43 protein-coding genes (2 of these 43 cut by a window edge) are annotated in these 57,671 nt (G+C 34.0%); 25 read left to right on the top strand and 18 right to left on the bottom strand.

What is annotated here, in order from left to right; all coding sequences use genetic code 11:
* The 6 genes from KF896_11355 to KF896_11330 all read right to left on the bottom strand — a co-directional run.
* On the bottom strand, positions 1-925 hold the 5' portion of the coding sequence (locus tag KF896_11355; protein MBX3044305.1) for a hypothetical protein. It extends 233 nt beyond the left edge of the window; 925 of the gene's 1,158 nt are visible here — the first part of the coding sequence; its start codon is at positions 923-925; its stop codon lies off the left edge, out of view.
* A gap of 18 nt (positions 926-943) precedes the next feature.
* The gene (locus tag KF896_11350) at positions 944-1,510 is read right to left on the bottom strand and encodes an outer membrane beta-barrel protein (protein MBX3044304.1); all 567 of its coding nucleotides are present in this window, start codon (positions 1,508-1,510) and stop codon (positions 944-946) included.
* A gap of 121 nt (positions 1,511-1,631) precedes the next feature.
* Positions 1,632-3,044 (bottom strand): phage terminase large subunit, encoded by a 1,413-nt coding sequence (terL, locus tag KF896_11345; GenBank protein ID MBX3044303.1) that lies wholly within the window; start codon positions 3,042-3,044, stop codon positions 1,632-1,634.
* Between the two features lie 402 nt (positions 3,045-3,446).
* Entirely contained in the window at positions 3,447-4,700 is a 1,254-nt protein-coding gene (gene ftsZ / locus KF896_11340) for a cell division protein FtsZ (GenBank protein ID MBX3044302.1), read from the bottom strand.
* Positions 4,701-4,737: 37 nt separating this feature from the next.
* On the bottom strand, positions 4,738-6,126 hold the full coding sequence (gene ftsA / locus KF896_11335) for a cell division protein FtsA (protein ID MBX3044301.1): 1,389 nt from the start codon (positions 6,124-6,126) through the stop codon (positions 4,738-4,740).
* A 36-nt stretch (positions 6,127-6,162) separates the two neighbouring features.
* On the bottom strand, positions 6,163-6,933 hold the full coding sequence (locus KF896_11330) for a hypothetical protein (GenBank protein MBX3044300.1): 771 nt from the start codon (positions 6,931-6,933) through the stop codon (positions 6,163-6,165).
* Between the two features lie 651 nt (positions 6,934-7,584).
* Between KF896_11330 and KF896_11325 the strand changes: the two genes are divergently transcribed.
* Positions 7,585-8,733 carry an OmpA family protein gene (locus tag KF896_11325; protein MBX3044299.1) on the top strand — a complete coding sequence of 383 codons (1,149 nt, stop codon included), beginning with the start codon at positions 7,585-7,587 and terminating at the stop codon, positions 8,731-8,733.
* Positions 8,734-8,882: 149 nt separating this feature from the next.
* Here the strand turns inward: KF896_11325 and KF896_11320 are convergent, their stop codons facing one another.
* The 3 genes from KF896_11320 to KF896_11310 all read right to left on the bottom strand — a co-directional run bounded on the left by KF896_11320 (position 8,883) and on the right by KF896_11310 (position 13,798).
* Positions 8,883-9,365: a GNAT family N-acetyltransferase gene (locus KF896_11320; protein ID MBX3044298.1), complete on the bottom strand. Its 483-nt coding sequence runs from the start codon at positions 9,363-9,365 to the stop codon at positions 8,883-8,885.
* A gap of 6 nt (positions 9,366-9,371) precedes the next feature.
* Positions 9,372-9,983: a PorT family protein gene (locus KF896_11315; GenBank protein MBX3044297.1), complete on the bottom strand. Its 612-nt coding sequence runs from the start codon at positions 9,981-9,983 to the stop codon at positions 9,372-9,374.
* A gap of 191 nt (positions 9,984-10,174) precedes the next feature.
* The gene (locus KF896_11310; GenBank protein MBX3044296.1) at positions 10,175-13,798 is read right to left on the bottom strand and encodes a TraB/GumN family protein; all 3,624 of its coding nucleotides are present in this window, start codon (positions 13,796-13,798) and stop codon (positions 10,175-10,177) included.
* A gap of 212 nt (positions 13,799-14,010) precedes the next feature.
* Here KF896_11310 and KF896_11305 point away from each other — a divergent pair, with 212 nt between their 5' ends.
* The 8 genes from KF896_11305 to KF896_11270 all read left to right on the top strand — a co-directional run bounded on the left by KF896_11305 (position 14,011) and on the right by KF896_11270 (position 21,463).
* Entirely contained in the window at positions 14,011-14,223 is a 213-nt protein-coding gene (locus tag KF896_11305) for a hypothetical protein (protein MBX3044295.1), read from the top strand.
* 61 nt (positions 14,224-14,284) lie between these two features.
* The gene (locus KF896_11300) at positions 14,285-14,716 is read left to right on the top strand and encodes a hypothetical protein (GenBank protein ID MBX3044294.1); all 432 of its coding nucleotides are present in this window, start codon (positions 14,285-14,287) and stop codon (positions 14,714-14,716) included.
* Positions 14,717-14,882: 166 nt separating this feature from the next.
* Entirely contained in the window at positions 14,883-16,016 is a 1,134-nt protein-coding gene (locus KF896_11295; protein MBX3044293.1) for an ATP-binding protein, read from the top strand.
* Positions 16,017-16,150: 134 nt separating this feature from the next.
* A complete protein-coding gene (locus tag KF896_11290; protein ID MBX3044292.1) occupies positions 16,151-16,348 on the top strand; it encodes a hypothetical protein in 198 nt (65 codons plus the stop codon).
* Positions 16,349-16,393: 45 nt separating this feature from the next.
* Positions 16,394-16,672, top strand: coding sequence for a YcxB family protein (locus tag KF896_11285; protein MBX3044291.1), 279 nt, complete (start codon positions 16,394-16,396; stop codon positions 16,670-16,672).
* Between the two features lie 54 nt (positions 16,673-16,726).
* Complete coding sequence (gene leuS / locus KF896_11280; protein MBX3044290.1) at positions 16,727-19,276, top strand: leucine--tRNA ligase; 2,550 nt, start codon at positions 16,727-16,729, stop codon at positions 19,274-19,276.
* A 4-nt stretch (positions 19,277-19,280) separates the two neighbouring features.
* A complete protein-coding gene (gene gmd, locus KF896_11275) occupies positions 19,281-20,417 on the top strand; it encodes a GDP-mannose 4,6-dehydratase (GenBank protein MBX3044289.1) in 1,137 nt (378 codons plus the stop codon).
* Positions 20,417-21,463: a GDP-L-fucose synthase gene (locus tag KF896_11270; GenBank protein ID MBX3044288.1), complete on the top strand. Its 1,047-nt coding sequence runs from the start codon at positions 20,417-20,419 to the stop codon at positions 21,461-21,463. The genes gmd and KF896_11270 overlap by 1 nt, the downstream gene beginning before the upstream one ends.
* A gap of 63 nt (positions 21,464-21,526) precedes the next feature.
* Here KF896_11270 and ileS read toward each other — a convergent pair whose 3' ends face one another.
* Positions 21,527-24,775, bottom strand: coding sequence for an isoleucine--tRNA ligase (gene ileS / locus KF896_11265; protein ID MBX3044287.1), 3,249 nt, complete (start codon positions 24,773-24,775; stop codon positions 21,527-21,529).
* 415 nt (positions 24,776-25,190) lie between these two features.
* Between ileS and KF896_11260 the strand changes: the two genes are divergently transcribed.
* The 3 genes from KF896_11260 to KF896_11250 are packed head-to-tail and all read left to right on the top strand — an operon-like array spanning position 25,191 to position 28,261.
* The gene (locus tag KF896_11260; GenBank protein ID MBX3044286.1) at positions 25,191-26,597 is read left to right on the top strand and encodes a T9SS type A sorting domain-containing protein; all 1,407 of its coding nucleotides are present in this window, start codon (positions 25,191-25,193) and stop codon (positions 26,595-26,597) included.
* The gene (locus KF896_11255; GenBank protein ID MBX3044285.1) at positions 26,597-27,307 is read left to right on the top strand and encodes a hypothetical protein; all 711 of its coding nucleotides are present in this window, start codon (positions 26,597-26,599) and stop codon (positions 27,305-27,307) included. The genes KF896_11260 and KF896_11255 overlap by 1 nt, the downstream gene beginning before the upstream one ends.
* Positions 27,308-27,367: 60 nt before the next feature.
* Positions 27,368-28,261, top strand: coding sequence for a DUF58 domain-containing protein (locus KF896_11250; protein MBX3044284.1), 894 nt, complete (start codon positions 27,368-27,370; stop codon positions 28,259-28,261).
* Between the two features lie 2 nt (positions 28,262-28,263).
* On the opposite strand, the gene KF896_11245 is transcribed toward KF896_11250, so the two are convergent.
* From KF896_11245 to KF896_11230, 4 genes are all read right to left on the bottom strand, one after another.
* Complete coding sequence (locus KF896_11245) at positions 28,264-29,271, bottom strand: methyltransferase (GenBank protein ID MBX3044283.1); 1,008 nt, start codon at positions 29,269-29,271, stop codon at positions 28,264-28,266.
* A gap of 169 nt (positions 29,272-29,440) precedes the next feature.
* Positions 29,441-30,931, bottom strand: a complete 1,491-nt coding sequence (locus tag KF896_11240; protein MBX3044282.1) for a hypothetical protein — start codon at positions 30,929-30,931, stop codon at positions 29,441-29,443.
* A 1-nt stretch (position 30,932) separates the two neighbouring features.
* Positions 30,933-31,724: a hypothetical protein gene (locus tag KF896_11235; protein ID MBX3044281.1), complete on the bottom strand. Its 792-nt coding sequence runs from the start codon at positions 31,722-31,724 to the stop codon at positions 30,933-30,935.
* A 94-nt stretch (positions 31,725-31,818) separates the two neighbouring features.
* Entirely contained in the window at positions 31,819-32,439 is a 621-nt protein-coding gene (locus KF896_11230) for a DNA-3-methyladenine glycosylase (GenBank protein ID MBX3044280.1), read from the bottom strand.
* A 100-nt stretch (positions 32,440-32,539) separates the two neighbouring features.
* Between KF896_11230 and KF896_11225 the strand changes: the two genes are divergently transcribed.
* The 3 genes from KF896_11225 (at position 32,540) to KF896_11215 (ending at position 38,326) form a co-directional block, all read left to right on the top strand.
* Positions 32,540-33,448, top strand: a complete 909-nt coding sequence (locus tag KF896_11225) for an FkbM family methyltransferase (protein ID MBX3044279.1) — start codon at positions 32,540-32,542, stop codon at positions 33,446-33,448.
* Positions 33,449-33,528: 80 nt separating this feature from the next.
* On the top strand, positions 33,529-34,806 hold the full coding sequence (locus KF896_11220) for a carboxypeptidase-like regulatory domain-containing protein (protein MBX3044278.1): 1,278 nt from the start codon (positions 33,529-33,531) through the stop codon (positions 34,804-34,806).
* A gap of 16 nt (positions 34,807-34,822) precedes the next feature.
* Positions 34,823-38,326, top strand: coding sequence for a hypothetical protein (locus tag KF896_11215; protein ID MBX3044277.1), 3,504 nt, complete (start codon positions 34,823-34,825; stop codon positions 38,324-38,326).
* A 55-nt stretch (positions 38,327-38,381) separates the two neighbouring features.
* Here KF896_11215 and KF896_11210 read toward each other — a convergent pair whose 3' ends face one another.
* The 3 genes from KF896_11210 to KF896_11200 form a co-directional block, all read right to left on the bottom strand.
* Positions 38,382-39,521: a hybrid sensor histidine kinase/response regulator gene (locus KF896_11210; protein ID MBX3044276.1), complete on the bottom strand. Its 1,140-nt coding sequence runs from the start codon at positions 39,519-39,521 to the stop codon at positions 38,382-38,384.
* Positions 39,518-41,566, bottom strand: a complete 2,049-nt coding sequence (locus KF896_11205; protein MBX3044275.1) for a response regulator — start codon at positions 41,564-41,566, stop codon at positions 39,518-39,520. Before KF896_11205 ends, KF896_11210 begins: the two co-directional genes overlap by 4 nt.
* 654 nt (positions 41,567-42,220) lie before the next feature.
* A complete protein-coding gene (locus KF896_11200; protein ID MBX3044274.1) occupies positions 42,221-45,529 on the bottom strand; it encodes a S8 family peptidase in 3,309 nt (1,102 codons plus the stop codon).
* Between the two features lie 354 nt (positions 45,530-45,883).
* Between KF896_11200 and KF896_11195 the strand changes: the two genes are divergently transcribed.
* From KF896_11195 to KF896_11180, 4 genes are read left to right on the top strand one after another with little or no spacing between them, the layout of a single operon-like run.
* The gene (locus tag KF896_11195; protein MBX3044273.1) at positions 45,884-46,333 is read left to right on the top strand and encodes a winged helix DNA-binding protein; all 450 of its coding nucleotides are present in this window, start codon (positions 45,884-45,886) and stop codon (positions 46,331-46,333) included.
* A 37-nt stretch (positions 46,334-46,370) separates the two neighbouring features.
* Positions 46,371-46,976, top strand: coding sequence for a YceI family protein (locus tag KF896_11190; protein ID MBX3044272.1), 606 nt, complete (start codon positions 46,371-46,373; stop codon positions 46,974-46,976).
* A gap of 23 nt (positions 46,977-46,999) precedes the next feature.
* Complete coding sequence (locus KF896_11185) at positions 47,000-48,082, top strand: alkene reductase (GenBank protein ID MBX3044271.1); 1,083 nt, start codon at positions 47,000-47,002, stop codon at positions 48,080-48,082.
* Positions 48,083-48,132: 50 nt separating this feature from the next.
* Positions 48,133-49,284, top strand: a complete 1,152-nt coding sequence (locus tag KF896_11180; GenBank protein MBX3044270.1) for a DNA alkylation repair protein — start codon at positions 48,133-48,135, stop codon at positions 49,282-49,284.
* A gap of 71 nt (positions 49,285-49,355) precedes the next feature.
* On the opposite strand, the gene KF896_11175 is transcribed toward KF896_11180, so the two are convergent.
* A complete protein-coding gene (locus KF896_11175) occupies positions 49,356-50,183 on the bottom strand; it encodes a tyrosine-type recombinase/integrase (GenBank protein MBX3044269.1) in 828 nt (275 codons plus the stop codon).
* A gap of 100 nt (positions 50,184-50,283) precedes the next feature.
* Between KF896_11175 and KF896_11170 the strand changes: the two genes are divergently transcribed.
* The 6 genes from KF896_11170 to KF896_11145 all read left to right on the top strand — a co-directional run.
* Positions 50,284-50,448, top strand: a complete 165-nt coding sequence (locus KF896_11170) for a hypothetical protein (GenBank protein MBX3044268.1) — start codon at positions 50,284-50,286, stop codon at positions 50,446-50,448.
* Between the two features lie 110 nt (positions 50,449-50,558).
* Complete coding sequence (locus KF896_11165; protein ID MBX3044267.1) at positions 50,559-53,453, top strand: PAS domain S-box protein; 2,895 nt, start codon at positions 50,559-50,561, stop codon at positions 53,451-53,453.
* 131 nt (positions 53,454-53,584) lie between these two features.
* Positions 53,585-54,802, top strand: coding sequence for a hypothetical protein (locus KF896_11160; protein ID MBX3044266.1), 1,218 nt, complete (start codon positions 53,585-53,587; stop codon positions 54,800-54,802).
* A 422-nt stretch (positions 54,803-55,224) separates the two neighbouring features.
* Complete coding sequence (locus tag KF896_11155; GenBank protein ID MBX3044265.1) at positions 55,225-56,685, top strand: DUF3375 domain-containing protein; 1,461 nt, start codon at positions 55,225-55,227, stop codon at positions 56,683-56,685.
* The gene (locus KF896_11150; protein MBX3044264.1) at positions 56,682-57,260 is read left to right on the top strand and encodes a DUF4194 domain-containing protein; all 579 of its coding nucleotides are present in this window, start codon (positions 56,682-56,684) and stop codon (positions 57,258-57,260) included. Before KF896_11155 ends, KF896_11150 begins: the two co-directional genes overlap by 4 nt.
* Positions 57,244-57,671 carry the 5' end (the start) of an AAA family ATPase gene (locus KF896_11145; protein ID MBX3044263.1) on the top strand. Its footprint extends 2,977 nt past the window's final position, so 428 of the gene's 3,405 nt are visible here — the first part of the coding sequence; the start codon lies at positions 57,244-57,246; its stop codon lies beyond the right edge, outside the window. The genes KF896_11150 and KF896_11145 overlap by 17 nt, the downstream gene beginning before the upstream one ends.

Genomic DNA, 57,671 nt, shown 5'->3' with positions numbered 1-57,671 from the left:
CATCGCCACATTCACCGCAAATGCTTGCTGAAAAAAGTTGTCGTGTTTGTTCATCCATTGCAAAACCAAGCTGTGCATAAGTAAAAGGATACATACAAAGGAATTTATCGAACTGCTTTCTGCCATGTAGCATAAGCAATGGTCTTTGGATATTTTCTCCTGCTACTTTAGAATTATAAACAGGCACACCGGAGCTGACCATCAGACCCAATCCCCAGCCATCCCATCGGTATCCGGTTGCAATTTCAGCAAAATAAGCGTCTCGACCTTCAGGAAAACCATTCGCATTAAGGTCATTATAAACAGCATATCCGCCTCTGATTTCAGTAAAATAATTCTTGTAATTGCAGTCAGGACATCTTAATTGTAGCGATAAACTAAGAGGATTGCAATTACAGTCAAAGGCATCCGGACAAATATTTATAAATAATGAGTCAACAGGAACTTCGCGGATTGCTCTTGGGTCAAGCGGGTCGTTGAAATTTTCGAACCAATTGACATTATCATATTGATTTGTACCTAATTTTGCTCTGAGTTCAGGTTTTTGGGCGACCAAATCAACATTCACTATTGGAATTTCTTCAGCAGATGCAAGATTACTTGCTTTATTATCTAAAAAAAGAATCGAGTAATTACTTGAAAATGTTGTCGTATCAGTAATAGGACATGAGTTTGGAGTTGTTCTCTTAATAACTTTCAGTACAGTACCGCGTAAAGTTGTGCCATCACGGGTTACTATTTTATCATCTTTATCTTTAAATTCTCTGAATTTAGTTTCTTTCTCGGTTTTAATCCTTACTGCATCATCTTTACGGTCAATAGTTGAGCATGAAGCAAGTACCATCAAAAGCAGAATTAGAATCACAATATAAGGAGTAATACTGCAAAATGAAAATGGTACAAACTTAGATTTTATTTTACACATTAAATTATCTTTCATGGCTTACAACTTTACATTGAGAATTAAGTTCAGATGCAGGTATTGTATATCAATTCTTTCCTCATCTTTCAAAATTATATTCGGCATATTGTATGAGGCATTCAGGTCAATCAAAAAGCAAGTTCTGAAAAGATTGAAGCCATAGCTTACACCACCGCCACCCAAAGCACCCAATCCAAATCTTGATGTATTATCTGTATTTCCGGCAGAGCTAAGGGTAAGACCAAGTTGCAAATAAGGGAAAGCTACATTATCATAACAGTTCAGCCCCAAGAAATTATATCTTACTTGCGGAGTAATATTGAGCATATTTGTATAAACTGCTGCATCAGGATTTAATCCATCCTGAGGGTCAAATTCGGAATACTCGAATTTTACACCATACCATAATTTACAGTAGTAGCGGTTCTCAAGATTGACAATATAGCTCATTGCGGGCTTATTGATTTCTTCAAAATCGGAAAATGGCTGGACATAACCGACTCCTAATCCACCGTAAATTTGAGCTAAAGAATTATTTGCAGCCGAAATTGTGAGAATCAATACTATCAGTAAAATGACTTTTTTCATAATATTATATCTTATATTTTTGAAATCTAAGTTAATTGTCTAAATATAAAAATACAAAAAAATAATTACAGTAACAAAAGATTGATAAATATAAGCAATTTCAGTCTTCAATATCAAATAATTATCTTTTGCTTTTGGAACTTTTTGGCAAAATCCCGGTAATTGGATTGATAAGCATACAAACATAAGCTAAAGCATCCACCTGATCATCATGTTTGTCGCGAGGAAATTTCATAAGTTCACTTTCAAGTTCGGGAAGCCATTTAGCGTCTTTATCAAAAAAAATCATGCCATTTTCAAATTTAGATGCTACAGGAAGCGCTCTTGTAAGTTTGTCTGTATCGGGCTTGAGTGCCTTGACCGGAAATCCGCATGAAGCAGCATTTTGCACAAGTGCCGATTGATACTGAACGCTTTCAATTCCAATTAATCTGGGCGAATGTTTGTCATTCAAAGATTGGACTAATTCAAGATGCTCTGCAGGCGAAATTCTTTTCCTGACAACATCAATAACTAAAATTTTATTATCCTCGCTGATAGCAACAGTAATTGCTACTGTGTAGTCAGCTGATGACGAAAGTGAAATAGCAAGGTCAACAGCAGTCCAGTTTGTACAGCTCTGTTTATTGATAGTTTTAGTATGCTCTCCATTTTGCAGTACATAATTATCACCTTCAATGTAAAAATATCTGAAATCAGTTTTCTTAAAAATACCACCACCAATATTTACCGGATTCTGCTGATATAGTGACTCAAACCAATATGAACCCAGCTCTTTTTTAAGTTTTTCGAGTTTTGCACAAGAAAATCTTCTGCTCCAGAGCGGGCTTCCCGGCTTCCTTCCGAGTAAATCATCATTTTGTGCAATCGCAGGAATTTTTACAATTTCCCAACCATCTTCACTATCCCAATTTTCGATTATTCTGCCGCATAAATCGTCTTCGTGCCAGCGGGTCATCATTACAATCATAGTTCCATCCGGCTCCAATCTTGTATATGCAGTACTTCTGAACCAGTCCCATAATTTCTCTCTTTGAGAAGAGCTATTAGCTTCCTCGTCATTTTTGACAGGGTCATCAATAATAAAAAGGTCAGCTCCTTTGCCTGTAATTGGTCCACCTGCACCAACACAAGTCATACTTCCTGCACGACCATCAATTTCGAAGTGTCCTGCAGAATGTGAGCTTCCACTTAGCTTGATTCCAGCCAGTTCATAACCGAACTCTTCAATCAATTGCTTTACTTTTCTACCCCAGCTTTGAGCAAAAGTTGCCTCGTAGGAGCTGAGAATAATTCTTTTATCAGGATACCTGCATAAATACCAAAATGGGAAATATTTAGATATTAACTCGCTTTTACCGTGACGTGGCGGAAGATTTATTATAAGTCTTCCTGATGGATTTTCGGCTGCTTTGCTTATCAATCTGTCAATATAAGCTATATGTTGCGGATATATAAATTTACCACCCGAAATTTTGACGGCAGTCAGAGCAGGAGTAAGCTCAGATAATTCAACTTTTTGTTTATTTTCCATATTGCGAAAATAAATAAAAAGTCAATAAGCTCTCAACAAATCAATTTAGAAATTAATTAATTTTGATGATTTAACCCGATTACTTCAATAAGGAGATTTTTTCTCTTGAATTGTAACAGAAAAAATCAAAATTAGTCAAGCTGTTTAAACCGATAATACTTTACGTCACACTGAGCGAAGTCGAAGTGTTTTCTTTAGTCTTCGATTACGCTCAGACTGACAAAACATATGAATTATACTTTTCTGCCATGCATTAATTATTTCTATTGAATATTTATGATTTATAATAAGTGATATAAAAAAAATGGAGCTGATGCATCTGCAGGTATCAACTCCATAATGTTTATGTTTAACTTTTCAATTTAAGGGCTTATATCTATATTTTAATACGCAGATTCATAATTATGCATGTTCCAATACTTCAGGAGCATTAATATTAATACCCATTCTTTGATAAGTAGGAATATCAAAGCCTTTTAATTTATCCTCACCTTTTGGTGCTTTATCATAGTTAAAAGCTGCAACTTTACCCCAAGGGCTTGCAACATTGGTAGGCTTTGGAAGTGTAGGAACAGGCATTTTGGTTTTAATATTTGGAACTTCAGAGGTTTGCTTGACATTTGCTTTGCCGTTATTACTGATAATCGGTTCCTGCATAGCTTCAACCTTTTGAACTTTTTCAACGATTTTGTTTTCTTCAAGTTTAAAACCTGTCGCAACAACAGTAACCATAATCGTATCACCAAGTTCTTCGTTTTCGGTCACACCATGAATAATATTAGCATCATCACCGGCAGCTTTTTCTACAACTGACACAGCAGAAGCGATTTCGTGCATTGATAGATTCGAAGAACCTGAAACATTGACAAGCACACCCTTTGAACCTTTAATAGAAATATTCCCGAGGAGTGGTGATTTGAGAGCATTCTCAGTAGCCTGAACTGCGCGGTTATCGCCTGTGGCATAACCAATACCCATAATTGCATCACCCATATCTTTCATTACAGCCTTGACGTCAGCAAAGTCAACATTGACAATGCCGTGAGTCGAAATAAGCTGTGAAATTCCCTTTGTAGCCTTATATAATACGTCATCAACCAATCTGAATGCTTCCTGAAAAGAAATATTCTTATCAATTACATCCAGTAATTTCTGATTATGAATTACAATAAGCGCATCCACGGAACCTCTCAATGCTTCAATACCATCCTGAGCTGATTTAATCCTCTTTTTGCCTTCCCAGTCAAAAGGTTTGGTCACAATGCCTACAACAAGAGCACCCATCTCGCGAGCAATTTTAGCAAGCACAGGTGCAGCACCGGTACCTGTACCACCGCCCATTCCTGCAGTAACAAATATCATATCTGTATCCCTAAGGATTTCCTTGATATCTGCACTGCTTTCTTCGGCAGAGTTCTTTCCGGTTTCAGGATTACCTCCGGCACCAAGTCCTTTCGTTAGTTCCTTGCCAAGCTGAATTTTCACCTTTGCAAGATTCTGGTCGAGAGCTTGTTTATCTGTATTTGCTACAATAAACTCGATGCCCTCAAGATTGTCTTTAATCATGTTGTTAACTGCGTTGCCGCCGCCACCGCCGACACCTACTACCCGAAGTTTTGCACCTTCGGAATTCTGAACAGCAATACCTATAGCCATAAAATAATTCCCCCCGGAATTTAATTTAAAAAATAATTTATAATTCTTTTAATTTGTCTGTAATTTTTTTTAAAATATTTGATATATTCTTCTTCGCTTCTAACTTTGTTTCTGATTTTTTAGCTTCTTTTTCATCTCCAAAAACAGGTCTTGGTCTGTCTTCAACTCTCGCTTTTACTTCCTCTTTTTTGGTAACCTCAGTCTCACTTTTTTGTTCATTTGTGTAAACAGGGGCTTCTTCCATTTTCCAAAGAGCCAATCCAACTGCAGTAGCAAACATAGGATTTTCTATTTCAGGACCTAATCCTTCATAAGTGAATCCAGATGGAATACCAATCTTCACAGGTAATTCCAGCACTTCTTGAGCAAGGTGGTCTATGCCTCTGAGTAGTGTACTTCCGCCGGTTATAACAACACCGCCTGCTCCGAGACTATTATAAAAACCCGAAGCTTTCAACTCGACTTTGACTAATTCAAATATTTCAGCTACTCTCGGCTGTAGAATCTGACATAGTAGCTTCTTGCTTATTTCATGAGGTCTTCTGCCCGAAAGACCGGGTATCATAATTAATTCATCATGAGCGATTGAATCAGGATATGTGTGCCCGTTTTCTTTTTTTACTTTTTCAGCATTGGCGAGAGTAATTCCAAGCCCCTGCTGTAAGTCATTTGTAACCTGATTACCGGCTATACCAAATACACTTGTATATCTTATAATACTATCTGTTATGACAGCTATATCAGTTGTACCGCCACCAATATCAACCAAAGCCACTCCAACTGCCATTTCATCATTTGCCAACACAGCTCTTGAGCTTGCAAGAGGCTCTAAAACAAGATTTCTTATTTTCAGTCCGGCACGGTCAACACATCTTGAAATATTTTGTATTGCTGTTTTAAGTCCGGTAATAATATGTACGTTCGCTTCCAGACGCAGTCCGCTCATACCTACAGGATCCTGAATACAATCCTGACCATCTACTACAAAATCTTGCGGAATAACATGTAAAATTTCCCTGTCAGCCGGAATATTTATTTTTCTTGCCTCTTCGAGAAGTCTGGCTACATCCTGTTTTGAGATTTCTGTGGATGGATTGGAAATCGTGATAATGCCTCTGCTTTGGATAGATTCTACATGATCACCGGCAATTCCAATATTTACTTCAGAAATTTTTATGCCGGACTGCTGCTCAGCCTGAGCAATAACATTTTTGATAGCCTTGGTTGTTCTGTCAATATTTACAACAACACCGCGATTCAAACCTTCGCTTTCAGCAATTCCGATTCCGAGTATTCTCAAATTGGGATTATTAGGCTCAACTGATGCAACAAGGGCGCAAATTTTTGATGTACCAATATCCAGACCAACTGTTATCCTTGGTTTGATATCCGTATTTCTTTGATTTACACTGTAAAATTCTGACATACTTAATACCTTAATATTTTAATATTCTATTTCAATTTAGGTGAGCTTTCCTATGACAAGTCTTTTTTCCCACCTTAAGTCTAAATAATCAATTTTAATTTTTTCGTTTCCGCAGATACTTGACCCCAGAAATGTATAATACTTTTTCAACTGCTCGTTTAAATTTGTCCTACTGTCAATAATCAGTCTGTAAGCATAGTCTGAACTGATTATATCGAATGTGTTATGTCCTCTACCCGGCATAATTTCGGAAATAATTCCCAGATATTCACTGCTTTCATTTATTATTCTGTTTAATAAACTTGCCACTTGAATGAATCTGTCGTTACCGGAAATACCACGTATAACCGGAAAATCATTGTCAGGAAATTTTTCCGAATAAGGAAAAACAAAACCTGAAGCATCTACAAATTGCAACTCTCCATCCTGATTAATTGTAATTGCAATCGGTTTTCTTTCGGTGATGAATATTTGGAATTCTCCATTAAACAGAGGATTTATCCTTACTTCATCAACAAAACTATTTTGCATAATTATTTCAGTTATTCCAGCAATGTCAATATCTTTGATGTACTTACCGGTTATAATACTTTCTAAAGTGTCATTAAGATCGCTTGAATTTACCATAGAATTGCCATAAACTCTGATATAGTCAATAGAGCGGTTATCTCTCCAACTATCTGAGATTAGCGATAAAGCTGTAATTGCCAATATGACTATCAGCAACGAAAGTATCAGCCAGGGACGCTTGTTGCGTTTCTGACTTACAGGCTCATCAAGTTCATTCATATTTTCAGCGTCAGTCAATTTATTACCGCAATAAATTTGAATGAATAATTAAAAAATCTTAGGTTGTCACCTTAAAATTTTTTAATAACTGTGCAAAATGCACTATACAACTATGTTTTTTGAAAAAGGGGGAAGATATTTGAGGGTATCTCCCAACTTTATGCTGCGATTTCACTCTTTACTAAAAGCAAAGATATAAGTCTTTGATAATATATACAAATTTTATTTTAAAAAAAGTAATTTTTTTTGCATTTTTTTTAAATTTTTTTTCAACACATAAAAATTAGTAAGTTTATTGAAAAATCAGAATTTAACAAAATTTTAGTAATAATACATAAAGCAAAGCCGGCTATATATCATTATTTCCAAAGATTAAACCCAATCATTTAATAAATATACAGAAATTAGCAGTTTTATTATTTAGAAATAATTACTAGTTTTCGTTAAAATATTTTATTTTAATAAAAATTTTTATACTTTTGTGATTATTATCAATTAATTTAGTAAAATTATCTTAGGTAAAAAAAAATGATGAGAAAAATATTCTGTTTTATAATTTTATTATTAACTTTTTCAATTGTATTAAGTCAAATAAGCTATTCTCAGCTTAATTTAAAAAAACTAAAGAAGAAAACCGAGAAAAAGGTAGAGCAACGAATAGAAAGAAAAGTGGATAAAGAAATTGACAAAACCCTTGATAAAGTCGAGGAAGCAGCTGAGGGCAAAGATACTGAAACTCAGAATAAATCTGATCGCCGAGACAAGCAACCCAATGATACACATAGTAAAAGTGACCGCCGAGATGCACCTTCCAAACCGCAAGCTCCAATCTCAACAAGTGTCCTGAACTGGTCGAGCTATGATTTTGTTCCCGGAGACAAGCCTCTGTTCGAGGATAACTTGATTGGTGAAAAAAATGGTGAATTCCCTTCTCGCTGGGATTTAGTAAAAGGCACTGTGGAGATTGCTCAAATAGACGGAGAAAATGTTATTTTTATTCGTGGTAGTGGAAATATGTATAATGGTGGTATCGTGCCACTTTTAAAAAATCCAAAGGAAGATTATCTACCGGATGAATTTACGATTGAATTTGATGCTTTTTTCAAAGCAGGTGTCAAAAAGCAAGATTATTACATAACTTTGTTTGACAGAAAAAATCAAAAAAATAAGGACATTCGGCATATTAAATTTGGTTATGGATATGCGAACTATGATAAGACCACAACCAACTATAAAGATTTAGGACAAAACTCAGCCCCTGATAATGATACATGGCGCCATATTTCCATATCTTTTAATACAAGAGCTTTAAAAGTATATCTGGATGAAGTACGAGTTCTGAATATTCCGAATCTTGGAGGCAACCCAACAGGTATAACATTATCTGCCGATGCATATAAAAGCACTCCTCATATACATTTTATTAAAAATTTCAAAGTGGCAGAAGGTGCTGTTCCTCTATATTCCAAAGCGATTTCAGAAGGTCGCATTGTTACTCGCGGGATAGTCTTCGACGTTAATAAATCTATAATCAAACCAGAGTCAATGGGTGTAATTAATGAAATAACGAAGTTGATGCAAGACAATCCGGATGTAAGGTTTTTGATTGAAGGACATACAGACAGTGATGGTTCTGCCGAAAGAAATATGCAACTTTCTGATGAAAGAGCAAAAGCTATTAAGACAAAACTCGTAGAACTCGGAATTGATACATCAAGACTTGAAACAGCCGGAATGGGTCCAACTAAACCTATTGCAGATAATACTTCACCGGAAGGTAAAGCTATGAACCGAAGAGTTGAATTTGTGAAATTGTAAAAATTTTTGAAAATTATCAAAAAATGGCAGACTTTATTATTTGAAGTCAGCCATTTTTATTTTGTTTAAATTTTTGTAATATAAGGTTGTTATATATTAAATTCCGTTTGTTATTTACTTTAGTACTTTTTTGATTTAACACCATCCATTCATAAGCAATTTTCAGCTAAATTAAATAATTTTTCGCCTGAAATTCTGTAAACAAGCCATTCATCGAGTGGCTTGGCTCCTAAATATTCGTAGAATTCCCGGGCAGGATTCCATTCAAGTACACTCCATTCCATTCTGCCACAATTATTTCTAACAGCTTCCTTTGCTACAGATGCCAGTAATGCCTTGCCAATTCCAAGTCCACGATATTCCGGTTTCACGAATAAATCCTCCAGATATAATCCGCGTTTGGCAAGAAATGTCGAATAATTGAAAAAGTAAAGTGCAAATCCAGCAGCTTCAGAGTCTTTTTCAGCTATCAGAACTTCTGCAGCCGGATTTTCACTAAATAATGTTTTCTTTATCTGATCTGTATCTGCACTCACTGCGTCACTAAGTTTCTCAAATTCTGCTAAATCCTTAATAAAACTTAGTATAAGTTCTGAATCTTCACTTGCTGCTTTTCTAATTGATAATTTCATATTTTTTTACAGTAGTTTCCAACCAAGAGTAACAAGAAAAGTATGTGCTCTAACATTGAAATTCTGGCTTTCGTAATTGCCTTTATAAATATCGCTGAGAGAATATTCATATCTGGCATTTAATGTAAATGAAAAAATGTCAATACCTGCACCGACCTGAACTCCCCAAGTATAATCTTCAAAACTGCTTTCATTGTAAACTTCGCTTATTCCGGCTAATCCCTTGTCAGTAATTATTGAAATTACAGGACCGGCTTGCACATTCAGACCTATAGCTGCACCGTCAATCAACTTATATCCCACCATTATCGGCATTTGAAACATTCCTGCATGAACTTCAGTGCCTCTGCCTCTTAATCCGGAATTTTCCCAAAATTCATTCTGAAATTCAGCAAAGCCTCCACGATTAGCATAGAGTAATTCAGGCTGAAGGAAGAATTCATTTCCGAATCTTGCAAATATTCCTATCTGAAACCCGCTTTTTAAATTGCTGTTAATCTCGTTCCAGTCTGTGCTGAGCTCAGTTGTATTATAGCCGATTTGAATTCCTGCATTAAAATTGGAATATGCAGTTAAAGGTGCAAAAATCAACAAAATTGCTATGAAATACTTTCTCATATTCTTTTTCCTAAAGTAATTTTTCAACTTATGAATTGACGGAATATTTCTAAAAAAGTTTCTATAATATCTTAGATTATTAAAATAATTATTTCTAATGAATTACCCCATCGCAAGCAACGGGGTATCAAGTACAGATGGAATATTTTCTAAAAAGTCGAAGCAATCTTCGAGGAATTTACCCGAATTGATTAAAAATCATTCAAATCAAAACATTCTATGCCTTCAATTTCTTCACCATTGCGGACTTGGATAAACTTCTCAAATTCTCCTTTTTTAATAAAACCTTGTGAAGCACAAATCATATTATCTGGTATTTCAAGATTGTGTATGTCAATCTCCTTTGGATATGGACCAACGCAAATAGTAACTTTACTACTTTCATATTCAGCATCACCATCATCTGATATTGTTTCAAAGTCAATGACAGTAGTCAAAACATGAAAAAACATAAAGTATTCTTCTTTTTTATTATTCGAAACGGTATGTATAAATTTATCTTGAATTTGCAAATCTATCAATCCAAATGTCAAGTAAAAATTAAGCAATTGTGCTTCAGCAATAGATTCATAGTTGAGGTATTTTTGAGGCATTAGGTCTAGCTTACCAATTTTGTGTAATATTTTATAGCCACGACTTATGTATTGTCTAATTCCAAAAATTTTGTTGATTTCATAAATATTAGATGGATTATTTAAAGCATAATATAAAAATTTGTTTGAGTGATTACATTCGTAATGAGAAAAAATATAGTTTTCAATAAAATCTAATGATGCAGGGGATTTGCATAAGAAAATCAACATTTGGGCGTATTCATTAAATGATACTGCAATATCAATTTCATCTTCTAAGTCTTTGTCTATAAATGTTTTAAAGGATTTTATCAATAGGGGCTCATCTATTTGAATTTTGTCAGAATTCCTGATTTTATATAATACATCATAATTCAAAAAATGAGAAATCGGATTTTGTAATACCGGAATATTTAAAATTTCAGAGTAAACTGGATTTGATAATATTTCTTCAAGAGATATACTCTTAAAAATATCTTTAAAAATCCATTTAATAAAATTTCGTGTATCTGATGTTAAAACATAATCATCATAATACCATGGCAAAAAATAATTGGAATCATCCTTATATTCTTTGCTATTACGGATGATTTGTTCTAAAGTATATTTTCTGATTTCATTGTCTTCAATCAAACTTAGTGCTTTTAAAAATATAAAATTATAATCTAATTTATTAGAACCATTCAAATTTATTGACTTTTTAATCATTTCTGAATACTCAATTTTTGAGAGTTTTGTGCTGATTTGCTTTAATAAATAACTTAGAATATAGTTTTCAGAATCAGTTTTCGTTACTAAGTATTCAATACTTTCATAATAATTCTTATAATCATGTGTATGAATCAATGCATTGACAAATTCGTTAGAAAATTCTATCGGGTCTTCAATATTCTTATTTTTTATTGCATACTTCGTAGCATCCAGCAATTTATTTCTGAACAACTCCTGCTCTTCTTCCGGCTCAAAAGTAATTTCAAAAGAATCAAAAACATCATTAATGTAAGAGCTATCCAAGAATGCTTGATGAGTACGAACTTCAAGACTATGTGTAGCATTTTTATATGGATAAAATATTCCTTTCATAACAGCTTTAGATTTTGTTGATTTAACTTCAAATATATAGGAATTTTCAATCTTTTCAGAATAAGGTTCACAATAAATAAGTTCGTTAGGTCCAAATTGGTCTGTCAGATATCGGATTGAACTTTCTTTAAATTCTTCAGGAGTTTCGAAATAATAATCGGTCATTTCAGAAATTTTGAAGTGAAAAGAAAAACCAAGTATTGTATCTAGATAATCTTGTCTAATAAAATACTTAGAAAAACCCCATTGGACTTTCTCACTATTTCTATCATCTTCAATCAATGAATCTCTAACCATATTCTCCGGTAATTTGAACTTAGCAGTTTCTGTTTCAATTGTTGTCATTGGTGTATTATGATTAAGAGTGATTTTAAATGAACTGAAATACTCATCTCTGACATCTTTATTCAATTCATTTGGGCTATGAATGTGCAACATATAAAATCGGTTAAAAGCGAGTATCGTCTTGTAACAAACATTCATACTATCAACTTTATACTCAAAATTAAGACTTGAGAAACCTTTAAAATTATTAATTTCTGAATTAATAATAATATCTTGTTGCGGAATTTTTTTATTGTTTGTCACAAACTCAAAATTCTTATATAAGAAACTATCATCATTAAAAAAATGGTCTTCAGAAAATTTACTTGAGTTCAACATATAAAAACTCATATTTTGATAATCTTCTGACTTTAAATCAAAACTGGTATCCATTCTCTTGGGAATAATAATAGGACGATATTGCGGTTTACTTGGAAATTCTACCTGAAAGTCTTTAGATGGTGATGTATAAAGATATTTTTTAACTTCCGGCATTTTACCTATTTTGTAACTACTTAAAAACTTATCTGCATGCTTTAAATTCATGTTTAAAGTATCAGTTATTGCAGTTAATTTGAATATTTTCTTATCATGGTAAACTAAATGATACTTTTGGTGATACCTGTTCCTTTTTGCTTCACCGGCAAACTTTATCAATGAATCAGGAGTATAAATTTGATTAAGGGATGTATTCTCAGTATAATCAGCACGTAATTTTAAGTTAGCTTCATGAAAATATTTCAGAGGATTTGTACTTGAGAAGTCAGGAACATCATAAACCTCTACAAAATATAACATGTTTGTTGTAATATCCATAAAATTGCAACTAAAATTTGTATTTGATTTATTACCAATAAGATAAAGCTTGGGCAAAGCAATACTTATCCCAAATTCTTCAATATTGAAATCAGTCCATTCCATATCGTCGTAATTATTTACATAGCGGAACAAATCTGTGTATGTATCGCATTTGATAGGCACGACCAAATATCCTGACTGTCTGAGTTTATCAATCACTCCATCATTTCCAATTGCATTTCGTACAGGCAACTCTACGAAAACAGATTTATTACTTAAATATTTGACTATGAAATTAATAGTGCTATCTCTCATTTTATTAAATTCTTGGTAATCATGAGGTTTATATTCAATCACTGTCAAATTAAAAATCGAATCTAATCTATTTTTAGAATAAAGTTGTGTAAATAATTTTTCTTTAGATATTAATTTCTGCTCGTCTAAATTTTTAAGTATATCCTCAACTTTTTCATCATCAGTAAGACTATGAAAATACTCAATCCAGTAATTAATATCAAAAATACCGTCGAATTCTTTTTCCTCAAGTAAAGTCAAATTTTTCAAAGTAGTACTAATATCAGTTTTGTAATTAATATTTGTATCCTGATACTTATTTGATGACCTCAAACTTCTTAACAACCGAAATGATGAGCGCGAGCTAATAACTCTCATGAAATGCCCTCCTCGTGCTTCTACAGAATCTTCAATTTTCTTGAGTGTCTCGGGGGAAAAATGTTTTTCAAAATCAAACCAATCATAATGCCTTTTTTCAGGAATCATATTCCTGTCTTTATCAATGAAATTATGATTCTGTATAATCAAATCTGCCTTCTTAAAAGCTGATATAACAGAATCCTCCAGCATAAATGCTTTTTTATTGCTTGTATTATGCAGGACAAAAATGTAGGAGTCTTTGTTCAGACCATTTCCGCTGATACGCCAGAGTTTATGATTATACTCAGGTCCGGCAAAATATTCAGCATTTGCCGAAGTTACTACTATAAGCAGCAGAACTACAAGTCTAAGGGCTTTTTTCATAACTAACCATTAATTATTTTGCATTTTCAAATTCTTATTCTCTAAAATAATAATATTTTTTTGAAAGAACAAAAAACTTGAAAACATTTTTCGGAAACTGTCCGCAAAATGTCAGAATATTGTAAGAAAAAATTTAAAATATTTGTAAAAATTCGTATTAAAAATTTAACAATTAAATACTCGTTAATATAGGAAAATCTTGGATGTATAAAATGAATTTAAATTTAGCTCCGACATTAGAGAAAGATGAAATGACTTCAACTCATGACATAATTGATGAAATACAAATCGCAAATTATAAATCCGATAGTCAAGATGAAATTTTATGGCTAAATTCAATTTCAAACAACCCGGCATTCGATTTTCTCAAAGATGAAGATGAAGATATTTATACACCAAACGATGGCAAAGAACTCAATGCTTAAAAATTCTATCGTATTTGAAAATCTGTAATTTAGGAAGTAATTAAAATTTATTTTAATCAATATGAACTTGTTAAAAAAAGTAAATTTGAAGTTGAACGAAATTCTTGAAAATCCAAGAATCCAAAGAATTTTATATGTCATTGCATTATTAATCTGGATTTGGCTTTTTTTTGATATTTATGATTATAATTCAATGAGTTCAATAGGAATATCGTATTTCTGGTTAGTATTAATCCCATCTGTTCTACTAATAATTCAAATATTTTTTAATACATTTTGGGGCTGGGTAATAATATATTTGCTAATGACTTTCTTTGCAATTCTTTCCTTAGTTGAACCTTTTAAGTTTTATATTGATAACATTGGTACAGAAAAAAGAGTATCATTAGATGCTATGGATGCTTTAGTATTTTTGTTTTTTTATTCGATAGTTTTTATTGTGTTTTGGATTGTATCAAAAATAAAACCTAAAAAGATAAATTATACCAATTAGTATTATACCAAGTGGTATAATGCCATTTGGTATTATACAAATTATCAAATCTGTATAAATATGAACAAAATATATTCATATATATTATTAATTACCATAATATTTACAATAAAATTTATACTAAATAGTATAATACCAAGTGGTATAATACTAATTGGTATAAAATATGCTTGCTTCTCCTTTTATATTTGGTAAAACTGTCTCGGAAGATGCCTTCACAAATCGTGAAGACGAAATGCTGCGATTAAAGAATAATATGTTTTCCGGAATAAATACAATGATTATATCGCCTCGCAGATGGGGCAAATCCTCACTTGTAGAGCGGGTTTCCAATGAAATAATGCAACAGAATTCCAAAATAGCTGTTGTAAATATAGACTTATTTTCCTCAAATACCTTTCAGGATTTTCTGGAAGTCTTTGCAAAAAGTGTAATAAAAGCAAGTTCGAATAGAGCTGAAGACTGGATTAATGCCGGGAAAGATTTCTTCAAAAATGTAATTCCAAGATTAAGTTTCGGAGCCTCTCCACAATCTGATTTCAGTCTGTCATTTGATTTTAACAACAATGATTTTGATTATGATGAAATTCTTAATCTCGCAGAGGAAATTGCTGTGAGGAAAAAAATTAAATTTATCATAAACATAGATGAATTTCAAAATATCGCAGGGTATAAGGATTATGAAGATGCTGATAAAAAACTTCGCTCTATCTGGCAAAAGCAGAAGAATGTTACATATTGTCTTTATGGAAGCAGAAGACACCTGATGGAAGAAATTTTTACGGATAGTTCAAAACCTTTTTATAAATTTGGCGACATACTATTTTTACAGAAAATTAAGAGAGAAAAATGGATAGATTTCATAACTTCAAAGTTTGTTGAAACCAAGAAGGTTATTACTGTAGAATTTGCCGGTCAAATAGCTGATTTGATGCAGAATCATCCTTGGTATGTACAGCAAATATGTTATTTTATCTGGCATAAAACCCATAAAAGCGTTACCGAAGAGATAATAACAGACTCGCTCAATGAGGTTATAAACTCCAATTTACCATTATTCAAAAGAGAGATTGAGATATTAAGCAGAACTCAAATTAATCTTCTAAAAGCAGTTGCAGGCGAAGAAACCCAGTTCTCATCAGTTGATGTCATGAGAAGGTATCAACTCGGAACACCTGCAAATGCAATGAAAAATATAAAAATACTTTTAAAAAATGATTTATTGATAGATAATTACGGAAAACTGATTTTTTCTGACCCTGTATTTCTGTATTGGTTCAAAAGAGATTATTTGAATTGAATAATTTTCGTATTTTTGTAAGTTTGTAAAATGTATAAGTATGAATTTTATCTTGGTCTAAACCAATTGAAAAATTCGGTAACAAATAATAAACAATTATGGTTTAAAAATTATTAATAAATTTTGGGAATTCTATGAAATTGACTTACGAAGTTACTAAAGAAGACATTATAAACTTCAATGTTTATCATCATGAAAATTCTGAAACTGAGAGAAAAAGGAGATTAAGAGAAAAAGTTTTTTTTGTACTTTGGACATTACTGATATATTTTATTTTCAATTTTAATAATATCAGCTATGAATCTTTCGCAATGTTTATACCTGTATTTTAAATTGCTGCATTAATCATATATTTGACAAAAAAATATAGATTTTGGTTGATTAAACGTCAAGTTAATAGCTTACTAAATGAAGGTAATAACGAAGGTCTTATTGGTCAGCAAACTTTAGATATCATTGACAATTCTTTGACCATAATTAATCAGAAATTAACAACAGTTATAATAATCTCCAAATTGAACAAAGTTGTTGAAGATGACAGATATGTTTTTGTATATTCTACCTCAATTAATGCATTAATTATTCCAAAAACTTATTTGAGTGATGAAGATAAAGATGAATTGATTAAAATTATCAATGATAAGATAACTTCTTAATTTATTTTCGTATTTTTGTAAGTTTGTAAAATGTATAATTAAATTTAAAATCTTATGGCATACCCCTTTAAAGATATTGAAAATAAGTGGCAGCAGTATTGGGCTGAAAATAAAACTTTTAAAACCGGAACTGATTTTTCCAAGCCCAAATTCTATGTGCTTGATATGTTCCCATATCCGAGTGGTGCGGGGTTGCATATCGGACATCCTGAGGGATACACTGCAACTGATATTATTGCCCGTTTTTACAATATGAAAGGGTATAATGTACTGCATCCTATGGGTTTTGACGCATTCGGTCTGCCCACAGAGCGATACAGTATGACAACAGGTATTCATCCCGTTGATGCCACAAAAGATAATATCGAAAATTTTGTCCGTCAGCTTAATTCACTTGGGTTCAATTATGATTGGGATGTTATGGTTAATACCACAGACCCTAATTATTACAAATGGACGCAGTGGATGTTCACCCTGATTTATAATTCCTGGTATGACCACGATTTGCAGAAAGCACGCCCAATCAGCGAACTCCCGATACCTTCTCATATTACAGATGAAAAAGAAATTGAGGATTACCGAGATAGCCGTCGTCTTGCATTTATCTCTATGAAACCGGTGAACTGGTGCGAAGCATTAGGCACTGTTCTTGCAAATGAGGAAGTGGACGAGTGGAAAAGTAAGGGTTATTCTGTGGAGCGTCGCCCTATGCGTCAATGGATGTTACGCATTACAGAATACGCCGACAGATTATTAAACGACCTTGATTTGGTAGAGTGGCCCCAGTCCACACGCGATATGCAGATAAACTGGATTGGCAAAAGTGTAGGTGGTGAAATTGTATTCAAAACAGAATCAGGAAAGGAAATTACAGTATTTACCACACGTCCCGATACAGTTTTCGGTGCCACTTATCTTGTGCTTGCCCCTGAACACGCTCTTGTTGATGAATTAACAAGTGAGGATAATGCAGAATCAGTTAAGAATTATATAGAAAAGGCGTCTGCAAAAAGTGACCTCGAAAGGCAGGAATTGAATAAGGATAAGAGCGGATTATTCATTGGAAGTTATGCTATTAATCCCGCAACAGGTGAGAAAATTCCAATATGGATTGCAGATTATGTACTTGCTCACTACGGCACCGGTGCGATTATGGCTGTTCCCGGGCATGACGAACGTGACCACGAATTTGCTACAAAATTTAGCTTGCCGATTATTCAGGTGGTTGCACCTACTGAGGGTGAAATGATTGATATTCAGCAAGCTGCTTTCTGCGAAAAGAGTGGCGTTGGTATCAATTCCGAAAATAATGAATTATCTCTGAATGGTGTACCGTCACCTGAAGCAATTTTAAAAACAATTTCTTGGCTTGAGACTAAAGGAATCGGAAAAGCAAAGGTACAGTTCAAATTACGGGACTGGCTTTTCTCACGTCAGAGATACTGGGGTGAGCCGATGCCGATTATGTTTTTTGAAGATGGTACAAAACGCGCATTAGAAATTGATGAATTGCCTCTTGTTTTACCTGAAGTAACAGATTTTCAACCCGCCGGTACCGGAGAATCACCACTGGCAAAGGTTGATTCATGGGTGAATTTTATTGATAAAAAAACTGGAAAGAAAGCAGGTTACGAAACAAATACAATGCCTCAATGGGCCGGCTCTTGCTGGTATTATTTGAGATATTTTGACAATGCTAATGACGAGATTTTCAGTGATTTAGAAAAGCAAAAATACTGGATGGACCCTGCCGGAGTTGATCTTTATGTTGGTGGTTCTGAGCATGCTGTGTTGCATTTGCTTTATGCAAGATTCTGGCACAAAGTTCTGTTTGATTACGGCTATGTTTCAACTAAAGAGCCGTTCAAAAAGCTGTTCCATCAGGGATTGATTTTAGGAGAAGATGGTGAAAAAATGTCAAAATCACGCGGCAATGTTGTCAATCCGGATATAGTAGTAAATGAATACGGAGCAGATTCTCTTCGCCTTTATGAAATGTTCTTAGGTCCTCTTGAAGCTACAAAACCATGGCAAACAAAAAATATAGTTGGTGTGTTTAATTTCCTTAATCGTGCTTGGAGATTAATTGCCACTGAAGATGGAAAACTTTCTCCAAATGTTCAGGATATTGAACTTACGTCAGAACAGGAATTTGTTATGCACTCCACTATTAAAAAAGTGAGTGAGGATATTCCGGCACTGAGTTTCAATACTTCAATTGCACAAATGATGATATTTGTTAATGAATTCAACAAATATGACATTAAGCCAAAAATTGCTATGGAATCGCTTGTGTTATGCCTTGCACCATTTGCTCCTCATATTGCTGAGGAATTATGGGCAGTTTTAGGGCATAAAGAAAGCATTTATTTTGCAAAATTCCCTGAATATGATGAGTCAAAAACCATTAAGAATGAAATCGAACTTGTCGTTCAGGTTTCGAGCAAGATTCGTGCAAAATTGCAGGTAACTCTTGACTTGGCACAGGAAGATGTTGAAAAATTAGCACTTGCCGACTCGCTTGTACAAAAACATCTTGAAGGCAAACAAATTCGTAAAGTAATTTTTGTTAAGAATAAATTGATAAATTTTATAGCAGGTTAATGGTATGAAAACAGCACTCATCACGGGAATTACAGGGCAGGACGGCTCATATATGGCTGAACTTCTGCTTTCGAAAGGATACAAAGTTCATGGAATTATCCGAAGAGCAAGTACTTTTAATACTCAAAGAATTGACCATATTTATGCTGACAGGCACAAAAACCCTGATTTGTACCTGCACTACGGAGATATGACTGATTCAGGTGCTATCAGTGATGTTATTCACAAAATTCAACCTGATGAAATTTACAATTTTGCAGCCCAAAGTCATGTACGTGTATCATTTGATTTACCTGAATACACAGGAGATGTAACAGGACTTGCTACTGTTCGTATGCTCGATGCAATCAAGAGGATGGATAAACCCGTGAAATTTTTTCAGGCATCCACTTCAGAACTATACGGAGGTGCTGTTCCACCCCAAAACGAAAAAACCGGATTCATACCGAGAAGTCCTTATGCATCGGCAAAATTATTTAGCTACTGGACAACAGTGAACTACCGTGAGGCATATAACATTCATGCAACTAACGGGATTACTTTCAATCATGAAAGTCCCCGCCGTGGCGAAACATTCGTTACACGCAAGATTACACGAAGTATATCGAGAATTTTGTCGGGGCTTGACTCTACTATTTACCTCGGTTATCTTGATGCATACCGCGACTGGGGCTATGCACCTGAATATATGTCAATTATTTATGATTTAATGCAGCTTGATAAACCGGTGGATGTCGTAATAGGTACAGGTGTAAGTTATACAGTTCGCAATTTCCTTGATGCTGCTTTTAATTATTGTGGAGTAAAAATTTTATGGAAGGGCAGTGGTGATAATGAAAAATCAATTGTTGAAAGTTTCGACAGCCACTGGAATGATGTCCTGAAAATTGGGCAGGAAGTTGTTAAAATTGACCCGAGATATTATCGTCCGACCGAAGTTGAGCATCTTCGTGCTGATATTACTAATATGAAAGAACTTATTGGTAGAGAGCCGAAAGTAAAATTTAATGAATTAATCAAAATTATGATGGATAGCGATATGTTAAAGCATGGACTAACTCCACCGGGAGAAGGTTTTGCTATCCATAAAGAACTAAATTTCGACTGGAGTGCAAATTTACAAATATCCGGATTAGATTAATGAATTTGGAATCAAAAATTTATGTTGCCGGTCATAATGGAATGGTCGGCTCTGCGATTGTGCGAAAGCTTGAGTCGCTTGGTTATTCAAACATTATAAAATTTTCTTTCGATGAATTAGATTTAAGACGTCAATCTGATGTTGAAAATATGTTTGAGATGGAAAATCCTGAATATGTTTTCCTTGCTGCAGCTAAGGTTGGCGGAATATTGGCTAACAACACATACAAAGCGGAATTTATTTATGATAATCTTGCTATAGCAATGAATATTATTCATGCATCGTATAAATATGGTGTAAAAAAATTGATAAATCTTGGTTCATCATGCATTTATCCTAAATTTGCTCCCCAACCAATGAAAGAGGAATACCTGCTAACCGGAGAACTTGAACCGACTAATGATGCTTATGCAATTGCAAAAATTACAGCTCTGAAACTATGCAATTTTTATCATCAGCAATACGGTTGCGAATTTATTACAATTATGCCGCCCAATTTATACGGTTTTGGCGATAATTACAATCTTGAAACTTCCCATGTACTGCCTGCTTTAATTCGGAAATTCCGATTGGCGAAACTTCTTTCTGACAACAATTATGATGCAATCAGAGATGATTTTTCAAATCATAAAATCGGCTTCGGACATGATAAGCAGAATTATTCCGATGCAGATATAATTGAAATATTAAAAAATGTTGGTGTTACTTCAGAAAAAGTTTCACTCTGGGGTTCAGGTGAAATACGCCGTGAGTTTGAGCATGCTGATGACATTGCAAAAGCTGCAATAGAAGTTGCACAGAAAATATCCGTAAAAGATATTGGTGATTTTCTTAATGTTGGCAGTGGCTCTGATATATCAATTTCTGAACTTGCTGAAATAATAAAATCTCTTTCAGGATTCAACGGTGAAATTGAATTTAATTCCCGGGGGCTTTCCGGCACTCCTGTCAAACTATTAGACAGTAGCCGTGCTTTTGTTCTCGGCATCAAACCTGAAATTACTTTGGAAGAAGGCATAAGAAAACTTTTTGAAGGCTGGAATTAAATGTTATGCAATCAATCCCAAATCCCACCGGCTCTCTCAGCCGGCGGGATTAGAGATAAAGAGTTACATCTTTATTAATGCGATTGTTACTGTTTCTTCAATTAATTCAACTTCGTGAGCATTTTCTGGACTTTCACAAAATTCAAGTGAATCAGCTAAAGTTTCATTTTTGATGTAATCAGTCATAAGTTCGATTGAACTTGAAATTTTTTCGCCTGCAACGTATTGAATCTTAATTCGATCAGTAACCTCAAAACCTGAATCTTTTCTAAGGTTTTGAATACGGTTGACAAACTCCCGTGCAATACCTTCATTGATTAAGCCGTCATCAAGCGATGTATCGAGTGCAACTGTGATACCGTTTTCAGTTGCTACGAGCCATCCTTCGATGTCCTCACTCTGAATTTCAATATCCTCAAATGATATTTCCAAATCGTTTCCATCAATAGTGGTAGTCAGAACACCGGCTTTTTCGATAGATTTAATCATTTCATTTGTCATTGACTTGATGAAATTAGCCACGCCCTGAGTAGATTTGCCGTATTTTTTGCCAATAATCTTGAAATTCGGTTTTGCTACTTTGCGAACTATGTCAGAATCATTATCAGTAATAAACTCAATTGCTTTTACATTAATTTCTTCAATTATAATATCCTCAACCTGCTGAATATCTCTTCTTTCAGTAGGATTATTTACCGGAACCAAAATTCTGCGAAGCGGCTGACGAACTTTAAGATTTGCTTTTTCTCTCAAGCTGCGTGCAAGTGAAGTAATCTTCTGAGCGGCATCCATACGTCGCTCAAGTTCAGTATCAATGAGTGATTCATCAGCAACCGGCATATCGGTAAGATGAATTGAAAGAGCATCATTATCATTTCTCAATCTCTGATATAAATCTTCACTTATGAACGGTGCCTGAGGCGCCATCAGCTGAAGAACTTTTACAAGAACCTCGCGAAGTGTCTGGTATGCAGCAATTTTCTCGTCATCTTTTTCACCTTTCCAGAAGCGGCGGCGATTTCTTCGGATATACCAGTTTGAAAGCTCGTAAATTGCAAAATCCTGGACTGCACGCGGAGCTTTTGTCATTTCGTAATCTTCCATTAAATTGCGGTATTCTTTCACAAGTGTATTCACTCTTGAAATAATCCAGCGGTCAATTTCAGGACGCTCCGATACCGGAATTTCCGGCTCATTTCCGGTAAATCCGTCAATATTTGCATATAAAGCAAAGAATGCATAAGTATTTGTAAGTGAGCGTAAAAAGTCTGAAATCACAGTTCGTGCAATATCTTCCTGATTAAATTTTGTTGTTTTCCAAGGTGGATTGTTCACAAAAAGATACCAGCGAACCGCATCAGCTCCGTATTTTTCCATTAGTTCAAACGGGTCAATTGTATTGCCCAGACGTTTGGACATTTTCACGCCATTTTTGTCAAGAATAAGCTCATTGACGACGATATTTTTGTAAGCCGGTTTGTCAAATAATGCCACAGCAATATTATGCAAAGTATAGAACCAACCGCGTGTCTGGTCAATACCTTCAGCTATGAAATCGCCCGGAAATATTTTATCGAATAATTCTTTATTTTCAAAGGGATAATGCAATTGTGCAAAAGGCATAGCACCAGAATCGAACCAAACGTCAATTACTTCGTGAACACGCTTGTAGCTATTGCCGTTTTTCTCAAAAATTACATTATCAACAAATGGTCTGTGAAGGTCAACCTCAATTCCGCAATTTTTAACAGGTACTTTTCTGCCATCTTCAAAGACATAAATACCTTGCGATAATTCCTCAATCGAACCAATTGCGAAATAATCCGATTTATCATTTTCATTTACCCAAATCGGTAGTGGTGTGCCCCAGAATCTATCACGCGAGAGTGACCATTCTTTAACTTCCTCAAGCCAGTTGCCAAACCTTCCGGCGCCGATTTCAGCGGGCTGCCAATTGATCTCTTTATTGCGGTCAATCATATTCTGCTTGTATTCAGGAGATTTGATAAACCATGATTCACGCGCATAATACATAATCGGATTACCTGTTCTCCAGCAATGCGGATAGCTGTGCAAATAATCATTTGTTGAGCGGTAAATTTTATCAGCATATTTAAGAGCTACGACAATATCCTTATCGCTACCTTCTTCTGTATGGTCTTTATAAGTGAAAGTTTTAATAGCGCGACCTGCAAATTCACCCATATCATCTGTAAAATGACCATTAGGAGTTACCGGCTGGGCAAATGGAATCTTGTATTTTCGTGACATCTGATAATCGTCTTCACCAAAAGCGGGTGCCAAGTGAACAATACCAGAACCATCTTCAGTAGAAACAAAATCACCCGGAAGCACACTCAAAGCGTCGGGAAATTGCTCAAAATCAATTTTATAATATGAGAAAATCTGCTCATATCTTGTACCGATTAATTCTGAACCTTTGAACTCATTTAATATTTCATATTCGCCATCAAGGGCTGATAATCTGGCTTTGGCAAGAACTAATTCGTCAATCAGAACATCTTCTTTTTGCTTACGTGTATTGCGGACATGAACATAATCAATATCTACTCCTGCAGCGAGAGCTACGTTTGCGAGCAGCGTCCATGGAGTTGTTGTCCAAACCAATAGCCGCGCATTTTCAATTGCTTTAATCGGGCTTGAAGTGATTTTTAATTTTATGTAGCAATTCGGGTCTCGGACATCCTTATAACCCAAAGATAATTCGTGTGAGCTTAGAGGTGTTTCGATTGTCGGCGACTGCGGAACGACTTTAAAGCCACGATAAATCAAGCCCTTATCGAAATAAGTTTTTAATGCCCACCAAACTGACTCGATATAATTATTTGTACAGGTAATGTATGCATCTTTTAGGTCAACCCAGTAACCCATACGCTCAGTCAGGTAGCCCCAGCCCTGATCTTTTTCAATATTAGAATAAACAAATTCCTTACATGCAGCATTAAATTTTTCAATGCCGTATTTTTCAATATCTGATTTATCTTTAAGCCCAAGACGTTTTTCAAGTTCTATTTCTACCGGAAGACCGTGTGTATCCCATCCTGCTTGTCTGCGAACAAAATAGCCGTTCATTGTTTTGTAGCGGCAGATAGTATCTTTAATTGTACGAGCCATAACATGATGCACGCCGGGATTACCGTTCACAGTAGGAGGACCTTCATAAAAACTGTAATATTGTGAATCTTTTCTCTGCTCTAAAGATTTTTCAAAAATACCATTTTCTTTCCAAAATTTTAAAATTTCATGTTCTATTTCGGGATAAGACAATTTATCCGGTAGTGGCTTAAACATAAATTAATTTCCGCAAATTGTAAATATTAAGACTATAAAAATACGAAAAAAATAGCAAAAAATTGGAAAGCATACAAAAATAGTTGAATTGGGTGGGTGATGGAATAAATATAATATTGAATTTATATTGTCTCAATGATATCATATGATGAATACTATGATATTTAAATATGTTTTGCTGAGCCATTTGGCAAGCTTTGAACAAACTGAGTCAAAGTGCACGAAAAAATATTAAGAAATCAATTGATACTTCAGAATATTCAAAATCACATAAATTCTTACCATATTATATTACAATTTTATTCAAATAATCTGAAAAAAAAAGCAAAAAGCATTGAGATTATTGACGATATACAGATTTGGCACATTCATTGCTTATTAGAATTTGTTATACAGATAATTGAGAGAATTATATATGAAATTGATTATATTGATACTTATATTGTTAATGCAGGGCTATTATTGTGCATATTCTCAGAATTTCATTATCAAACGTACTGATGTTTTGAATGAAGATGCACGGTTTGTAACTGCTACCTATAAATTTGGTTTTGAGATTTATTTGGATGGTTTGCCAAAAAGTAACAGTATTTCATTCAGATTGATTTACGACCAAAAGGACTATATTAAATTTTCTCAATGGAATCAGGGAGATTACAATGTACTTCAAGCAGTTAATATAGATATTGACGAGGAAAGATCAAGTTTAATCATTGGTGTAAGCTCCGGTCTTTTCCCCCAACCTGACGAAAATACATTGCCAAAAGTAATCGAACTTGAATTCGTAGTTCTGAAAAATGCTCCTAATCTCGAAAATTTATTTATGACATTTGACAGACCAGTAGCTACGGCATTAGATTCAACCGGAGGGATTTCAATACCTATTTCTACTCAGCCATTGAATTTTGTAATCCACAGCTATGTCAATGTATGGCCCGGAGATACAGATAATAATGGTGCAGTTGACCATCTGGATTTTGTACCTGTTTCTCAATATATTGGAATGGGATCAGCAACGAAAGGTTTCAAAAGCTTCAAGCGTCATGCTTCCTCAGCTCTGTGGACTCCACAGCGAGTACTTACCTGGGACAGTTCGGCTGTAACTTATGTAGATTGTGACGGTAATGGTGACATTACAACATCAGATATGCTGATTGTAACCTATAACCTCGGCAAGGATACTCTAAATCCACATGGCAAGACTGAAGAACCCGACAGAATTCAGTCGAAAATAACTAATCAAATTTTTGCAGATGAATCAAATTATTCATATCCTGTCCAAATTTCCAGTGAGAGAGATTTCTCCGGTGTTGCAGGTTATATAGAATTATTATCTGAAAGTAATGAATTTGTTGGAATAGACTTAGGGAAATTATTGCCCGAAGATAATTATCTTCATTTCTTTCAAAAAGATAATTATATTTATTTTGTTAGTTCAAATGAGTTAAAATCTAAGAATAAGTCAAAAACAGGTGAAATTTTTAAATTAGTTTTTAACAGCGAAAACCCATCTTTTGCAATTCGCGAGTTAAATGCAATAGATTTTTCAGGCAATATTTTTTCACTCAAAGGTTTGAGTTCAATAACTAATACTGAAGATGAAGTTGAAATTAGCATTAATAATACAATGCTGAATGTTATGAGTCATAATATTATAAATTATATTGAAATATTTGATATAAGCGGCAACATTCTGGTATCTCAGAAGATAGAAAATATCTATTATTCAAAGAACTTAGCTGAATTTACTACTGGAACATATCTCATTAAACTAACTTCAAATAATTCAGAAATAATTAAGAAAATCAACCTTGTCAAATAATGATTTATAATATCGGCTTGAAAATATCGTCCGAATTGCCGGGTTTATGGAAGGAAGGAAGTCCATATTCGATAAAAAATATCTACTCAAAAAAGCCGGGCAAACTTCCGCCTGTTAATTATGATGAGCATTCTTTCAAACCACATTCTCTTACGCATTCCGAATCAGGTAAGCATACAGATAATTCAGGTCTGACATTGGATGTATTAATTGAACAATATCCTGAATATTTCTTTGGACAATGCTTACATATTGCTTTTGAAAAAGATTACCGTGTCATCTCTGAAAATAATTTCTTATGCGAAATTACTGAAGTTGATATTGATTCAAAAATTAAATCATTAGGAATTAATAAAATCCCGGGAAAAATTTTAATAAGTAATAAAAATAGTCCTGTCAATAAATTTGGATATCATCTCGAAAATTATGTATTTGTTTTAGATGAATCCGGTGCAGAGTATTTATGCAATATTGAGAAATTTCATTTATTCGGCACTACCTGGAAATCAACTGATTATAATCCAGGTGAATATGAAAGACCAATACATGAAAAAATATTTCAGAAAGGAATAATTTTTGAATTACTGAATCTCCACAATGTACCTGAAGGCGAATACATTTTCTCAGGAATGCCTCTTTGGCTTGAAAATGCAAGCGAAAGCCCATGCACTCCAATTTTAATTTCCGGAGATATGGTAAACCAATATTGATGCACAAATAGTCATGATACTTCGTCAATATCTAATTATTACATAATTGGAAAATATTAAGTGCAGGATTACAGGAAATATTTAGAGCCGGAAACAGCCGCACAAATTGGAAATATTGAGCTTATTGCAAGACTTGTAGTTGAGGGATTTATTACGGGTTTGCACCGCTCCCCATATCATGGATTCAGCGTTGAGTTTGCTGAACATCGCCAGTATCGTCATGGTGATGAAACAAAAAATATTGACTGGAAAGTTTTTGCCCGCACCAATAAGTTTTATGTAAAACAGTACGAAGAAGAAACAAATCTCAGAGCTATGATTGCAATAGATTCAAGCGCTTCTATGGGTTATGCATCAAAAGGGAATATTTCCAAATATGATTATTCCTGCTATCTTACAGCTGCACTTGCAACTCTTATGATTAATCAGCGTGATGCAGTCGGCATCACATTATACGATAAAGATATTAATAAATTCCTCCCACCAAGGTCTAAACCATCTTATATATCTGAAATTTTAAAGACTCTTGCTAATACAAAACCTTCAAAAGAAACCGAAACAGCTGTTTCACTTGACAAAATTGCAGAAAGAATCAAAAGGCGAGGATTGGTTATAATAATGAGTGATTTTTTTGATGATAAACAATCAGTCTTGCAAGCCTTAAAGCACTTCAGGCATAGAAACCACGAAGTCTTGATCTTCCATATTTTAGACCCTCGGGAAATAGATTTCAAGCTGGGCAACAGTGCAAATTTCAAAGATATTGAAACAGGTGAAGAGATGGTTACAGTTCCGTATCAAATACAAAAATCATACTCTGAAGCAGCACAAAATTTCATTAATGATATCAGAAAGGAATGCTATAATCATAATATTGATTATAACCTTATTGATACTTCAAAACCTTTTGACAAAGCTTTGAGAGATTATTTAACAAAAAGGCGAAAAATTTAGTTCTATCTGATACCTATCATTATTGATGAATCAAATTTAGTTTCGATTCTTGATATATCCCTAAACCATGCTTCACGAAGCATAATCCAGATATCGGTTTCAGTATAAGCATCACCTGACATTGTATTAAGTAGCATATTTAGTGAAAATAAAGTATGGTTCAAAGGTTTTGTTCTGCTGTCATTGATAACCATATCATAAATTACTATTTGCCCGCCATGGTTTAGAGCATCAAAGCATTTCTGCAATAGAGTAACATTTTCCCAAATTGATCTGAAACTGATAACATTTGATAAAAGTATCATATCATAACCACTGCCAATATCATCAGTAGTGAAATCACCGGCTAATAAATTAACCTGATCTCTGACACCTGAAGTTGAGAGATATTCTTCTGCATAAGGAATTACTTGTGGCAAATCAAAGAGAGTAACTTTGATAGTTGGACTTGCTTTAATCAAATTGCATGTAAATGCTCCCTTTCCCCCGCCTAAATCCAATACCCTGTTAACTCCTTTCAGGTGCAAATGGGATACAACATTGGGAGCTTCAATACTTGAACGCCAGAAAATGGAATTAACAAAAGCATGCAGCCATTCCGGCGATTTTTCTTGTAATGTATTATATTGCAAGGGTTTACCTTGTCTGACAGTTTCGGTGAGATTTGTCCAAGTATCCCACAAGTCAGCAAGATGCTCAATAGAGCCGATATATGCATCGCTTCCTCTTAGAAGATGCTTCAATGAAGCCTCAGTATTATTGTAATTTTGGTCTTTCTTTTCGAGTAAATCAATACCTACTAAAGCATTAAGAAGCCTTTCAGTTGATTTAATATCAAGATGCAAAGCCTCGGCAATTTCCTTGGCGGAAAGTGAACGATAACCTATTGCTTCGAATACATTCAGCTCACTTGCTGTAAGCAGGACTCTGCTTTTTTTAAATGCAAAGGCTATATCTTCGATAAATTCGAGACTATTTTCTATCTTTTTAAGATTGTAATTATGCGACATATTTATCTCCGTTCAAATCCAAAAAAATATTTTTAATTTTATAATAAAATTATTTTCCAAATTACGAAACTTATTTATAATTATCAATTATAAAATGAAAAAAGGGAATTAAACTATTATTTTTTTAAGATTTTTTTTAAAAATTGAAGTATATGTGAAAATACTGTTATTAAGGATAATTTAAAATATCTGATTTTTGCCCGTTAATTGCTTCCGCTTGAACTTGAAACTTGAAATCACTACCTGAATTTAGCGGAGTAATTTCAAAAACCTGCTTGAAAATAAATGTTCCATCCTCATTCTTTTGAGCACCAAATATCTCCCTTACTTTAGCATTACTTCCGGGCAAGATGTTGATTTTAGCAATATAATTCTCTCTTTTATTATGAACTCCATAGCAGTTAGTCATTATTCTCAGAGTATTTTTACCTGTTTCAGATACCCTTGTTATCTCAGGCTTCGGATACATAGAAATATTTACGGCAACTCTCTGTCCAATAATTTTATCATCAACAAATCTTTCGAAATACAAAACCTTTCCGGTATCATTTATTGATGGAATAATTGAGAATTCTCCACCTGTTTCACTTGATGCATAAACTTTTCCGTCCTGAGTTTTAAGCGAAGCATAAGTCTTCTGACCCGATAGCACCGGTAATTTTGGGTCGAATTTATACTTAATATCAGGATAAATTTTTGTTTCAATATTTGGTTCATCAATTAGCTGTGGCTGCACACGAAATTCACGCATAGCTTCTTTGCCGTCAGCATGTCTTGTAATAGACACCTGAACTTTCATTGAACCAAAACCCGGGGTATCACCAGAAATAAGAAGCCCTGCATCAGTAAATCCGGTAATTTTAGCACTACCACCGATTCTATTATCAGGCTCTCTGATAATTTTTATAAGTGGCTGCTTTCTTAAATCAATCTTCGGATCTAAACCAAATATTGAAATCTCATTCTCCCAAGTAGTGTAAGCAATTGACCTGACAATATCTTCTCTTGGGGACAGGAACATATTAGAACGACTGAGTATAAGATTGCGATTTTCACTTGTTAATGTATTTTCTTGTCTTATCTCAGAATTATCAGTAGCATCTGCAGCAATTAGAATTGCAGAATTAAAGTCTGTAATATAATTTAAATTTAAACTGAATTGTACTTCATCTTCAAGAATCAATCCGACATTATCAGTTTCTGTACTGATTGCTGATGCTTTAATTTTTACAATATAAGTCTTACTTTTTCTGTCATAAAGCGGCGGGTCCCATACAAACTTCAGAGTTTGAGTTGCTTCATTACTAAGGTAACGAAAGAAATCACTACTGCTTTGATTATCCAAAGCGAGAACTTGCCGCGAATTTCTATCCTCAACACTAACATCAAATTTAATATTCTTAACTTGTCCGGTATAAAATATTGTATTGACCGAGTCCATAGCTAAGATAGTAATTCCGGTTGAATCGAGCTTCACTGTAGCATTCAGTGCATTTTTTTCAGGCTTTAAGCTGAAAGGAAGCTGAAAGATTCTTTGCCGGATTTCAGGTTTATGTTCGCTGCTACTGCCGTTATCCTTGCCCGGTATGAGAAGTACCAAAGCAGCAAGGTAAAGAATAAAATAAATTTCAACAATCTTCTTTTTACGGCTGTTTTTCATATCAGGAATTTATAACATTATTTGAAATTATTTTCTCCAATTCCTTACGAACGGCAAATTCGACTTCTTCTTTTTTGAGAGTTGTTACTGACTTATTAAGTTCAGAGACTACGTACCTGAAAGTTTCAAGTTCAGAGTTAGTCTGCTTCATTATTTCGAGCATATCAGGATTTGGCGAAGAGGCATCAGCAAAGGAACTTGCAAGCTTATCCAATTTATCAACCAACTTTTCCTGATTGATATTCATTTTGGCAATTTCCTCAGTCAGATTTTCTAATTGTACTGCTGATTGAGCAAAATCACGGGCGATCTCACCAATTTCTGTTAGAAGTTCCTCCTGAACATCTTCTTCTGAGTCTATGTAAGTAAATGTCGGACTCTCTTCATCGGGAGTAAAAAGCATAACGATGAACATAAAAAATAGTAGTGCAGCTTCAAATATAACACCTGCTATTACCAGATTATCGCTCATTGCTTCGCTGAAGCGGCGTACACCAATCAATACAAGAAGTACTGCTGCTCCGAAATATACAAACGAATTTATTGTTGAGAAAAAGAAGCGATTGACAACCTCTTCCATCCAGATTTTTGTACCACGCAAAAAGCCAAGACGATGCAGAACATTAATTTCAACAGATACATACTTCGATAAGTCTGTATCATAAACACAGATACGCCACATATTCAACAATATCGAAATAGAGCCTAACTGTTTCTTGTACTTCAACTCATAATAGACTTCCTGCAAAAGAAGTCTGCCGCGTGCCGATGATAGTGAATCTACTTTTTTCATTATTATAATTTATCATTAACAAATTGATAAACTTCCAAAATAATTATTTCTCAGCGATATAACAAATAATTATTTCATATTTATAAGATTTTATCTAAATTTTATAATTTTTAAGAAAATAACTGACATTCTTCAGTAAAAAACGAAGTTTTAAGTCTGATGATTTTGTTATTCCGATTCTTTCAGTTGCAATTATTTCCGGATGAACCAAACCTCCAAAGCTGCTGATAAATAATTCATCCGATAAAAATGACGTTGTATTATGACTTAAATCTATGCCAAATGCCTGAGTTAAGTTTCCTGGACCGGAGCATAGCCTCTCATATCGGCAAATACCTCTGTTTTCAGACATAATTTCAATTCCATAAGTTGGTATTACTGCCCTCAAAAGTACTGCCGCCCCTACTCCTTCCGGCTCAGTTACAACATTTATACAATAATGAATCCCATAAATCTTATAGACATAAACAGTTGAACCGGCAAAGAACATCGCTTCATTTCGTTTAGTTTGACCGCAGGCTGAATGGCTCGCAGCATCACCCTGAGATATATAGGCTTCGGCTTCGCTGATAATGCCCGTAAGTAAACTATCACCTGTTTGTTTCACCAGCACTTTACCAATCAGCAATTTTGCAACCTCCGAAGTTTCATTCTGATAAAAATCAAAATCCAACCTCTTGCACGCCAAATTTTCAAACAATTCTCTATTCTGCATATAATTACATATTTTGAAATTTAAATTTTTACAAAAATAATCGAATAATCCCGAAAAATAAGTATTTTTGTAATCATACTTTTTTAAAATCGGAAAAATTATGTCAATTAAAAATAAAATTGCTGATTCAGATTCTCCACTATTTTTGCCGGTAAAGCTGGTATTTTACAGGTTTTTTAATAAATATTACGAAGTTAATAACATAATCGCTAAATCTGAAATTGATTCAGACGGAGATATTGTAATTGAACTAAAAAACGGTATCAAGTTAAGCTCACCACCGTCAAAATTTCCCGCTGACAGAAATTTTACGGAAAGGTATAATTTTGGCACAAAGTCGAAAATGGATAAAATTCTTGATGTGAATAAATTTTTCTTTATGTATGAGGTTTTGAGCGAACTGTTTATTTACAGCGAATATTTCCGCTATGGCAAACTTAAAGAGGGTGATGTAGTTATTGATGCGGGTGCAAATATCGGTGGTTTTACGGTTCAGGCGGCTCAAAAAATCGGCAAAAGCGGGCATATTTTCGCTATAGAGCCGAATGAAGAAAATCGAAAAACGCTAACGAAAAATCTTTCACTTAATAACATTACGAATTGCACGATTATTACGGATGCTCTATGGTCTGAAAAATGCACTAAGGAATTTTTTATTAGTCATCGTCCGGGCGAGCATACATTAATTGATTACACCGGAGACCCCCATTTTCAGCGGAAAAATGTTGAAACTATTTACTGCGAGCGTCTTGACGATATTATTCAAAAACACGGCATTCAGAATGTTGCTTATCTGAAAATGGACATCGAGGGCGCCGAAATCGAAGCTATTAAAGGAGCATCAAATTTCCTTAATTCTCAATCTCCATTCCTGCTTATTGAAGCTCTGCACGAGGTGAACGGTAAGCCAGCTTACAATGAAATTATCCCACTGGTTAAAGATGCAGGGTATGAACTTCAAAAAGAGATCGACAATTATAGAGGAACAATTTTAGCATATAAAAGATGATTTATTAAAATATATTTTTTTTAATTCCCAAAATTTTACTATTTTGCATCTATTCTGATTAACTATTTTGGGGAATACTTATGAAACATTTGTTTCATATAACACTTGTGATAGGCTTCATGCTTATTATTATTTCTTGCGACAGTTCAACATCTGCTGATAATGACGCAAATTTTGGCAAAATCTCAGGAAAAGTTATAGACAAAAATGGTCAAGGAATATATTTAGCAGAATTATCAACCAATCCTCCATCAGAAATCAAGGTTACTAATTCCATTGGAGTATTTTATTTTGATTATATTCCTGAAGGAAATTACATTTTATATGCAAAAAAAATCGGATATACCACAAAAAGTGTGTCATTATCAGTTTGGAAAAATAAAACAACTGATGCAACAATTATTCTTGATGAAATAAGCAGTAATGTTAATAACAGTCCTCCAGCCAAACCAACATTGATATCTCCAATAAATAAGTCCCTGCTTTACGGTAATTTTGATTTTAAGTGGGATTGTTCAGATTCGGATAACGATGTACTAAGTTACGATTTTTATCTCGGTCCGAATCCAAACAATTTAGAATTAATAATTGCAGGAACAAATGAAACATCTTTTATCTATCAATTCCAATTTAATCAACAAGTTTATTACTGGAAAGTCGTAGCGAGTGACGGCAGGGGCGGAGTTTCAGAGTCAGATGTTTGGTCTTTCGAATTTTTGGGGAATAAAATTGAGAATAAATTATTACTTAATTTAAAATTTGATGGCAATACTAATGATTCTTCACCAATGAACCAATTAGTCAGCAATTCAAGTAACTTATCATTTATTAAAGACAGATTCGGTAATGATAATAAAGCAATATATTTAACAAACAAATCTTTTATAGAGATAACAAACCCTAAATCAATGGATTTTTCAAATCCATTTACTATATCACTCTGGATAAGACCTGACCCTGGTTATGGATTTCCTTATGATAATGAAGTTGATATTATCAGTAGATATGGTGGTGCTATTCCATATACATCAAGTTTTGCTTTATTGTTATCAAATGGTTATTTAACGGCTGAGATTTTCAAGAATAATGTTGGAAGAAACATTCTTAATTCAAACAAATTATTATCACAAAATATTTGGACACATATTGCTTTTGTTTATGACGGCAACAATCTAAAACTCTATTACAATGGTAGTTTTGCAATTGAAAAAAATACTTACCAGCCTGATACCTCTAATTTATCTCTATTAATCGGTAAAAGGTCTGCAAACAATCGGTACTATTCAGGCGCTATTGATGACATTTATGTTTATAATTATGCTTTATCTGAAAATGAAATAAATAATTTATATAAATAATTAAGGATTATAAGTTATGAAAAAACTTACCGTATTATTTTTTTTTCTGATTATTTCTTATAAAAGTTATAGTCAGAAAGAAACCTATAATTGGAATTTTGGTTATCATGCAGCTTTATCATTTAAAACTGCAGATTTAGAACCTATTTTTGTATCCGGCTCTCAATTAAGTTCATGGGAAGGTTGTGCTACAATATCAGATTCAGACGGTAATTTACTTTTCTATGCAAGTGGAAATAACATATGGAATAAAAATAACGTAGTTATGGAAAACGGTAGTAATTTACTTGGTCACAGTTCAGCAACTCAGTCTTGTGTCGCATTTAAAAGTCCAAGCAATCCAAGTCAATACTATATTTTTACTGTAGATGCTGTAGAGAGCAATAGAAATGGATTTAACTACTCTGTTGTAGATATTACCAGAAACAACGGTTTAGGAAGTGTAATTCAAAAAAACATTAAAATACATCCTAAACCTATTGAAAGACTTGCTGTTATTCCACATGCAAATAGACGTGGTTATTGGGTTATTGTTCATCTTTGGGAGAGCAACGAATATCTTGCATATTTAGTAGATGCAAATGGTGTGAGTAGCCAACCTGTTGTTAGCCAGGGTACTTTTAGAGCAAAACGACCAACTGGTTCTGTTTTAAAACCATCATTAGATGGCACCAAAATCGCCTCAGCTCATTCATTTGCTGAAGTCATCGAGTTATTTGATTTCAATGATTTCACAGGCAAAATGACCCTTACACATAATCTTACTCATGAATATTTTAAATGGCCTTATGGAGTTGAATTTTCTCCTGATATGAAATTATTATATGCATCACTAATGCTCAATCCTTGCAGACTTGTTCAACTTGACTTAACAAAACAAAGCGAATCAGCAATAGTGTCTTCAATGACAATTTTGGAATCAAGACCTGTTACATTTTTTCATGGGTCTTTACAATTGGGACCAAATGGGAAAATTTATGTTGCAAGAGATGGAACAAATTTTTTAGGAGTCATCAATAATCCTAATAACTTGGGTCTGTCCTGTAACTATGATGGAAATGGTTTTAAAATGCCTGTTTCATCAGGATTAGGACTACCCACATTTGTTCAAAATTTCGTTTTACCTTCGAATGTTTGTCCCGCAAAAGGTAATGAGGTAGTAAATAATTGGAATTTTGATGAAAAGGAAATTGATATTGACTCAGATTTGAATAAAGTATCTGAAAGTAATTTAGTTGATTTTCTCACTCCTGGCTCATATATCATTTATGATAAAAATCCGATCAATGTTGATGACGATTGCAGTCATTTTAATCAATCTAATAATTTAATATTCTTTCATACCAGAATAGGAAATAATATATTATATAAGTTTAAGACAAATGTGAAATCAGGTGAAGAGTATGCTTTGACTTTCAAGTTTTTAAGCATGTATCTGAAATCATATACAAATCTGGAAATATTCGTAAATGGAAAAAATATTGCTGAAGATTTTTTAATCGCAGAACTACCATGTACGATGAAAACTTTAGAGTATCCATGGATATCTCAAATTGACGGAGAAGCAGAAATTATTTTTAATTATAGTTCCAATGATACTGATATTTTCGCTATTGACGAAATAAGCTTCAAACCATGCTCTTGTCCGGAAATTGTATTTAATGAAAAAAAACATGAAATATGTTTTGGTGGCAGCATTGAATTAGAAGGATTGGAAGATGCCAGATTTTCACATAAATGGTCTCCTGTATTAAATATAGACAATCCAAACAGCTCTAATCCAATAGTAAATCCAAAAGTTACAACTAAATATTCGGTTGAAATAACTGATATGGCAAATGGATGTCAATATTCTGACTCAATAACAGTAATTGTATCACCTGAGAAAGAATTGAAAATTTTTGGTTCAGATTTTATTTGTATTGGAGATTCTATAATCATTGGTGTTGATTCGGATGAATTTGTTGAGTTAGAATGGTCAACAGGTCAAAAGGAGAGTAACATATCAATTAGCTCACCAGGTCTTTATGAAGTTATCGCTATTGATGAAAACGGCTGTGTTTACAAAGGTTCAAAAGAAGTATTTGTAACCGAAAGACCTGAATTCAGTATCTCAGGTCCTTTAGCCGTTTGTTTTGAAGAAGAATTTGAAATTAGTATTAATCAAAACTTTACAAACATTCTATGGTCAGATGGTCAAACTACCCAAAAAGCAAAATTTAAAGGTCCTGGAACTTATTCTGTTAAAATTAGTGTTGGAGAATCTTGCTTTAACGAAGATAGTATTAAAGTCACTTTAAAACCAGACCAAGAGATTGAAATTGCAGGAGAAAGTGTTATTTGCTTTGGTGATAATACTATTCTAAGTATTGAAGGAGATTTTATTAAAATTGAATGGAATACCGGCGATACAGGAAATAATATAACTGCCAATAAATCAGGAACTTATACAGTTACCGCAATAGATAATAACGGATGCAAATTTTCAGGAAATAAAACCTTAGAATTATTTGATCCATTAAATTTATCTATTGAATCAATTGATTTAGGTAGTTTCTGTATATCTGAAAGAGTAAGTATTAACAGAGTTATTACTCCTAATAATAATCAAGATGTAGAAGTATTGAATGTCTATAATAAAAATAGTTTTGATGGTTTAAATATTAGTGTTTATGATGAGTTACCTTATATAATCGAAAATGGAAAATTGTTATCACTTAAAATTGATTTTATTGCAAAAGGAAAGATTGGTCCATTTTCTGATACATTAATTATTGAATTGGGTAAGCCTTGTCCTTCAGTATATAAAATACCTATTACCGGGACAATAAAGGATGCTAATTCATCAATTTGGCTTGCTGATACTGTAGTAGAAGCTGGAACTTATATATGTCTGCCAATTTATGCTAAAATTGATTGTGATGGTTATATCAGTGGCGATATTGATTATTATATTGAAATTGATTTAAACAAAAAAGTTTTTTTACCTGAAAAGGCTGCACATGGCAATTTCAGATTTGAGGATTTAGGAAATGGATTTATCAGAATATATTTAGACGATATTGCCTATTTAAAAGCTGGTGTTAATATTATAAATTATATTTGCGGTAGAGTATTATTAAGTGATTCGCTAAACAATATTATAGATATAACCCATTTTAATTGGGATAGCGATATTCCAATAAATATTTCGAATGGTAGCATTGGAATTAATCAATGCCAGTTTGGTATAAGGCATCTTGATATTATTAAAAGAACAGGCATCAGGTCAATTCCAAATGTCGCAAATGATGATTTTACCATTGAAGCTGTTTCGTCAGAGATTGGAGTGCATCAGATAGAATTAGTCGATATAACTGGAAATTTAATTCAAACATTAAACTTCAACCGAATCAATAAAACCGATAATGATATATTTCACTTTCCAATTTCTACAGCAAATATGAAAAGCGGTGTTGTATTTTTAATTTACAGAACTCCTTGGAGTTCAATCTCAGAAAAAGTTATTATTATAAAATAATATTATTCAGGAGCGGGTCTGATTTAATTAGTAGGGAATCAGACCCTTTCCCCCACTACTCACTAAAAACAGGTAAAGAAAGGAAAAATGAGGTGCCTTCACCGAGTCGGCTTTCGCACCTGATTTTGCCATCCATATTATCCACGAGCTTTTTTACAATTGATAATCCAAGCCCGGTCGAGTTTTCGTTATTGGTTGGTCTGGCACTAAGTTTAGCAAATTTACCAAAAAGCTTTTTCAAATCCTCAGGGCTTATTCCCGGTCCTTCGTCTTTGATTTGGGCTGTAGCAAATTTTTGGTCATCATCAATTGCGATATTAACATAAATATTTCTGTCAAAAGGTGAGAATTTCAGGGCATTTGAAACTAAATTATCGAGCACCTGAATTGTCTTAATTACATCGCCATTGACATATATTTCATCTGCAATTGAACTAAAAATCAGTTTAATAGATTTATCAGCTGCTTTGAGATTATACTTTTCGAAAGTTCTTGAAGCCACATCTACAAAATTGAACGGCTCAATGTTCAACTTCATTTTACCTTCTTCAATAGCATTGATATCAAGCAGGTCGCTGATAATCTGAAACATATACTCTGATGACATCCTTATTTTACGGGCAGAGTCCTCAATATCTTCTTTATCAAGCTCATCGAACATTGTTTCGACGACTTCCGCCAATCCTTTGATATTTGACAGTGGATTTTTCAGGTCGTGCGCTGCAATTCCGAGAATTTCGGTTTTTTCTTTGTTCAGAGATTCCAGTTTATGATTCTGCTCAAGGATAATATCCCGAGCTTTTTTGAGTTCTATATGGGTTTTAATTCTTGCAAGAAGCTCTTGCTTGTTAAATGGCTTGGTGATGTAATCCACACCGCCTTTGTCAAATCCCTGAAGGATATCTTCTGCTTCTGTCTTTGCTGTGAGAAATATTACTGGAATATCTTTGAATTTCTCCATAGATTTCAATTTTTCACAAACCTCAAATCCGTTCATATCAGGCATTTGGACATCGAGCAGTATCAAATCAGGATTAACTTTTTCGACCTGCTTTAATGCCTGTGAGCCATTATTTGCCATAGAAATTTCATAATTATGCTGCATCAGAGTAGTGCCGAGTACCTGCAGATTTTGCACAACATCATCCACAATCAGTATTACATTTGGCTTATCAATGCTAATTATTTCTTTCATTTTGATTCTCCGTTCGATTTTAATTTTCTTAATTTATTCAGCAAGTTATCATAATCATTCAGGCAGTTAATGATGTCATTAAGTGAAAAATTATCGCAGTGTTTTTGCAGTAAATTTCCATATTGCGAAATCATATAAAAGCCTGTTTCATTGCCGAATTCAATAATATTTTTCGAAAATATTTTAATTGCACCAATCATAAAAGTTTCCTGTACACTTTGACGTGTTTCATTGAATTCTGTTTCCATTTTGTTTAAAACATCATCAATAATTTCATTAACATTATCAGGAAAATCTTTAATCACATCTTCATTTTCGGGCATATTATCATTTGGTAAATTCTCAAGTTCAATCACAGTGTATGGTAAATATTTAAGAAGCTCGCTTATGAGATATTTTTTTCTGATTGGCTTAGCAATGAAACCGTTGAAACCTGCCTCCAGTGCATTAGACTGTTCAGATTTCATAGCTGATGCAGTAAGGGCAATGACAGGGATTGAAGTTGTTTCCGGATTTAATTTCAGCATATTTCGCGCTTCAAATCCATCTAAGACAGGCATTTTTAAATCCATCAGGATGCAATCCGGTTTGTGTTTCAGAGCTAAATCTATAGCTTCAAGACCATTTACAGCGTTATGAATGGTTATACCTTTGTCCGAGAGCATTTCTTCTATCAGGTATCTGTTTTGTCTGATGTCATCTGCGACGACAATATTGCATGTATTAAAGTATATATAATTGTCAAAATTATCATCAAATGTAGCAGATTTTTCAACAATTGGTTTCTCAATCTGAATTTTCTTGAATTTAACCGAGAATTTGCTGCCTTCGTTTATTTTGCTTTTAAGTGATATTTTACCACCCATTATTTCAATAAGCCTTTTTGTAATTGTAAGCCCCAGACCTGTGCCGCCATAAGCTTTTACGCTTTGACCTTTTTGCTGTCTGAATGCTTCAAAAATAACTGCCTGCTGGTCTTCGGCGATACCTATTCCTGTATCTTCCACATCAAAGTAGAGATTAATTAAATTATTATTATGAGAATCTTTATCATATCTGAATTTTAAGGAAATTGTGCCTTTTGGAGTGAATTTTACTGCATTTCCGATCAGATTCAGTAATATCTGTCTCATTCTTGATTCATCTAAATTAATGTAATCCGGCATCCCTTCCTGAATATTCAGCTTAAATTCCAAGCCTTTTTCATTGATTTTTATTTTAAAAATGCTGATAATTTCATTTATTACATTCATCAAATTGAATGTTTGATATTCGAGTTCAATTTTCCCTGCTTCAATTTTTGATAAATCAAGAATATCATTTATTAAAGTCAGCAGACTTTTGCCGCTGTTAATGACAGCATCAATATACTCGACATTTTTAGGGTCTGCAACTCTGTTTTTGAGTAGTTCGCTAAATCCTAAGATAGAATTCAGTGGTGTTCTGATTTCATGCGACATATTTGCAAGGAATTCACTCTTGAAGCGGTTGGCAGAATCAGCCATTTCTTTTGCTTTAATCAAATCTTTTTCGGTTTTTATACGAATTTTAATTTCCTGCTCTAATTTTTTGAGAGAATTATTTTTAATCTCAATTGCTTCCTGCAAAAAGTGATTGACATCAGTAAGTTTCTTTAGTTTGATAAGAGTTTTGGACCTTGCTCTCAGTTCTTTTGTATCAAATGGTTTAGCTAAATAGTCATTGCCACCGGATTCAAAACCTATCACAACGCTGCTGACTTCAGTAAGACTTGTCAGAAATAATATCGGCAGTTCGAAAAGAGTCTTTTTTTCTCTGATTTTCTTGGCAGTTTCATAGCCGGAAATACCCGGCATCACAACATCGAGAATTACAAGGTCAATATTATCATCCTGTTCAATTATTTTGAGTGCGGATAGACCATCCATAGCTGTTAACACATTATATCCATCAATTCCAAAATAGTTTGAAGTTAATTTTAATAATGTCGGGCTGTCATCAACCACAAGTATTTTCACTTTAGAAGGATGGTCGGCAGAAATATTATCAATCAGAGTACTTTCCATAAAATAATTGTTAAATTTATAATTAGAAGTTTATTCAATTAGCAATATAATAATTAATTTCGGAAAATCGCTTGCATAATTTTAAAAATCAGAATTATTTGTTAATAATTTTATATATATTGTTTCAACCCTTTGAAATCTCGTCAGGTATTTAAACAAATCTCTAATTTAATAAGTTTCCTAAATCCAAAGATATTGATTCTTCATACATCTAATTAGAATTGGAAATAATACTCTTGTCACTTCATGACGTTTGTGCTGATAAGTTGAAAATCAAATAATAACTTTTGATTTTATCAACAGTCTCTTATACAAAATTAATCTTTTCGATTAAAAATATGGCTGATATGAGTTAGTTTTTACTTACAACAACTTTGTTTTTGATTACAACAAGTGGTTTTAGTGGACAAAATCACTGTCTGAATTGGTAAAAACTCTTTTTGAATAGAAAAAATCTCTGTCCGAACTGAGTATATGTCAGTATTTCTTCATAAAATTGTTGTTTGTTGTTGCATTGATTTATTATGTACTTTAAAACACTACTTTGTTTATTTGAAGTATTATTTTTTCCGAATAAATAAGCCCTCCGAAGTTTGTCACTCCGGAAGGCTAAATATTATTGATTAATCAATAATCTAAATACTGAAAATCCATTTACATTTTGATAAATTTCTTTACTAATCTGTCTGAATCTGTTTCGATAATCAGGAAGTAAGCTCCTGAAGGAAGTTGGTTAAGATTTAAAGTGCCATCGTAAGTTAATCCTGTGCCATTTTGTACTTCTAAAGCATTATTACCAAGTAAATCCTTGATTTTAATTGAATAATTGCTTTCAGATGCAAATTCTGCACTGACATTCAAAACATCACTGACAACTGAAGGGTATGTGTACATATTTGACAGCCCGTTAAGACCTGAAATTGCTTCCTGATGTTCCTTACGGAATGAACCATTAATAATAAGTTTTTGCATTACTGAAGATTCGCAGCCATATTCATTTACAGCAGAAACAAAATAATTATTCAATCCTAATTTTACTTTAAGATTTTCAGCAGTTTCACTGTCAATTGGAATTAATTCATTTCCCTGATACCAATTGTAAGTATTTGCAGCCGAGTAGTTAGTAATATAACTATTCAAATTCACATAAGTATTAAATCTAACTCTAACTAAGCTTCTTACTCCTACATTTGGAGATTGCATTACATTAACAGCAGTAGTACCTTCGCCTGAAGTACCAAGAACATTGTCTGTTACAGTTAATTTAAATGATGCATTTTGTTGAAGATTGTATGTGGTTGGGTTTTCAGCATTAGCATCATCAAGCATATTTGCATTTGACCATGAGTATGAATAATTTCCTGAGCCACCGGTAGCAACCTGATTAACATAGGTGTTAGATGAGCAATCCAATACTTCAAGAGCATTTAGTTGAATGCTCTCGCCTGAACAAATTGAGAAACTTTCCGGCAAATGTACTTGAATAGGTCTTGTAAGTCCGAAAAAGTCAACTATTCTGTCAAGCAGCACCTCTCTTGTTGAAGGACATCCATTAGGTTTATAACCTGAAAGGGCAAAAGACATAAGAATAACTCTCTGACCAAATATTCCCGGATATTGATTACCAACTGTACCATAACCGGTTTCGTTCAGCATAGGTCTTGCACCGAACATAGTTGCTGAAGTATATTTTTCAATCATAAATCCGAAGGGCTGATTTGTTCCTGTAAAATTCATTCCTTCAGCTATACTTCCTGTACCTCCTACTACATTATTGAAAGGAATAAATGAGTTTGGAGTTGACTGGGCACCTGTTATTCCGAAAATTGCACCCATATCTGTTGGTGGTAATATTGTTGAAACCTGGGTACTGAATAGCGAAGAAGATTCAAGGAACAATCTTCCGCCACCCATAACATAACCTGCAACAGCATTAAAAATTTCGTTTGTTCCCTGAAAACTGTTTTCAATATAGCTGCCAATAGAAATGAATACTGCTTTAAATCCATGATAGGATTTAGGAAGTTGATTTGAGTAAATTACATCGAACCCTTTGCCGGTAAGTTCGCTTGCAATAAAAGTTCCACTTTGATGCTGACTGTTTGGTTGTAATTCAAATACAAATATTCCACCTGCTATATTAAATTCTACAGTTATAGTGCTAACTATCGTGCCATCAAGTTTTTTTACAGTTATTGTACCTTTAACAATTGCCGGCTTTGCATCTGATTTGATTTTAGCACCCGAGAAATCAAGTTCAATGATATCATCGGCAGAGATTGAATTGTATGAAACAGTGTTTGTTACTTCAACATCATCATTGTCAAATGACAAAATAAATTCCAGCGTGTTTGTTGGATAAAATTTATTGAAATTACATAATAACATAGCGATATTCACATCATCACCGGGATTCATTGTTTGACTTTGAGACTGATTATATACATAATAATCAACAGCCCCAATTCTCGGTTGGTCAGAAACACTTACATTCGTTTCAGTTAATGCTCTGAAAGCATTAACTCTACCAGAGCCTAACTGACCATTGAATTGAGGATTTAAAGTATTAATGTCATCGGCTGTGCCAATCAGTTGTCTTTTAATCTGTTCACTTGTCCAGTTGGGTTTGTAGCTTTTAATTAAAGCAGCTGTACCAGCTACAACAGGAGAAGCCATTGACGTACCGCCCAAGCCTGCATAACTGTTTGTAGGAACAGTGCTCATAAGGAGCTGACCCGAGTCGCCACCCGGAGCTGAAATATCAGCCTGTATTCCATAACTTGAATAAGATGCTTTTGTATCGTCATCTTTAACTGCAGATACAGATATTACTCCGGGGTATGAACTTGGAAAATTTATTCCATCATTATTATTGTTTCCTGCCGATGCAATTAAAATAATACCCATATCATTCAGATATTGGAACAAATCATACATCATAAAGGAAAATGAAGAACCGCCCCAACTCATATTTATTACATCAACGCCTCTTGAAGCCATGTACCACAAGCCATCTTCAACATTGAACAAACTATTTGATGGAGGAATATTTGAACTGTGCTTGGTTGGGATGAATTTAACATTCCAACTGACTGATGATGTTCCAATCATATTGTTAGTCACACCGGCAGCTAAACCAGCAACATGAGTGCCGTGCCTGTTAGCAGAAGAAGCATAAGGATCATTATCCTGAGTTCCATCAAAAGTGAAAAAATTGAAACCAACAACATCATCAATATAACCATTGCCATCGCTGTCCTGGCCATCAACGGCAGCAGGATTAATCATGAGGCGACCTCCATGAGTGATAAACAAAGGCTCATTTTGATTTGTCCATTCATCATAATTGATTTTGAGGTTATCAAACAAATCTTCATGGTCCCATTGTGTACCTGAATCATGAATACCGATGACAACTTCAGGACCATTCTCCCCCTTGTGAATATCCCATGCCTGAGGTGCTTTTATCTGCGGGAGGTAATTCAGTGAGTTGTACATATCATCGTCAGGCAAAGCAGTTGATGTGTAAATATATGAATATTCCACATGTTCAATGTTCGGGTCCCTTTTCAGACCGTCCATGATTTTACCAAGTGATGCTGATTCATCCAGTTCAATCTTGTAATATCTTTCAAGATTATTTGCACTTGGTGAATTCGGGTTGGATAATTTTTTACTGCTGATATTTTTGATACCGCTAAACGCCTTTGAAGCCCTGATTGCTCCGGCTGGCTGAAGTAATCCGTCCACAGACGGTATTCCTAAATAAGAAGCAGGGTTGTTCTGACGTGAGGATGTGTTATCCACATCATCTATATTCACATGATTAGCCAACTTAATAATAAGTTCGCCTTTCACGTATCTGTTGCCTTTTGGATCTATACCAAAACTTACTTCGCTGGCAAATGAAAGCGATACCGTCATCGCAAGCAAAGAAAAAATTAAGAAAAAATTACGAATCATAGATACTCCCAAAAATAAATGAATAAATAAATTATTTACTATAATAAATATTAACATAAGTTAAATGTATATTAATATTTACTAATAGCATAAATATATGATATAAGTGACTAATATATAATTTAATATTGTATATTTTTATTACTAATGTGATTATCAAACAGACTAATTATAGATTAATTATAGTTTTTTCTACAATAATATCATGGTTAAGTAGCGTGTAATAAAGGTTTCTTATAATTTACTGAGTCTTTTAATTTTTTTTTTAAAAAAAATGATAATAATTTAAAATAAGAAAAATCATTATGCGTTTACACAATATATGTATATACAAATATTGTTGAAACACTTAAAATGAAATTAGAAGACGAAATTAAACAAAGCAAATTCCATAGTGAATATCATAAGTTGGTTATCAACTTACTTTTTACAAGTAAATGGATAGAACAGAAGAATGCCGAAGTGCTTAAGCCATACAATATATCCGGGCAGCAGTTCAACATTCTAAGGATATTACGAGGACAACATCCAAATTGTGCTTCAATGACTATGCTTCAGGAAAGGATGCTGGACAGAATGTCAAACGCTTCAAGATTAGTCGAGAAGCTTCGGATCAAAGGTTTGGTCGAACGTAAGGAAAATGATGAAGATAGAAGACAAGTCAGAGTAACTATTACCGACAAAGGTCTTGAAATGCTTGGCGAACTTGATAATATTATGAATGTCAGGCAGAAAGATTTTGAGAATATCACTAGCGAAGAAGCGCTTTTATTAAATGATTTATTGGATAGATTCAGATGTTAAACTTTTTTTTAAAATATTTTTTATAGGAGATTTTATTATGTTAAAATTTTTCATGACAGTAGCATTAGCACTTGCATTTTTCGGCAGTGCAGTTTTAGCTCAAGATTACGCAGTAGACTCAAAAGCCAGCAACCTTAAGTGGACAGGCGAAAAAGTCTTAGGCAAACACTGGGGTACAGTACAGATTAAGACTGGCGAAATGAAGAAAACAGGCAGCAATTTCACTGGAACATTTACAATAGATATGACTACAATCAAAGTTGATGACTTGAAAGATGAAGCTACCAATGCTAAACTTTTAGGCCATTTAAAATCAGATGACTTTTTCTCAGTTGACAAACACAATACTTCAACTTTCAAGTTAAAATCTATCAAAGACTACACACCTAAGAAAGATGAAAAAGGCAAACACTGGGTTACAGGAGAATTAACAATCAAAGGTATTACTCATGAAATCGGTTTTCCGGCTGAGATCAATTTCGATGGAAATGGTTTCAAAGCAAACGCAAACTTTACAATTAACAGAGCAAAATGGGATATTAGATACGGCTCAGGCAGTTTCTTTGACAATTTAGGCGATAAAGCCATCAGTGATGATATCAAATTTGAGCTTTCACTTGCAGGCAAAATTAAACAAATGTAATTTAAAAAAATCGGGAAATTATTATGAATAACCTTGAATTGCTTAAGCCATATAAACTTGGCAACATAGAATTAAAGAATAAAACTGTCATGGCGCCAATGACACGCAGCAGAGCATTTACTGACAACATACCTAATGAAAAAGCGCCATTATACTACGGGCAGAGAGCATCAGCAGGATTGATAATCACCGAAGGTACTCAGGTTTCACCTCGTGGAATCGGGTACCTTTGGACTCCCGGAATTTATACTAATGAACAAAAAAATGAGTGGAAAAAAGTAGTTGAGGCTGTCCATAATAAAGGTGGAAAGATTTTTCTGCAACTATGGCATGTAGGACGAATTTCCCACAGCGATTTCCACAACGGAAACCAGCCACTTGCACCATCAGCAAAAGCAGCAGTCGGTAAAACTTATACACAAAACGGCTTTCTGGAATTTTCAACACCGAAAGAAATGACACTGGACGATATTAAGCAGACTATTGAGGAGTTTCGTACAGCTGCTGAATCAGCAAAAGAATGCGGATTCGATGGCGTAGATATTCATGGTGCATTTGGTTATTTAATTGACCAGTTTCTGTGCACAGGCTCGAACTTAAGAACTGATGAGTATGGAGGAAGTATAGAGAATCGTTCAAGATTTGCTCTTGAGGTTATTGATGCGGTGCAGTCAGTCTGGGAAAGTAATCGGGTTGGGATTAAACTATCTCCGAGCAATATTTTTAATGATATGCACGATGACAATCCTAAAGAAACCTTTTCATATTTAATTAAGAAATTGAATGATTATAATCTTGCTTATATTCATCTGATGGAGCCTCAAACAGATGTCAGTGACAAACCAAATTATATAACAAATGTTGCAGAATTTTTCAGGCCAATTTATAACGGCACTTTGATTAGTAATGCCGGCCATACCAGAGAAAGCGGTGAAAAATATATCAAAGAAGGCATAGCTGATTTGATTTCATATGGAAACTTGTATATTTCAAATCCGGATTTACCCGAAAGATTCGCAAACGATTATCCACTTGCCGAGGCAGACAAAAAGACATTCTACGGCGGTGGAGACGAAGGATATATTGACTATCCTGCATATAAATAATTAATGATTACTCCATAATTGGAATATATTAAAATTGTTAAAGAAAAAAAATGAGTGATAATTTAATGAATGAACTAAGTTCAGAAAAATTCAGTCTGAAAGACCATTTGTTTAATCGCGAAAAAATCCAGTTGATTTCAAATGAGATTGCTAAGGTGTACCCGGAATTTCAAAATGAAAAGTTTGTCAATGAAACACTTGACGCTTTTCCAAGTTTAGAACTAAAAGAACGTATTGTACATATAGCTTACAGCTTAAGTAAGTATTTGCCGGAATCATATCCCGAAGCATTAAACATTTTACTATGCTCACTGCCAAATCCATGTAATCCGGATTTAACTGACAACGATTTTGGAGATTTTATTTATTCTACTTATGCACAATTTGTTGTTTTGAATGGTTGTAATGAAAATTATCTTGAAATATCCTTTGATGCACTTGAGCAAATCACTATGCGGTTTTCAGCAGAATACGCTATAAGATATTTTATAAATACTTTTCCACAAAGAACTTTAGAAAGAGTTACAGAATGGGCAAAACACCCGCATTATCACGTACGCAGACTTGCTTGTGAAGGTACAAGACCAAAATTGCCATGGAGTCAAAAAATAAATCTGAATGTTGAACAGACGATTCCGGTTCTGGATTTGCTTTTTTCTGATTCAACCCGATTTGTAACACGTTCAGTAGCAAATCATTTAAATGATATTTCCAAAATAAATCCAGGGTTAGTTCTTGAGACTTTAAAAAAGTGGAAAAACTCAAATTCACAAAGTGATAATGAGATGGATTTTATAATTAAGCATTCGTTACGTACGCTTATAAAATCCGGCAATAATGAAGCGTTTGAATTTATTGGTATCAGGCAAAACCCGCCAATAATTATCAATTCTTTTGCTTTAACCGAAAAAGTGAAAATGAATACTTATTTGGAATTTAGTCTGGAAATCAAAGCTAACAAAAATGTACCAATAATACTCGATTATGTGATTACTTTCGTGAATAAAGCAGGCGAAATGAAAAGTAAAAAGGTTTTTAAATTAAAGCAAGTAAACTTAAATGAGGGTGAATCGGTAAACATATCAAAAAGGCATTTAATGAAGCAATTTATGACCACACGAACGCTATATCCGGGAGCACATCTGTTGCAAATACAAATTAATGGAAATGTCATGATTGAAAATAATTTTACACTTCTCTGACAAAATGTGAAATGTACAATATTTTTTGAAATGTTGGGCATTTTTTTGTTTGGTTATTCTTGAAAAACAATTTACAAACTATCTAATGGACTTATAACATTTGCAATATTCGAAGAACTTACTTGAGTATATATTTGAGTAGTTTTGATAGAGCTATGCCCTAGTAATTGTTGTATTACTCTTATGTCTGTTCCGGCTTCTAATAAATGAGTGGCAAAACTATGCCTAAGTGTATGGATACTAGCGTCTTTAGAGATTTTTTGAGTTTTTAGAGCCGTTTTAAAAATTGATTGAACAGAGCGAGGTGAATATTTCCCACCTTTTTGTCCTTCAAAAAGGAAATCCTTCTGCTTGTACTCACTATAGTATTCACGCAGAAGTAATAATAGTTTTTCTGAAAGCATTACAAACCTGTCTTTCTTACCTTTACCTTTCTCAACTTTTACAAGCATTCTTTTTGAATCAATATTTTTGACTCTTAATTCAAGCAATTCATCCAATCTTAATCCGCAGGCATAAATAGTAGATATTATTGCTTTATGCTTCAAATTGTTGATTGAATTAATAACGCATGAAACCTCCTCTTTTGATAGAACATTTGGTAATTTGTGTTCTCGTCTATCAGGATAAAGGTAATTCAAATTTATATTTTTTCTATATATATCATTATACAGGAACTTAATAGCCCCAACCAATTGCTTTTGGTACGATTGCGAAATGGAATTAGATGTAGCTTGCAAACTAATAAAATATTCAATTTCTTTAATGCTAATAGTTAGTGGGTCCCTACCCGGAAATGAATTTAAAAACTTTCTAAGTGCAAACTTGTACACTTTAATAGTTGACAAACTATATCTCTTAATTGACAACAATTTTTCATATTCTACAATTAAACTCATAGGGCAGATAAACGCAATAGTAAATAAAATTTCGTTTTGCAATATTATTTTAGTTGGTTATACGCAATAGTAACAAATTTATTTAATAAAAACTATTCAATTGCGTTTATATAATTGTTCAGCAAGATTCGCTTCGCTCATCTTGCTGAATAGTCAGGCGGCAGGCGAAAATAAAAAGCGAATCGAACCGTCGCCGAACATGTCGGTATGCAGAAATCCGGTGGACTTCGCCTACCGCCTGACTATTATAGCCAATGCTGAATGAAATAAAAACATTCAATAAATCAACTCTACAATATATAAAAAGTAGAGATGTTGTAACAATGAACATGCCTTCTGGGTACAAAAAAATATATTGTTAAAATTGAAGAAATTATGGACTTATTAACAACATGTATTAATGCTTCTAAAAGAAAATCAAAGAGATTAGGTAATTGCTTGTTCTGCCCGGGAATAAAAATTCTGCTATTTTTCATCCTAATGATTTTCATTCAACCCCGTTTGATTGGACAAACCATCAACCTCGATTCTCTGCTTACCTCGGAGGAGATTGCATGGCTCAATAGCAACAGACACAATATCCGTTATGCGCCTAATCCATCATGGCCTCCTGGTGATTATGTTGAAGATGGCGTTCATCTTGGATTAGTATCAGACTATATAAAAATATTCGAGCAGAAACTTGGTGTAACCTTTCAACCGGTTTACTATCAAAACTGGACAGAAATAATTGAAGCATTAAAAAACTCAGAAGTCGATTTCGTAGGCGCCATTCAACAAACTTCCGACAGGGATGCTTATTTGTGTTTTACCCAAGTCTTTCACAAAAGTACCATAGGGATAATTGTGAGAAATGACTACAATGCCTCTCTTAGCGATGAGCACATTGGTACAATGAAGCTTGCCTGTATGGAGAATTATACGAGTACTGAGTATATACGGCAGCAGTTCCCCAATGCTCAAATATTAAAATATAATTTTGATTTTTCGGCACTTATGTCGACTTCATATACCGAAACTGATGGAGCAGTGATTGATTTGATGACTGCCAGTTACCTTGTGGAAAAGCATGGTATTACTAATCTGAAATTCGCCAGGCAATTGGATTTTAATTGGAACTTACGGTTTGCGAGCATAAAACAAAAACCCCTATTGGCTTCCATACTAGACAAACTACTTGGCACTATAACCGAAGAACAACGACAGGAAATAAAAAATCGCTGGATTCAATTTGATATCCTTAACAAGCCAACTTTTTATGAAAGAAATAAAATTTTTGTTTGGGGTATAGCGGTCATACTTGCAGTAGTTTTTCTGTTGGCAATTAAATTTAACATTTACCTTAAAAAGCAGATTCGCATCAAAACTCATGAGTTGGTTATTGCCGGGGACAATGCTATCAGGAATGAGAAGGCATCACGTAATCTTTTTGAGAAACATGCCGCAGTCAAACTAATCATTGACCCGGAAACTGGAAATATTGTTGATGCCAATAAATCTGCTGCCACCTTTTATGGCTGGTCGGAAAAAACACTTAAGAGAATGAATATCTCACAAATAAATAATTTGCCAGTGGAAATTCTAAAAAAAGAACTTGAAAGGGCAAGAAAACATAAAAAGACTTTCTTTGAGTTTGTGCATCGCAAGGCTGATGGCAGTCTGGTGGATGTTGAGGTTTTCAGTAGCGGAATTCAAATTGGAGATAAAGAATTTCTCCATTCTATAGTTCATGATATTTCTGAAAAGAAAAAAACGGAAGATAAACTAAAACTCCTCAATCGTGCCATAGAAACAAGTTCTGTTTCGGTGGTTATTACAGATGCAGAAGGGAATATAAAATATACTAACCCCTGTTTTACAGAACTCTCCGGATATTCGTTAAACGATGTGGTTGACACGAAATTACGAATTCTTAAACCAGGAAAACTATCAGAATTTGAGCATAACCAGTTATGGTATTGCATCCACTCTGGAAAAGACTGGGTGGGCGATTACCAAAACAGGAAGAAGAATGGAGAGTTTTACTGGGAAAAATCTATTGTTTCTCCCATTCAGAGCAGCACAGGAGAACTTTCCCATATTGTATCCATTAATGTAGATATCTCCGAAAAGAAAAGGATGTTGGAAGAGCTCATTACGGCAAGGGATAAAGCCGAAGAAAGCAACCGCCTAAAATCGGCATTTTTAGCCAACATGAGCCATGAAATCAGAACACCAATGAATGGTATTCTTGGATTTACCAGCTTACTTTTAGAACCAAATTTGAGTGACGAAACAAAAGATGAATACATTCGAATCATCCATAAAAGCGGCGAACGTATGTTAAATACGGTGAACGATATTGTTGAAATATCGAAAATTGAAGCCGGCATTATTGAGATAAAAAAATCTGAAATTAATGTTAATGAAGTAGTACACAGTATTCTTGAGTTTTTTCAAGTCCAGACTCAGAAAAAGGGATTAAATCTGAATTATCATAATGAGAATCTGGAGACAGATATAATCCTTACCACTGACAAAGCAAAATTTGAATCGATACTTACTAACCTGATTAAAAATGCCATCAAATTTACCGAAAAAGGAAATATAGCAGTAAGTTGTTGTTTTAAAAATGGTTTTATTAAATTCTGTGTTAAAGACACCGGAATCGGAATTCCAAAACAACGTCAAGCTGCAATCTTTAATCGCTTTGAACAGGCAGATATTGAGGACACACGGGTTTTTGAAGGTTCAGGACTTGGACTTGCCATAGCAAAATCGTATGTAGAAATGCTTGGAGGCGAGATTTGGGTTGAATCAACCGAAGGACAAGGTTCTGAATTTTGTTTTACAATACCCAATTTTATTAATGAAAAGGATAAAACTTCGAATTCTAAGACTGAAAACAAAGACATTAAAGTTAAAAGACAATGTAAAATCCTGATTGTTGAAGACGATGAAACTTCTTCTATTTACCTTAAAACCATATTGAATGATATTGCTGAAAAAATTACACATGTTAGTTCTGGGGAGAAGGCAATTGAAGAATGCAAAAATCAATCAGATTTTGATGTTATTTTAATGGACATAAAAATGCAAGGTATAAGTGGTTTTGAAGCAACAAAAAGAATACGCGAGTTTAATAAGGAGGTAATTATCTTCGCTCAAACTGCTTATGCTTTGTCAGGCGACAGAGAAAAAGCTATTTCTTCGGGTTGTAACGATTTTATATCAAAACCAATTATAAAATCTGAACTATTTGAATTAATACAAAAGTATTTAGATAAATAATTTATTGCTTGAAAAATAATCAGCAGAAAATAAAGCACATGGCTATAACAATGTGTATAAATCATTGGGCAGCAAGTGGTTAATTTGAGCTTGAGAACTTTTAATCAACATATCAGCGGTTTGACAGTGAAGTGTTTCGAAATGCCCAACGCTTTATACACCAACCGTTCAGCAAGATTCGCTTCGCTCATCTTGCCGGCAGTAGTCAGGCGGCAGGCGAAAATAAAAAGCGAATCGAACCGTCGCCGAACATGTCGGTAAGCAGAAATCCGGTGGACTTCGCCTACCGCCAGACTATTACCATTCATTTTAAGAAAGACATGAAACCGACATTATTTACAATATTATTCCTTTTATCTTTAAATGCTTTTAGTCAGAAAAAGCCATTTAAGGAAGTTATTGAAACAGACTCATCAACAATTGAGATTATTAGAAACTCGCTTTACAAATGTTGGGACGAAACATATAAATTTAAAGATTCTACAAGGTTTATATCTTGGTTTATAGACGATACGACACAAGTTCATTATGAAAATTGGGGTAGAAAAAATAGCAACTCGTATATTGGAATTTCCAGAGAATATAAAAGAGATGGAACTTTAATGTACGAGTGGGACCATGATAAGGGTATTTGTAATGTAAACCGGACACTCTACCCTTATTATGAAATGCTTGAAGAAATGAAAATTAGAGCCGACAGTTTGATTATAAAAACATACAGTAAGGACTTCTGTAATAATCATGTAAGATTTGAGTTCGAGGGCAATGCATGGTTTGGTGTATGGAAAGTTTATGACAAAGATACAGTTTGGTCAACAAGTATGGTTGGTTCTTGGACTGAGCCAATGACAAGAAAACCTAATCATTATAGGATTGTATATAGGGTTCGACTTTCCAAAAATGATAAAACAGGAATAGAATTAGGCATTGAACTGGATTCGTTAGGAAATTATTTTCCAAGCGATGATGATAGATGGGGAAATTATGGTTTTGAGGAAGTAAAGGGAAACCAACGTTCATTCAATATTGATAAAAACAGAGCAATTGAAACTGCAAAAAATCATGGATTGGTCGTAACAGATTCAAGCGAGATTTCAGAATTTCTAACATGGGAAAGATTTGGAAAGAAAGAATTTTATAACGGACAATATAGATATTATATTACCGACCTGACAGGTAAAACAGAATATACTGAAGAGAAGGACAGAAAAGGAATAATATATAGGTTTAATGTTTATACCTTTAACCCATGGACAGGAGAATTTGTTGAAATGAAAAAAATGAAGCGAAGACATGAGTGGGGTAAAAACAGTGGACATTGGACAGGATTAAGACCAGATAATGATTAAAAACGAATGGTAACATAGGCTATATGCAATAAGGGTTTCAGTGGTAGTTCAAGCATTCTGACCCGCTCAAACTTTTGTGTAGGTGGACAGGTAAGTAGCCCGCAATCCCTTACTGCATATAGCCTCAACCGTTCAGCAAGATTCGCTTCGCTCATCTTGCCGGCAGTAGTCAGGCGGCAGGCGAAAATAAAAAGCGAATCGAACCGTCGCCGAACATGTCGGTAAGCAGAAATCCGATGGACTTCGCCTACCGCCTGACTATTACCGCCAATGCTAAAAAGACAACGACAGTGAACAAAATGAACGACAAAAATATAATGCCAACTGCACATTCAGGCACATTTGCTTGCCCCAACGCACGGGCGACCGCTTCGCAAGCAAAAGAGCCTGAATTTTTTCCAACGCACAGAAAGTAATTATATATGGCAGACATTTCTCAAATACTAAACACGCTAAACACTTCACCAAGTGTTGGTTTGTTACGTTTACGAAACAGAGAAATGATTATTGAATTTCTAGTAAGAACTTTCATTAATAAACAAAGCTCCATTTCATCTGAAAATATTCATTCTCAATTAGCGGACTTTTTAGAAGGACAGAGAATTGAAATTGATGAAGAAAATGAAATCAATTTTTTTGACACCTATGAAGAAAAAGCCAAAAAGTATATTCAAAACTGGACTAACAATGGCTTTTTGACGAATTATCCTGATGAACAAGGTGAAGTTTTTTATGAACTATCTTCACATTCAAGCAAAACCATAGATTGGTTGGCAAGTTTAAAAAAGGAAGAGTTTGTCGGTACTGAATCCAAATTCAACAACATACTGAATCAATTGAAAGAGTTGGTTGAGTTTACTAATGAAGATACCGAAAAGCGTATAGAGTTGTTGGAAGAGAAAAAATTAGAAATTGAACAACAAATTCAACGAATAAAAATCGGAGAAGACGTAAAAGTATTTGAAGAATATGAAATCGTACCCCGTTTCAATCAACTCAATCAATCTGCGAAAGAATTATTATCCGACTTTAAAGAAGTTGAAGACAACTTTAAAGAAATTACAAAAGGAATTTATCAAAAACACGCTGACGGAAGCCTATCCAAAAGTGACATACTGGAATTTACTTTTGATGCACTTGAATCATTAAAAGAAAGCCAACAAGGAAAAAGCTTTTACGCTTTTTGGTCATTCATATTAAATCCAGACCTACAGCACAAATGGGAAAGCCTGACCAAAGATTTATACACAACTTTAGAAGAAAAATCAATCCCAATAAGGGATACATTCCTAATAGGAATGAAAAAGCATCTCCATAGTTCAGGACAAAAGGTTTACAAAGCCAATGATAAAATGGCTGAAAAACTAAGCCGTATAATTCGTGAGAATGAAAGTTCTAAATCAGAAGCCACGAAAAAAATAATTCAAGACATCAAGAAGCAACTTGTAGAAATCAGTAAATCCAAGAACAAACCTGATATTTCATTTGAATTAGAAACAGGAACGGAAATAAATATTCCATTTGAACGCAAACTCACGAAAGAGCAATCCGAAGAAGTTACATACACCAACAGACCCAAAATTGCCAATGAAGACATTACATCATCTAATCAATTAGGACGGCTGTTTTCACAGTCTAATATTGATAAGGAATTGTTGAGAAAAAGGATAAGAGATGTACTTAAAGAAAAGTCGCAGACCACACTTTTAGATATTGTAGAAAATTATGGTGGTCTTGAAAAAGGGTTGCCTGAGTTGTTCGGTTATATAGGCATTGTGAAAGAATTCAAACACGTTATCAATCCTGATAAAACGCAAAGTATCGTTTTTGATGCGGGCAACAGGAAACAAATAAAAATCCCTGAAATTATTTTGACCAAATGAGCAATTTAGAAAAGCATATTACTCCTTTTAGCAAAGCCATTGTAAGGTTGTTAAAATCAACCATAGAACGAAATTCCAATGTATGGGATGATGTAATCAATTATCAAACTGAAATCCAGGACTACATTAGCAAAATTGGATTAGAGTTAATCGTTAAAAAAGATGAAGGATTTGCTTTTGTAAAGCAACTTGAAGATAGTGAAGGTAACACTCTCGGATTAGTTCAAAGGCGACAAATAGGTTTTGAAACGTCTATTGTGCTCGTTGTACTAAGACAAAGCCTAGAAGATTTTGACAGTAATCCTACTCAATTAGCAACCGAAAAATTTATCACAAATACAGAGATAAAAGACGAGTTAGAATTATTCCTTCCAGAAAAATATGATAGAGTTAGATTTATCAAGGAACTCGATAGGTATATTAATGCGGCTGTTGATTTGGGCTACTTAAAAGAAATCAGTAAGAAAGACAATGAAACGAAATACCAAATACACAGAATTATCAAAGAAAAAATCACTCTTGATATTTTACAAGATTTTGAAAATAAGTTAAAAGATTATGTTGAGTCTGTTTAGTACAAGTTCCGACAAAGCGGGGTTCAGACTTCAATATATGGAAGTTTACAACTGGGGAACATTTAATGAAAAAGTATTTAGAATAAATCCGAAAGGAAATAATTCACTTCTCACTGGTGCAAACGCATCTGGAAAGAGTACATACATTGACGCATTGCTTACTCTAATTGTTCCTGCAAAAAAAGACCGTTTTTACAATCAATCTTCGGGAGTTGAGAAAAAAGGAGACCGCACTGAAGAAACCTATGTGTTGGGACATTACGGAAATATTCAAGAAGAAGGAAAAACTTCTACTTCTACACAAAAATTACGCGATACAAACACATATTCCGTAATTCTTGCTTCGTTCTCCAATGCTGACCAAAAACAAATTACACTTTTTCAAGTACGTTGGTTTTCGAATAATGAATT

Source organism: Ignavibacteriota bacterium (genome assembly GCA_019637995.1).
Classification (GTDB): Bacteria; Bacteroidota; Ignavibacteria; order Kapaibacteriales; family UBA2268; genus JANJTB01.
Note: the sequence above shows the minus strand (reverse complement) of the source record. Positions and strands in the feature narration are given on the sequence as shown.

Bases quoted from the DNA above. Each gene is read 5' to 3' on its own strand.
- KF896_11300 (MBX3044294.1), top strand. From the start codon at position 14,285: ATGAACTTGTTAAAAAAAGTAAATTTGAAGTTGAACGAAATTCTTGAA.
- KF896_11215 (MBX3044277.1), top strand. From the start codon at position 34,823: ATGAAAAAACTTACCGTATTATTTTTTTTTCTGATTATTTCTTATAAA.
- ftsA (MBX3044301.1), bottom strand. From the start codon at position 6,126: ATGTCAGAATTTTACAGTGTAAATCAAAGAAATACGGATATCAAACCA.
- KF896_11165 (MBX3044267.1), top strand. From the start codon at position 50,559: ATGGACTTATTAACAACATGTATTAATGCTTCTAAAAGAAAATCAAAG.
- ftsZ (MBX3044302.1), bottom strand. From the start codon at position 4,700: ATGGCTATAGGTATTGCTGTTCAGAATTCCGAAGGTGCAAAACTTCGG.
- KF896_11205 (MBX3044275.1), bottom strand. From the start codon at position 41,566: ATGGAAAGTACTCTGATTGATAATATTTCTGCCGACCATCCTTCTAAA.
- KF896_11315 (MBX3044297.1), bottom strand. From the start codon at position 9,983: ATGAGAAAGTATTTCATAGCAATTTTGTTGATTTTTGCACCTTTAACT.
- KF896_11350 (MBX3044304.1), bottom strand. From the start codon at position 1,510: ATGAAAAAAGTCATTTTACTGATAGTATTGATTCTCACAATTTCGGCT.
- KF896_11220 (MBX3044278.1), top strand. From the start codon at position 33,529: ATGAAACATTTGTTTCATATAACACTTGTGATAGGCTTCATGCTTATT.
- KF896_11295 (MBX3044293.1), top strand. From the start codon at position 14,883: ATGCTTGCTTCTCCTTTTATATTTGGTAAAACTGTCTCGGAAGATGCC.
- KF896_11230 (MBX3044280.1), bottom strand. From the start codon at position 32,439: ATGCAGAATAGAGAATTGTTTGAAAATTTGGCGTGCAAGAGGTTGGAT.
- KF896_11150 (MBX3044264.1), top strand. From the start codon at position 56,682: ATGAGCAATTTAGAAAAGCATATTACTCCTTTTAGCAAAGCCATTGTA.
- KF896_11320 (MBX3044298.1), bottom strand. From the start codon at position 9,365: ATGAAATTATCAATTAGAAAAGCAGCAAGTGAAGATTCAGAACTTATA.
- KF896_11210 (MBX3044276.1), bottom strand. From the start codon at position 39,521: ATGAAAGAAATAATTAGCATTGATAAGCCAAATGTAATACTGATTGTG.
- KF896_11225 (MBX3044279.1), top strand. From the start codon at position 32,540: ATGTCAATTAAAAATAAAATTGCTGATTCAGATTCTCCACTATTTTTG.
- ileS (MBX3044287.1), bottom strand. From the start codon at position 24,775: ATGTTTAAGCCACTACCGGATAAATTGTCTTATCCCGAAATAGAACAT.
- leuS (MBX3044290.1), top strand. From the start codon at position 16,727: ATGGCATACCCCTTTAAAGATATTGAAAATAAGTGGCAGCAGTATTGG.
- KF896_11255 (MBX3044285.1), top strand. From the start codon at position 26,597: ATGATTTATAATATCGGCTTGAAAATATCGTCCGAATTGCCGGGTTTA.
- KF896_11310 (MBX3044296.1), bottom strand. From the start codon at position 13,798: ATGAAAAAAGCCCTTAGACTTGTAGTTCTGCTGCTTATAGTAGTAACT.
- KF896_11235 (MBX3044281.1), bottom strand. From the start codon at position 31,724: ATGAAAAAAGTAGATTCACTATCATCGGCACGCGGCAGACTTCTTTTG.
- KF896_11185 (MBX3044271.1), top strand. From the start codon at position 47,000: ATGAATAACCTTGAATTGCTTAAGCCATATAAACTTGGCAACATAGAA.
- KF896_11245 (MBX3044283.1), bottom strand. From the start codon at position 29,271: ATGTCGCATAATTACAATCTTAAAAAGATAGAAAATAGTCTCGAATTT.
- KF896_11305 (MBX3044295.1), top strand. From the start codon at position 14,011: ATGAATTTAAATTTAGCTCCGACATTAGAGAAAGATGAAATGACTTCA.
- KF896_11290 (MBX3044292.1), top strand. From the start codon at position 16,151: ATGAAATTGACTTACGAAGTTACTAAAGAAGACATTATAAACTTCAAT.
- KF896_11260 (MBX3044286.1), top strand. From the start codon at position 25,191: ATGAAATTGATTATATTGATACTTATATTGTTAATGCAGGGCTATTAT.
- KF896_11155 (MBX3044265.1), top strand. From the start codon at position 55,225: ATGGCAGACATTTCTCAAATACTAAACACGCTAAACACTTCACCAAGT.
- KF896_11270 (MBX3044288.1), top strand. From the start codon at position 20,417: ATGAATTTGGAATCAAAAATTTATGTTGCCGGTCATAATGGAATGGTC.
- KF896_11190 (MBX3044272.1), top strand. From the start codon at position 46,371: ATGTTAAAATTTTTCATGACAGTAGCATTAGCACTTGCATTTTTCGGC.
- gmd (MBX3044289.1), top strand. From the start codon at position 19,281: ATGAAAACAGCACTCATCACGGGAATTACAGGGCAGGACGGCTCATAT.
- KF896_11180 (MBX3044270.1), top strand. From the start codon at position 48,133: ATGAGTGATAATTTAATGAATGAACTAAGTTCAGAAAAATTCAGTCTG.
- KF896_11240 (MBX3044282.1), bottom strand. From the start codon at position 30,931: ATGAAAAACAGCCGTAAAAAGAAGATTGTTGAAATTTATTTTATTCTT.
- KF896_11200 (MBX3044274.1), bottom strand. From the start codon at position 45,529: ATGATTCGTAATTTTTTCTTAATTTTTTCTTTGCTTGCGATGACGGTA.
- KF896_11195 (MBX3044273.1), top strand. From the start codon at position 45,884: ATGAAATTAGAAGACGAAATTAAACAAAGCAAATTCCATAGTGAATAT.
- terL (MBX3044303.1), bottom strand. From the start codon at position 3,044: ATGGAAAATAAACAAAAAGTTGAATTATCTGAGCTTACTCCTGCTCTG.
- KF896_11175 (MBX3044269.1), bottom strand. From the start codon at position 50,183: ATGAGTTTAATTGTAGAATATGAAAAATTGTTGTCAATTAAGAGATAT.